Annotated in this window: 57 protein-coding genes and 1 tRNA gene (2 of these 58 only partly in view); 30 read left to right on the top strand and 28 right to left on the bottom strand. The window is 68.3% G+C overall.

Annotation, left to right across the window (positions count from 1 at the left end; genetic code table 11):
- From BLQ43_RS01320 to BLQ43_RS01295, 6 genes are all read left to right on the top strand, one after another.
- Positions 1-1,632, top strand: the 3' portion of a protein-coding gene (locus BLQ43_RS01320) for a GcvT family protein (RefSeq protein WP_090018308.1). It extends 816 nt beyond the left edge of the window; 1,632 of the gene's 2,448 nt are visible here — the last part of the coding sequence; its start codon lies beyond the left edge, outside the window; it ends in the stop codon at positions 1,630-1,632.
- Positions 1,633-1,657: 25 nt separating this feature from the next.
- Positions 1,658-2,425, top strand: a complete 768-nt coding sequence (locus tag BLQ43_RS01315) for an HAD family hydrolase (RefSeq protein WP_143006114.1) — start codon at positions 1,658-1,660, stop codon at positions 2,423-2,425.
- 7 nt (positions 2,426-2,432) lie between these two features.
- Positions 2,433-3,281 (top strand): type 1 glutamine amidotransferase, encoded by an 849-nt coding sequence (locus BLQ43_RS01310; protein WP_090018307.1) that lies wholly within the window; start codon positions 2,433-2,435, stop codon positions 3,279-3,281.
- 23 nt (positions 3,282-3,304) lie between these two features.
- Positions 3,305-4,693 carry an aldehyde dehydrogenase family protein gene (locus BLQ43_RS01305; protein WP_090018306.1) on the top strand — a complete coding sequence of 463 codons (1,389 nt, stop codon included), beginning with the start codon at positions 3,305-3,307 and terminating at the stop codon, positions 4,691-4,693.
- A gap of 143 nt (positions 4,694-4,836) precedes the next feature.
- Entirely contained in the window at positions 4,837-6,006 is a 1,170-nt protein-coding gene (locus BLQ43_RS01300) for an iron-containing alcohol dehydrogenase (protein WP_090018305.1), read from the top strand.
- Positions 6,007-6,158: 152 nt separating this feature from the next.
- Entirely contained in the window at positions 6,159-7,319 is a 1,161-nt protein-coding gene (locus BLQ43_RS01295) for an iron-containing alcohol dehydrogenase (protein ID WP_090018304.1), read from the top strand.
- Positions 7,320-7,332: 13 nt separating this feature from the next.
- Here the strand turns inward: BLQ43_RS01295 and BLQ43_RS01290 are convergent, their stop codons facing one another.
- The gene (locus BLQ43_RS01290; protein ID WP_218119081.1) at positions 7,333-7,719 is read right to left on the bottom strand and encodes a hypothetical protein; all 387 of its coding nucleotides are present in this window, start codon (positions 7,717-7,719) and stop codon (positions 7,333-7,335) included.
- Positions 7,720-8,201: 482 nt separating this feature from the next.
- On the opposite strand from BLQ43_RS01290, the gene BLQ43_RS01285 reads away from it, so the two are divergent.
- Entirely contained in the window at positions 8,202-8,414 is a 213-nt protein-coding gene (locus tag BLQ43_RS01285; protein ID WP_437123463.1) for a YqaE/Pmp3 family membrane protein, read from the top strand.
- A 9-nt stretch (positions 8,415-8,423) separates the two neighbouring features.
- On the opposite strand, the gene BLQ43_RS01280 is transcribed toward BLQ43_RS01285, so the two are convergent.
- The gene (locus BLQ43_RS01280) at positions 8,424-8,726 is read right to left on the bottom strand and encodes a YrhK family protein (RefSeq protein ID WP_090018303.1); all 303 of its coding nucleotides are present in this window, start codon (positions 8,724-8,726) and stop codon (positions 8,424-8,426) included.
- 182 nt (positions 8,727-8,908) lie between these two features.
- Between BLQ43_RS01280 and BLQ43_RS14205 the strand changes: the two genes are divergently transcribed.
- Positions 8,909-9,046, top strand: a complete 138-nt coding sequence (locus BLQ43_RS14205; protein ID WP_143006113.1) for an entericidin A/B family lipoprotein — start codon at positions 8,909-8,911, stop codon at positions 9,044-9,046.
- 94 nt (positions 9,047-9,140) lie between these two features.
- On the opposite strand, the gene BLQ43_RS14510 is transcribed toward BLQ43_RS14205, so the two are convergent.
- Positions 9,141-9,290, bottom strand: a complete 150-nt coding sequence (locus BLQ43_RS14510) for a hypothetical protein (protein ID WP_176758460.1) — start codon at positions 9,288-9,290, stop codon at positions 9,141-9,143.
- An 86-nt stretch (positions 9,291-9,376) separates the two neighbouring features.
- A complete protein-coding gene (locus BLQ43_RS01275; RefSeq protein WP_090018302.1) occupies positions 9,377-9,910 on the bottom strand; it encodes an RNA polymerase sigma factor in 534 nt (177 codons plus the stop codon).
- A 268-nt stretch (positions 9,911-10,178) separates the two neighbouring features.
- Between BLQ43_RS01275 and BLQ43_RS01270 the strand changes: the two genes are divergently transcribed.
- From BLQ43_RS01270 to BLQ43_RS01255, 4 genes are all read left to right on the top strand, one after another.
- Positions 10,179-10,967 (top strand): anti-sigma factor family protein, encoded by a 789-nt coding sequence (locus BLQ43_RS01270; RefSeq protein WP_090018301.1) that lies wholly within the window; start codon positions 10,179-10,181, stop codon positions 10,965-10,967.
- Between the two features lie 99 nt (positions 10,968-11,066).
- Entirely contained in the window at positions 11,067-11,522 is a 456-nt protein-coding gene (locus tag BLQ43_RS01265) for a PRC-barrel domain-containing protein (protein ID WP_143006112.1), read from the top strand.
- Between the two features lie 187 nt (positions 11,523-11,709).
- On the top strand, positions 11,710-12,855 hold the full coding sequence (locus BLQ43_RS01260; RefSeq protein WP_090018300.1) for a sensor histidine kinase: 1,146 nt from the start codon (positions 11,710-11,712) through the stop codon (positions 12,853-12,855).
- 29 nt (positions 12,856-12,884) lie between these two features.
- On the top strand, positions 12,885-13,520 hold the full coding sequence (locus BLQ43_RS01255) for a response regulator (RefSeq protein WP_090018299.1): 636 nt from the start codon (positions 12,885-12,887) through the stop codon (positions 13,518-13,520).
- A 69-nt stretch (positions 13,521-13,589) separates the two neighbouring features.
- Here the strand turns inward: BLQ43_RS01255 and BLQ43_RS01250 are convergent, their stop codons facing one another.
- Together BLQ43_RS01250 and BLQ43_RS01245 are read right to left on the bottom strand one after the other, a co-directional pair.
- Entirely contained in the window at positions 13,590-14,249 is a 660-nt protein-coding gene (locus BLQ43_RS01250) for a PRC-barrel domain-containing protein (RefSeq protein WP_176758459.1), read from the bottom strand.
- 207 nt (positions 14,250-14,456) lie between these two features.
- Positions 14,457-14,532 (bottom strand) — tRNA-Ile (locus BLQ43_RS01245).
- Between the two features lie 246 nt (positions 14,533-14,778).
- Between BLQ43_RS01245 and BLQ43_RS01240 the strand changes: the two genes are divergently transcribed.
- Positions 14,779-15,570: a DUF2189 domain-containing protein gene (locus BLQ43_RS01240; RefSeq protein WP_090018297.1), complete on the top strand. Its 792-nt coding sequence runs from the start codon at positions 14,779-14,781 to the stop codon at positions 15,568-15,570.
- A gap of 132 nt (positions 15,571-15,702) precedes the next feature.
- The gene (locus tag BLQ43_RS14875) at positions 15,703-17,049 is read left to right on the top strand and encodes a globin-coupled sensor protein (protein ID WP_090018296.1); all 1,347 of its coding nucleotides are present in this window, start codon (positions 15,703-15,705) and stop codon (positions 17,047-17,049) included.
- Positions 17,050-17,061: 12 nt separating this feature from the next.
- Here the strand turns inward: BLQ43_RS14875 and BLQ43_RS01230 are convergent, their stop codons facing one another.
- The gene (locus tag BLQ43_RS01230) at positions 17,062-18,741 is read right to left on the bottom strand and encodes an EAL domain-containing protein (protein ID WP_090018295.1); all 1,680 of its coding nucleotides are present in this window, start codon (positions 18,739-18,741) and stop codon (positions 17,062-17,064) included.
- 186 nt (positions 18,742-18,927) lie between these two features.
- On the opposite strand from BLQ43_RS01230, the gene BLQ43_RS14200 reads away from it, so the two are divergent.
- A complete protein-coding gene (locus BLQ43_RS14200) occupies positions 18,928-19,713 on the top strand; it encodes an Fpg/Nei family DNA glycosylase (protein WP_176758458.1) in 786 nt (261 codons plus the stop codon).
- A gap of 10 nt (positions 19,714-19,723) precedes the next feature.
- On the top strand, positions 19,724-20,446 hold the full coding sequence (locus tag BLQ43_RS01215; RefSeq protein WP_090018294.1) for an MBL fold metallo-hydrolase: 723 nt from the start codon (positions 19,724-19,726) through the stop codon (positions 20,444-20,446).
- Here the strand turns inward: BLQ43_RS01215 and BLQ43_RS01210 are convergent.
- Positions 20,443-20,922, bottom strand: a complete 480-nt coding sequence (locus BLQ43_RS01210; protein WP_176758457.1) for a DUF2244 domain-containing protein — start codon at positions 20,920-20,922, stop codon at positions 20,443-20,445. The genes BLQ43_RS01215 and BLQ43_RS01210 overlap by 4 nt on opposite strands.
- A 24-nt stretch (positions 20,923-20,946) precedes the next feature.
- On the bottom strand, positions 20,947-21,702 hold the full coding sequence (locus BLQ43_RS01205) for a DUF4197 domain-containing protein (protein WP_176758456.1): 756 nt from the start codon (positions 21,700-21,702) through the stop codon (positions 20,947-20,949).
- A 181-nt stretch (positions 21,703-21,883) separates the two neighbouring features.
- On the opposite strand from BLQ43_RS01205, the gene BLQ43_RS01200 reads away from it, so the two are divergent.
- Entirely contained in the window at positions 21,884-23,902 is a 2,019-nt protein-coding gene (locus BLQ43_RS01200; protein WP_090018291.1) for a CocE/NonD family hydrolase, read from the top strand.
- A 341-nt stretch (positions 23,903-24,243) separates the two neighbouring features.
- Here the strand turns inward: BLQ43_RS01200 and BLQ43_RS01195 are convergent, their stop codons facing one another.
- From BLQ43_RS01195 to BLQ43_RS01180, 4 genes are all read right to left on the bottom strand, one after another.
- Positions 24,244-24,639, bottom strand: a complete 396-nt coding sequence (locus BLQ43_RS01195) for an RNA-binding S4 domain-containing protein (RefSeq protein WP_090018290.1) — start codon at positions 24,637-24,639, stop codon at positions 24,244-24,246.
- Entirely contained in the window at positions 24,636-27,284 is a 2,649-nt protein-coding gene (locus tag BLQ43_RS01190; protein ID WP_090018289.1) for a helicase-related protein, read from the bottom strand. Before BLQ43_RS01190 ends, BLQ43_RS01195 begins: the two co-directional genes overlap by 4 nt.
- Before the next feature lie 70 nt (positions 27,285-27,354).
- Complete coding sequence (locus BLQ43_RS01185) at positions 27,355-28,599, bottom strand: SAM-dependent methyltransferase (RefSeq protein ID WP_090018288.1); 1,245 nt, start codon at positions 28,597-28,599, stop codon at positions 27,355-27,357.
- A 160-nt stretch (positions 28,600-28,759) separates the two neighbouring features.
- The gene (locus tag BLQ43_RS01180) at positions 28,760-29,194 is read right to left on the bottom strand and encodes a hypothetical protein (protein ID WP_090018287.1); all 435 of its coding nucleotides are present in this window, start codon (positions 29,192-29,194) and stop codon (positions 28,760-28,762) included.
- 84 nt (positions 29,195-29,278) lie between these two features.
- Here BLQ43_RS01180 and BLQ43_RS01175 point away from each other — a divergent pair, with 84 nt between their 5' ends.
- Complete coding sequence (locus BLQ43_RS01175) at positions 29,279-29,515, top strand: helix-turn-helix domain-containing protein (protein ID WP_245659402.1); 237 nt, start codon at positions 29,279-29,281, stop codon at positions 29,513-29,515.
- 1,564 nt (positions 29,516-31,079) lie between these two features.
- Here BLQ43_RS01175 and BLQ43_RS01170 read toward each other — a convergent pair.
- Positions 31,080-31,403 carry an AbrB/MazE/SpoVT family DNA-binding domain-containing protein gene (locus BLQ43_RS01170; protein ID WP_143006110.1) on the bottom strand — a complete coding sequence of 108 codons (324 nt, stop codon included), beginning with the start codon at positions 31,401-31,403 and terminating at the stop codon, positions 31,080-31,082.
- 390 nt (positions 31,404-31,793) lie between these two features.
- Positions 31,794-32,486, bottom strand: a complete 693-nt coding sequence (locus BLQ43_RS01165) for a protein-L-isoaspartate(D-aspartate) O-methyltransferase (RefSeq protein ID WP_218119080.1) — start codon at positions 32,484-32,486, stop codon at positions 31,794-31,796.
- 323 nt (positions 32,487-32,809) lie between these two features.
- Between BLQ43_RS01165 and htpG the strand changes: the two genes are divergently transcribed.
- The 3 genes from htpG to BLQ43_RS01150 all read left to right on the top strand — a co-directional run bounded on the left by htpG (position 32,810) and on the right by BLQ43_RS01150 (position 36,840).
- Positions 32,810-34,774, top strand: a complete 1,965-nt coding sequence (htpG, locus tag BLQ43_RS01160) for a molecular chaperone HtpG (protein ID WP_090018285.1) — start codon at positions 32,810-32,812, stop codon at positions 34,772-34,774.
- Between the two features lie 386 nt (positions 34,775-35,160).
- Entirely contained in the window at positions 35,161-36,372 is a 1,212-nt protein-coding gene (locus tag BLQ43_RS01155) for an argininosuccinate synthase (RefSeq protein WP_090018284.1), read from the top strand.
- Positions 36,373-36,459: 87 nt separating this feature from the next.
- A complete protein-coding gene (locus tag BLQ43_RS01150) occupies positions 36,460-36,840 on the top strand; it encodes a hypothetical protein (protein WP_090018283.1) in 381 nt (126 codons plus the stop codon).
- Positions 36,841-36,906: 66 nt separating this feature from the next.
- Here BLQ43_RS01150 and BLQ43_RS01145 read toward each other — a convergent pair whose 3' ends face one another.
- Together BLQ43_RS01145 and BLQ43_RS01140 are read right to left on the bottom strand one after the other, a co-directional pair.
- Positions 36,907-37,125 carry a hypothetical protein gene (locus tag BLQ43_RS01145; RefSeq protein ID WP_090018282.1) on the bottom strand — a complete coding sequence of 73 codons (219 nt, stop codon included), beginning with the start codon at positions 37,123-37,125 and terminating at the stop codon, positions 36,907-36,909.
- A 195-nt stretch (positions 37,126-37,320) separates the two neighbouring features.
- Entirely contained in the window at positions 37,321-38,010 is a 690-nt protein-coding gene (locus tag BLQ43_RS01140; protein WP_176758455.1) for an NnrU family protein, read from the bottom strand.
- Between BLQ43_RS01140 and BLQ43_RS01135 the strand changes: the two genes are divergently transcribed.
- The 4 genes from BLQ43_RS01135 to rnhB are packed head-to-tail and all read left to right on the top strand — an operon-like array spanning position 37,963 to position 40,703.
- Positions 37,963-38,385: a DUF3253 domain-containing protein gene (locus BLQ43_RS01135; protein WP_090018280.1), complete on the top strand. Its 423-nt coding sequence runs from the start codon at positions 37,963-37,965 to the stop codon at positions 38,383-38,385. The two genes, BLQ43_RS01140 and BLQ43_RS01135, sit on opposite strands and share 48 nt — an antisense overlap.
- Before the next feature lie 38 nt (positions 38,386-38,423).
- A complete protein-coding gene (locus BLQ43_RS01130) occupies positions 38,424-39,509 on the top strand; it encodes a PA0069 family radical SAM protein (protein ID WP_090018279.1) in 1,086 nt (361 codons plus the stop codon).
- Positions 39,510-39,566: 57 nt separating this feature from the next.
- Positions 39,567-40,067, top strand: coding sequence for a DUF29 domain-containing protein (locus BLQ43_RS01125; protein ID WP_090018278.1), 501 nt, complete (start codon positions 39,567-39,569; stop codon positions 40,065-40,067).
- A 27-nt stretch (positions 40,068-40,094) separates the two neighbouring features.
- Positions 40,095-40,703: a ribonuclease HII gene (gene rnhB, locus BLQ43_RS01120; protein ID WP_090018277.1), complete on the top strand. Its 609-nt coding sequence runs from the start codon at positions 40,095-40,097 to the stop codon at positions 40,701-40,703.
- On the opposite strand, the gene BLQ43_RS01115 is transcribed toward rnhB, so the two are convergent.
- The gene (locus BLQ43_RS01115) at positions 40,695-42,389 is read right to left on the bottom strand and encodes a methyl-accepting chemotaxis protein (protein WP_090018276.1); all 1,695 of its coding nucleotides are present in this window, start codon (positions 42,387-42,389) and stop codon (positions 40,695-40,697) included. The two genes, rnhB and BLQ43_RS01115, sit on opposite strands and share 9 nt — an antisense overlap.
- Positions 42,390-42,646: 257 nt before the next feature.
- On the opposite strand from BLQ43_RS01115, the gene BLQ43_RS01110 reads away from it, so the two are divergent.
- Complete coding sequence (locus BLQ43_RS01110; protein WP_090018275.1) at positions 42,647-43,780, top strand: site-specific DNA-methyltransferase; 1,134 nt, start codon at positions 42,647-42,649, stop codon at positions 43,778-43,780.
- A 42-nt stretch (positions 43,781-43,822) separates the two neighbouring features.
- Positions 43,823-44,122 (top strand): HigA family addiction module antitoxin, encoded by a 300-nt coding sequence (locus BLQ43_RS01105; RefSeq protein ID WP_090018274.1) that lies wholly within the window; start codon positions 43,823-43,825, stop codon positions 44,120-44,122.
- 268 nt (positions 44,123-44,390) lie between these two features.
- Here the strand turns inward: BLQ43_RS01105 and BLQ43_RS01100 are convergent, their stop codons facing one another.
- Entirely contained in the window at positions 44,391-44,615 is a 225-nt protein-coding gene (locus BLQ43_RS01100; protein ID WP_176758454.1) for a helix-turn-helix transcriptional regulator, read from the bottom strand.
- 122 nt (positions 44,616-44,737) lie between these two features.
- Between BLQ43_RS01100 and BLQ43_RS01095 the strand changes: the two genes are divergently transcribed.
- Positions 44,738-45,142, top strand: a complete 405-nt coding sequence (locus BLQ43_RS01095) for a hypothetical protein (RefSeq protein WP_090018273.1) — start codon at positions 44,738-44,740, stop codon at positions 45,140-45,142.
- Between the two features lie 201 nt (positions 45,143-45,343).
- Positions 45,344-46,159 carry a hypothetical protein gene (locus tag BLQ43_RS14195; protein WP_143006109.1) on the top strand — a complete coding sequence of 272 codons (816 nt, stop codon included), beginning with the start codon at positions 45,344-45,346 and terminating at the stop codon, positions 46,157-46,159.
- A 302-nt stretch (positions 46,160-46,461) separates the two neighbouring features.
- Here the strand turns inward: BLQ43_RS14195 and ychF are convergent, their stop codons facing one another.
- The 8 genes from ychF to lgt all read right to left on the bottom strand — a co-directional run bounded on the left by ychF (position 46,462) and on the right by lgt (position 53,984).
- On the bottom strand, positions 46,462-47,559 hold the full coding sequence (gene ychF, locus BLQ43_RS01090) for a redox-regulated ATPase YchF (RefSeq protein WP_090018272.1): 1,098 nt from the start codon (positions 47,557-47,559) through the stop codon (positions 46,462-46,464).
- Positions 47,560-47,569: 10 nt separating this feature from the next.
- Entirely contained in the window at positions 47,570-48,145 is a 576-nt protein-coding gene (gene pth, locus BLQ43_RS01085) for an aminoacyl-tRNA hydrolase (protein ID WP_090018271.1), read from the bottom strand.
- 168 nt (positions 48,146-48,313) lie between these two features.
- Positions 48,314-48,952 carry a 50S ribosomal protein L25/general stress protein Ctc gene (locus tag BLQ43_RS01080; RefSeq protein WP_090018270.1) on the bottom strand — a complete coding sequence of 213 codons (639 nt, stop codon included), beginning with the start codon at positions 48,950-48,952 and terminating at the stop codon, positions 48,314-48,316.
- 146 nt (positions 48,953-49,098) lie between these two features.
- Positions 49,099-50,049: a ribose-phosphate pyrophosphokinase gene (locus BLQ43_RS01075; protein WP_090018269.1), complete on the bottom strand. Its 951-nt coding sequence runs from the start codon at positions 50,047-50,049 to the stop codon at positions 49,099-49,101.
- 213 nt (positions 50,050-50,262) lie between these two features.
- Positions 50,263-51,198, bottom strand: coding sequence for a hypothetical protein (locus BLQ43_RS01070; protein WP_143006108.1), 936 nt, complete (start codon positions 51,196-51,198; stop codon positions 50,263-50,265).
- A 34-nt stretch (positions 51,199-51,232) separates the two neighbouring features.
- Positions 51,233-52,021, bottom strand: coding sequence for a peptidoglycan editing factor PgeF (gene pgeF, locus BLQ43_RS01065; RefSeq protein ID WP_090018267.1), 789 nt, complete (start codon positions 52,019-52,021; stop codon positions 51,233-51,235).
- A gap of 50 nt (positions 52,022-52,071) precedes the next feature.
- Positions 52,072-53,181 carry a class I SAM-dependent methyltransferase gene (locus tag BLQ43_RS01060; RefSeq protein ID WP_090018266.1) on the bottom strand — a complete coding sequence of 370 codons (1,110 nt, stop codon included), beginning with the start codon at positions 53,179-53,181 and terminating at the stop codon, positions 52,072-52,074.
- Complete coding sequence (gene lgt / locus BLQ43_RS01055) at positions 53,178-53,984, bottom strand: prolipoprotein diacylglyceryl transferase (protein ID WP_090018265.1); 807 nt, start codon at positions 53,982-53,984, stop codon at positions 53,178-53,180. Before lgt ends, BLQ43_RS01060 begins: the two co-directional genes overlap by 4 nt.
- 156 nt (positions 53,985-54,140) lie before the next feature.
- On the opposite strand from lgt, the gene BLQ43_RS01050 reads away from it, so the two are divergent.
- On the top strand, positions 54,141-54,506 hold the full coding sequence (locus BLQ43_RS01050; protein WP_090018264.1) for an accessory factor UbiK family protein: 366 nt from the start codon (positions 54,141-54,143) through the stop codon (positions 54,504-54,506).
- A gap of 12 nt (positions 54,507-54,518) precedes the next feature.
- On the opposite strand, the gene BLQ43_RS01045 is transcribed toward BLQ43_RS01050, so the two are convergent.
- Positions 54,519-54,804, bottom strand: partial view of a class I SAM-dependent methyltransferase gene (locus BLQ43_RS01045; RefSeq protein ID WP_143006107.1) — the 3' portion only. Its footprint extends 551 nt past the window's final position; only the last 286 of its 837 coding nucleotides appear in the window; its start codon lies beyond the right edge, outside the window; it ends in the stop codon at positions 54,519-54,521.

Raw genomic sequence — 54,804 nt, 5'->3', positions numbered from 1 at the left:
CTGCCCTGGGCCACCGACGGCATCCCGCCGAACTTCCAGTTCTCCCTGCTCGACCCCGACTACGAGCAGTTCGAGCCGCTCATCGAAAGCGGCATGGAACGGGTGCCCGCGCTGCAGAACGCGGGCGTGCGCCAACTCATCAACGGGCCGGAATCCTTCACGCCGGACGGCAACTTCATCCTCGGCCCCGCGCCGGAGATGCACAACGTCTACGTCGGTGCCGGCTTCAACGCCTACGGCATCGCCGCCGGCGGCGGCGCGGGCTGGGCGCTGGCGGCCTGGATCGCGGGCGGCGAGCAGCCCATGGACCTCGGCCCCGTGGACATCCGGCGCTTCGGGCCGCCGCACCGCTCCGAGCCCTGGCTGCGCCGGCGCACGGTCGAGGAGACGGGCAAGCACTACACCATTTCCTGGCCCGGCGAGGAGCACGAGTCCGCGCGGCCCGCGCGCGTCTCCCCCGTCTACGAGCGCCTGCGCGACGCCGGCGCTTGCTTCGGCGAGAAGATGGGCTGGGAGCGCGCCAACTGGTTCGCCACCGACGGCGAGGCGGCCGAGGACCGCTACACCTTCGGCTGGCCCAACTGGGCCGACGCCGTGGCGCGCGAGCACACGGCCTGCCGCGAGGGCGTGGCGCTGTTCGACCAGTCCTCCTTTTCCAAGTTCGTCGTCTCCGGCCCGGACGCGGCGGACGCGATGGCCTGGATCTGCGCCAACAAGGTCGCCAAGGGGCCGGGCGCGGTCACCTACACCCAGATGCTCAACCCGCGCGGCGGCATCGAGTGCGACCTCACGGTGTCCCAGATCGCGGACGACCGCTTCTACGTCGTCACGGGCACGGGCGCGATCACGCACGACTTCGACTGGATCAAGCGTTCCATCCCGGCGGGCTGGGACGCGCGCATCGACGACGTGACCTCCGCCTACGGCGTGCTTTCCCTCATGGGGCCGTCGGCGCGCGACGTCCTGCAACAGGTCACCGACGATCCCGTGGACGGTGAGAGCTTCCCCTTCAGCACCTGGCGCACGCTGCAGATCGGCGGCGCGCGGGTGTGCGCCCTGCGCGTCACCTACGTCGGGGAGCTGGGCTGGGAGCTGCACATCCCCATGGAGAACGTCCTTCCGGTTTTCGATGCGCTCCAGGCCGCGGGCGAGCCCCACGGCCTGACGCTCGCCGGCTACCGCGCCATCGAGAGCATGCGCCTGGAAAAGGGCTTCCGCGCCTGGGGCAGCGACGTCACGCCCGACGAAACGCCGCTGGAAGCGGGCCTGCGCTTCGCCGTGAAGCTGAAAAGCAACACCGACTTCCAGGGCCGCGCGGCCATCGAGCGCCAGCAGCGGGAGGGCATCCGCAAGCGCTTCGCCATCTTCACCGTCGACGACCCCTCGGTGGTGCTGCACGGGCGCGAGACGATCTACCGCGACGGCGAGCCCGTCGGCTACCTCACCAGCGCGGGCTACGGCCACACGATCGGCGCCCCCATCGGCTTCGGCTACGTCCACAACGACGCGGGCGTCGACCTCGAATACCTGCGCGCCGGCACCTACGAGCTGGAAGTCGCCATGGACCGCGTGCCCTGCACGCTCCACACGCGCCCGCTCTATGACCCCGAGTTCGCCCGCGTGAAATCGTGACCCCGCCCGCCAAGGACCGCGACCCATGCTCACGACCCTGACCTTCGACCTCTGGGACACCCTGGTCACCGACGATTCCGACGAGCCCAAGCGCGCCGCGCGCGGGCTGGGCTCCAAGCGCGACACGCGGCGGCAACTGGTGCACGACGCCCTGGCCGCCGAGGGCTGGACGGTCGAGCGCGGCGAGATCGACCGCGCCTACGACGTCGCCGACGCCGCGTTCCAGCACTGCTGGAAGGGCTATTCCGTCACCTGGCCGCTGGACGAGCGCCTGCGCGTGCTCCTGCGCGGGATGGGCGCCTCGCTCGCCCCGGCGGCCTTCGACCGCCTGCTGCACGAAACGGCACGCATGGAGGTGGAAATCCCGCCGGACCCGCTGCCCGGCGTGCACGCCGCGCTGGACGAGCTGGCGGCGCACTACAAGCTGGCGATCGCCTCCGACGCCATCTTCACGCCCGGCGCGCAGCTTCGCGAGATGCTGGCCCGGCACGGGCTGGACCGCTACTTCAGCACCTTCGCCTTCTCGGACGAGATCGGCCGCTCCAAGCCGCACGCCGCGATGTTCGACCACATCGCCGAGGCCACGGGCAGCGACTTCCCCGGCATGCTCCACGTCGGCGACCGCCAGCACAACGACGTTGCGGGGCCGCAGCAGCTGGGCATGAAGGCGGTGCTCTTCGTCGGCGCGCGCAGCAAGGACCGCCCGGGCACCACCGCCGACGCCATCTGCGAAAACCTGAGCGAGCTGCCCGGCATCGTGCGCGCTCTGGATGCCGCCCCGGTGACGGAGTGACGCCGCCATGACCCGCGAGAAAGCCCACATCCTCGTCGTCGACGCCTACGCCAAGGAAGGCCGCGACGATCTCGTCGCCGGAGGCGCGCACGCGGCCGGCGACCTCTACGCCCAGATGCTGGAGCGCCTGGGCCGCGGCCGGGTGGCCTGCGAGATCCACTACCCGGCGGAGAACGGCCTGAACCTGCCCCACGGCCGGGCGCTGACGGACTACGACGGCGTCGCCTGGACCGGCTCCAGCCTCACCATCTACCACGACGACGACCGCGTGACGCCGCAGATCGAGCTGTCGCGGCAGGCGTACGCGGCCGGCGTGCCGCAGTTCGGCAGCTGCTGGGCCGTCCACGTCGCCGTCATGGCCGCCGGCGGGCGCGTCGCCGCCCATCCCGAGGGCCGCGAAATGGGCGTGGCGCGCAAGCTCGCGCTCACCGAGGCCGGTCAGGGCCATCCCATGTTCGTCGGCAAGCCGGCGGTGTTCGACGGCTTCATCAGCCACGACGACGAGGTCACCCACTTGCCGGCCAACGCGGTCTGCCTGACGCGCGGGCGCTACTGCGCCATCCAGGCCGTCTCGGTGCGCCAGGGGCCGGGCACCTTCTGGGCGGTGCAGTACCACCCGGAATACGACCTCATGGAGATGGCGCGGCTGATGTACTGCCGCATCGGCAAGCTCGTCCGGCGCGGCTTTTTCGCCGACGAGGCGGCCGCGCTCGCGCACATCGACAAGCTGGAGCGCCTGCACGCGCACCCTGGCCGCACGGACCTGGCGTGGCAGCTCGGCATCGACGCCGACCTGCTGGACCCCGACGTGCGCGAGCTCGAGGTCAAGGCCTGGCTCGACCACAAGATTCTTTAGCACCCCCCGACATCGGAGGCCCCATGAAATCGGAGATCACCTGCGTCTCCCCGATCGACGGGGAGGTGTACGCAAGCCGCACGCCGGCCACGCCGGAAGCGGTCGACGCCGCGCTCGACCGCGCCCGCGCGGCGCAGAAAGCGTGGCGGCGCGTGCCGCTGGAGCGGCGCTGTGCGGTGCTCGCGGAAGCCGTCGACCGCTTCGTCGCCGAGCGCGAGCAGGTCGGCGAGGAGATCACCCGCCAGATGGGCCGGCCCATCGCCGCCTCGCCGAAGGAGGCGGACATCATGGCCGAGCGCGCCCGCTACATGCTCCAGATCGCGCCGCAGACGCTGGCCGACGCCGACGTCAGCCACGCGCCCGGCGCCAGGCAGGTCATCCGCCGCGAACCCGTGGGCGTGGCGCTGGTCGTGGTGCCTTGGAACTACCCCTACATGACGGCGGTGAACAGCGTCTGGCCGGCGCTGGCGGCGGGCAACGCCGTGCTGCACAAGCCGGCGGCGCAGACGCCGCTCTCCGCCGAGCGCTTCCAGCGCGTCCTGCGCGAAGCCGGCGTGCCGGAAGGGCTGTTCCAGCCCCTGCACATGGACCGCGCCACCACCAGCCGCACGATCGCGGACCGGCGCGTGGACTTCGTCGCCTTCACCGGCTCGGTCGGCGGCGGCGAGGCCGTGCAGAACGCCGCGGACGGCAACTTCCCCGGCATGGGCCTGGAGCTGGGCGGCAAGGACCCGGGCTACGTGCGCGCCGACGCCGACATCGCCAAGGCCGTGGACGACACCGTGGACGGCGCCTTCTTCAACAGCGGGCAGTCCTGCTGCGGCCTGGAGCGGCTCTACGTTCACGCCGACGTCTACGACGACTTCGTCGCCCGCTTCGTCGAGGAAGTGCGCAGCTTCCGGCTGGGCAACCCGCTCGACCCCAACACCTCCCTCGGCCCCATGGTGCGCGCGGGCGCGGCGGACTTCGTGCGCGGCCAGATCGACGCCGCCGTGACGGCGGGCGCGACCGCCCACATCGACCCCGCCGATTTCCCGGCGGCGCAGGCGGGCACGCCCTACCTCGCGCCGCAGGTGCTCACCGACGTCGATCACGGCATGGACGTGATGACGGAGGAGTCCTTCGGCCCGGTCGTGGGGATCATGAAGGTCCGCGACGACAACGAGGCGGTGGAGCTGATGAACGACAGCAAATTCGGCCTCACCGCCGCGATCTGGACGCGCGACACCGACGCCGCCGAGCGCCTGGGCGACCGGCTGGAGACGGGCACCGTCTACGCCAACAAGTGCGACTACCTGGACCCGGCGCTGGCCTGGGTGGGCGTCAAGCAGACCGGCAAGGGCTGCACGCTGTCCCGCTTCGGCTACGACCAGCTGACGCGGCCCAAGTCGTTCAACCTGCACACCGCCTAGGGCATGATGAGGTCGGACAGAAACAGTCCGGGCTCTCAATCATGCCCGCAAACCAGAAAGATAGAGTGCGATGAGGCTCGTAGACTGACTCTGCGTCGTGTCATCGCACTCTCACACGCGGCGACGAGGAGCCCCGACCCCCGATGAGCGAGCTGACCGCGACCTGGAGCTTCCCCACCACCATCCGCTTCGGCCCCGGCCGCCGGCGGGAGCTGCCCGAGGCCTGCCGCACCGCCGGCATGACCAATCCCCTGGTGATCACGGACGCCGGCCTGGCCGACCACGCCATCGTCCGCGACACCCTGGACACCCTGCGCGGCAGCGGCCTGGGCGCCGACATCTTCGCCGACGTGAAGGGCAACCCCACGAGCGAGAACGTCGACGCCGGGGTGCGGGCCCTGCGCGCCGGCGGCCACGACGGCGTGGTCGCCATCGGCGGCGGCAGCGCCATGGACGCCGGCAAGGCCATCGCCTTCATGACTGCGCAGACGCTGGGGATGGAAACCTTCGAGGACATCGGCGACAACTGGAAACAAGCGACGCGCGAGGGCATCCTGCCCTCGGTGGCCATCCCCACGACCGCTGGCACCGGCTCGGAAGTGGGCCGCGCCTCGGTCATCCACGTCGCCGCCGTGGACCGGAAGGTCGTCGTCTTCCACCCCGAGATCCTGCCCAAGCAGGTGATCGCGGATCCCGAGCTGACCACCGGCCTGCCGCCGTGGGTGACGGCCGCCACGGGCATGGACGCCCTCGCGCACTGCCTGGAAGCCTTCTGCGCCCCGACCTTTCACCCCATGGCCGAGGGCATCGCCGTCGAGGGCGCGCGGCGCATCCACCGCTCGCTGGTGCGCGCCCACACCGACGGCCAGGACATCCAGGCCCGCGCCGACATGCTGGCGGCCGCGATGATGGGCTGCGTCGCCTTCCAGCGCGGACTGGGGGCGATCCACGCCATCAGCCACCCCGTGGGCTCGCTGTACGACACCCACCACGGCCTGACGAACGCGGTCGTGATGCCCTACGTGCTCGCCTTCAACCGCGAGGCCGTGCGCGACCGCCTGGCCCGCCTCGCCGGCTACCTGGAACTGCCCGAAGCCTCCGCCCAGGCCGTCGAGCAGTGGATCATGGAGCTGCGGCGCACGCTCGACGTGCCCGCGACGCTGGGCGATCTCGGTGTCGACACCGGGCGCCTGGACGAGATGGCGGCGCTCGGCGTTGCCGACCCGACGGCGGGCGGCAACCCCACGCCGCTGACGCAGGCGGGCCTGCGCTCCCTGCTGGAGCATGCGGTCACCGGCCGCATGCCCGCCTGACGGTCTCCGCCTGTCCTGACGCTCCCGCTCGGGCCTCCACCATCCCGGTGGAGGCCCCTTTTTATGCGCGGCTGAGCGGGGGCGTTGGCCTCACGCGTTTTGAACGGGCATGGTGTTCGCTGCCGGAACCGGTGCCGGAACGGGGAGACACCATGACCGCGACCTTCATGCACCCGCGCATCCTGCAGCTCGGCGGCGGCGCCATCGACACGATCGGCGACACCCTGGCGAAGACGGGCGTGCGCCATCCGTTGATCGTCACCGATCCGGAAATGGCCCGCCTCCCCGCTTTCGAACGGCTGACGGGCGCGCTGGACGCCGCCGGGGTCAGCTACGGGACCTTCACCGGCGTCGTGCCCGACCCCACCACGACGGCCGTGGACGCGGGCGTCGCCGCCTACCGCGACGGCGGCCACGACGGCATGATCGGCTTCGGCGGCGGCAGCTCGCTCGATACCGCCAAGGCCATCGGGATCCTGCTGGGCGGCGGCGGCCAGATGCGCGACTGGAAGGTGCCGGCCGCGCCCGACGTCGAGGTTCCGCCCTTGATCGCCGTGCCGACCACCGCCGGCACGGGCTCGGAAGTCACCAAGGTCACGGTGATCACCGACGTCGAGACCGACGAAAAAATGCTCATCATGGGCCTGAGCGCGGTGCCCGCGGCGGCGATCGTCGACTACACCCTGACGCTCGGGAAGCCCTTCCGCCTCACCGCCGACACCGGGCTGGACAGCCTGACCCACGGCATCGAGGCCTACGTCAGCCGCAAGGCCAACCCGCACACAGACACCTTCGCGCTCAGCGCCATGCGGGTGATTTCCGCCAACATCCGCCGCGCCTGCTTCCACGGCGACGACCACGATGCGCGCGAGGCCATGATGCTGGGCGCGATGCACGGCGGCATGGCGTTCGCCAACGCCTCGGTCTGCCTCGTCCACGGCATGAGCCGGCCCATCGGGGCGTTCTTCCACGTCCCGCACGGCATGTCGAACGCCATGCTGCTGCCGGAGATCACGGCGTTTTCCGTGGAGGCCGCGCCCGAACGCTACGCCACCTGCGCCCGCACGATGGGCGTTACCGCGCCCGACAGCGACGACGCCACGGCCTGCGACGACCTGATCGCGGCGCTGCGCCAGCTCAACCGCGACCTGGAGGTGCCCACGCCCAAGAGCTACGGCATCGACCCCGAGCGCTACCAGGCCGTGAAGGAGACGATGGCGGAGCAGGCGCTCGCCAGCGGCAGTCCCGGCAACAATCCGCGCCAGCCCAGCAAAGCCGAAATCATGGACCTCTACGACCGCGTTTGGGCCTGAGCCGACCGTGGACCTAGCGAAGCTCCACGGTCACGGTCTCGCCGCCGTGGCCGTGGACGCTGTCGCGCGCCCGGATGGTGACGGTGTCGACGCCCTCCGGGATCTCCACGCCGGACAGCGAGCGCGTGAAGGGCTGCTCGTTGGTGTGGGGATGATGCAGCGTGCGCGTGGCCAGCACCGTGCCGTCGGGCGCCAGCACCTGCCACCGGTCGGCGTAGTGGTCCCACCCCGCGTCGGCGTGGCGGACGGTCGCGGAAAAACGCCAGGTGCCGTCGCCGCGCTGTTCGGCCGCCGCGTTCACCACGTCGGCCTCACCCGCGACGGCCGGGCCGGCGGTTGCCACGGTGATCGCCGCGACGGTGCTCGCCAGCAGCAGGCGATGGAGGCGCGAAACGGGCATGGCTCCCCCTTCGTGGCCACGTCGGCCGTGCTCAATGGCTGCGGCCCCCGGTCGAGGATGGCCCGTTTCCACCTTCCCCGTCATCTCCGTCGCGGAGCAAGGGGGCGGAACAGCCTTGCATGATCTCGACCATGCAGTTCGCCCCCAAGCCGCAGCAGCACGGGCAGGCCTCGCGCACCATTTCGCGCACATCTTCCGACAAACTCAGGAGCTTGGCGCACGTAAAGGTCGGTCCCATGGCTCGGGCGGATCCGTCCGTCATGCGGTTCGCGCCTCCGCGCGTTTCAAGTGGCCACGTGCGCCGGGTACTCGGCGCGATAGCAACTGAGGTGGCCCCCATTCGCCGCCCCTGCACACCTGACCGCCGCGAGGCCCGGGCGTCGCGCGGGTTTGCGACGGAGGTCGCTGAATGATCTCGTGATATTAACAGTTGGGACGGCAGGCGTGTTCCCTGCGCCACGCGCGCATCCGGGGGAACCCGCATGCCCGACGGTGTGTTGGTGCTTCACGGGAACGCGTGTCGGGAAAGCATCGCCATGGACCTCATCCGCATCATTCTCGCCATCCTGCTGCCACCGGTCGGGGTGTTCCTCCAGGTCGGCATCGGCCCGCACTTCTGGCTGAACATCCTGCTCACGATCCTGGGCTACATTCCCGGCATTGTGCATGCCGTCTGGGTGATCGCCAGCCGCTGACGCGCGGGCTCACACGAGCGGCTCGCCGCGCTCATGCAGGCGCTCGAAGTGCACGATCAGCGAGCCCACGCGGTCGACGAGCATGCCGCCCGCGCCGACGATGAAGAGCCACACCCCGGCCAGTTTCAGGCTCTCCCACAGAAAGAAGACCGAGCCCACGAAAAAGCAGAGGTGGCCCAGAATGCCGGTCCCGCGGTGAATCCATTCGTATTCCCGCAGGAACGTGCAGAAGGCCCGCCACCCGGCGCGTTCCGCCAGACGCGCCGCCAGCGCGCATGCGAACGCAATCACGTCGGCCGTGCGCCATGCCATCTCGAACCCCGCCGCTCGCGGTCGCTGGATGGAGGGAACACCCGCACGCGGGCCGCTGTTCCGCGGCCGGCACGGGCCGCCGCCAGCCGCACGGCGAGCCCGCTGCGAACCGGCGGCGGGAACTCGGGGCCGGTCTCGGGTGTTGCATTCAGGTGACCGTTTGCGGATGGGAGGATGTGACCATGCGATCGAAGCCGCTGATCGTTCTTACGATCGTCGCCGCGCCGGCCGGCGCCGTGAGCGCGTGCAACACGTCCGAGGGGCTCGGTCAGGATGTCGAAAACACGGGCGAGGCGCTCGAGGAAGAAGCCGAGGATTGAACGGAACGGCGGCCGGTGGCGCCCGCACCGGGCACCGCCGGCCGCTGCTCGCGTCCGCCGTGTCCGGCGCGTCACCGCGCCGAGACCGGCCGGGTCAGTCGTCGTCGTCCTCGTGCACTTCCTTGCCGACGATGTAGCCCGCGCCGGCGCCGGCCGCGCCCGACAGCACCTCGCGCGTCGAGCAGGCCGACACGAGCGCACCCGTCATCAGGACGACGCATACCAAGGCGCCGAGCCGCTTCATGATTGCCTCCTGTCGCGTTCGCGTCATCGGGAGGAACACCGCGGCGGGCCGCCTTGTTCCGCACCCGCGCGGCGGCCGGGTCGTGCTCAGCCGGGTCCGCGCGGCATCGCCACCTGCCCGCTGGCGGCGGCCTCGTGCGCCCCGTAGGTCTTCAGGCGCTGAGTCAGCTCGCCGCGCGCCCGGGCGATGCGCGAGCGCACGGTCCCCACCGGCACGTTCAGGCGGGCGCCGGCTTCTTCGTAGGACCAGCCCTCGACGACGACGAGGGTGAGGATCTCGCGATGCGGCGCGGACAGGGTGTCGAGGGCGCGAGCGACCTCGCACATCTCGGTGTAGCCGTCCTGCGGGGCATGGCACCAGCGCAGGGTCGCGGCGTCGTCGTCCACCACCGCCTCTTTGCGCTGGCTGCTGCGCACCGAATTGCGGAAGAGGTTGCGCAGCATGGCGAACATCCAGGCGCGCAGGTTGGTACCGGTGCGGAAGAGCGCGCGCTTTTCGATGGCCCGGGCCAGGCAATCCTGAACCAGATCGTCCGCCTGCGCCGGGTCGCGGGTGAGCGAGAGGGCGTAACGCCGGAGGTGAGGGATTTCGGGAACCAACATATCCTTGTTCAAAGGCATGGCGACGCTCCTTTGGTCGAGCCGGCGACCAGCCGTCAGGAACGGACATGCGAAATAGCGGAGAAAATTTCATCCCGCGAAAGAACCGGCCACGCAAATGTCACGACACGATGAACAGTGCTTTCGTGTTCTTTTTAAAGACAAAGAACGGTGAAACGACTTTCTCCATTGGAAGAATGACCCGACGGGACACCTTCATTGGAACCGCGCCTCCTGCACGTGCATCGGGGCGGCGCCACCCCCAGCGCGAACCGAAGGTCGGTGCGCCATGACTGAACCGCCGACGGACGACGAGCTTCAGGATCTCCTCGACGGGCGGCTGCGCGGCCCGCGCCTGCTGGCGGTGCTCGCCCATCTGCGCGACCACCCGGATCTGGCCGAGCACGTTCAGGAGCTGCGGCGCACGGATGCGGCCCTGCGTGAGCTCGCCCGGCCAGCAGACCGCGGTGGTCAGCGGCGGCTGCGGGGCGGCCGGGTCGCACGCGCGCTGATCCCGGCCGCGGGCCTTGTGGCGGCCGTCCTGCTGGCGGTCTGGTGGCTGGCGGGCGCCCCCTGGCCCGATGTCACGGCCTCGACTCAGCGCGCGAGTGTCGCGGGGCTGGCCGACCGGGCGACCACGGCGCACCATCACCTGGCGCGCGTGGGCCGACCGGGTGTCGACTTCCGAGCCGACGCCGTGGACGCCTTCTGGACCTGGAGCGCTCAGGCGTTCGGAACCGGCATCATGCCGCCGGACCTGTCGGATCTCGGCTACACCTTTGCGGGCGCCCGCGTTCTCCCCACCCACGGCCAACCGGCCAGCGTTCTGGCCTATGAGCGGCCGGACGGGCTCATGATTACCGTCTACTGCTGGACTCCGGTTGCCCCCGCCGGCCAGGGCCTGACCCACGTGCGACGCAACGGCTACCACGTGGGCGTGGGCCAGGAGCCGCACCTTGGCGTCGCCGTCGTGGCGCCGCGGCGCGTCGACGACTTCGCCGCGATCGCCGCGACGGTGCTCCGGGCGCTCGACACCGCCGACCCCGGCGCGCGCTGGCCGACCGCGAGCGGGCCCTGATGCGGGCCGCACCCCACCCGAGCATGGAACCTGGCCGCCTGCGGCCGTGTTGTTTGGCGCGATAGCCACGCACACGGCCCCACCGCGGGAGGATCGGCCATGCCGCATTCGTCACGAGCCGTCACCGCTTGCCGGCTTTTTGCCGGCATCGCCGCCTGCGCCGGCCTGCTGATCTCGGCCCCTGTGCCGCCGGTCGACGGCCAGACGGCCCGCGCCACCGCCGAGCCGCAGCCGCCGGCCGTCCACATGCCGGCAGCTCCGGGCATCGGCTTTCTGGCAAGCGGCGCCGCGAGCAGCATGAGCGCGACCACCCTCATCGGGGCGGACGTCGTGGGCTCGGCCGGTCGCTCGCTGGGCACGGTCGCCGACGTTATCTTCCAATCCAACGGCCGGCCGGAGAGCCTGGTCGTCGCGACGGGCGGCTTTCTCGGGATTGGCGAAAAACACGCCGTTGTCCCGTGGACGCCCGAACGGATGCGGATGCAGGGCCCCTACCTCGTCACCAACTTGGCGCGCGCCCATCTGCGGGCGGCACCGGACGCGGAGCGGCCCTGACGCCTGCCCGCACGCCAGTCCCGTGGGCGCCTCTTAAACGATGAAAACCCGGATTTGAGTGGACTCACATAATCATCCGTGTGGACCTGTCCAAATAGATTGCTCCTACGGACCGATGAGTGTAACGATATTGAGTGATCGTCGCTGATCGACGGACCCGAACCGACGACTTGGGGAAACGCAAGGGGTGACGCAGCTTATCGGCGACTGGCTCTCGACGGAGGATTTCATGCCCCACGGCATGTGCTTTCTTTGGGAGCCCGAAATTCTATGGCTGCACGCGGTTTCCGACGCGCTGACGGGGATCGCCTATTACGGCATTCCCGTCGTGCTCGTCGTCTTCGCATCGAAGCGGCGCGATCTGGCGTTTCGCTACCTCTTCATTTTGACGGGTCTGTTCGTGCTCGCCTGCGGCAGCACGCACTTCATGGGCGTGTGGGTGCTGTGGAACCCGGACTACGCCGTGGAGGGCCTGGTGAAGGCGGGCACGGCCGTGGTGTCGCTGCTGAGCCTCGCGGCGATGTGGCAGGCGATGCCCCACGCGCTTGCGATGCCGAGCCCCGCGGAGTTGCGCGCGGCGAACACCGAACTGGAAGCGGAGGTTACTCGCCGCCGACAGGCGGAAGAGGAGCTTGCGGCCCTCAACCGAAACCTGGAGATGCGGGTCGACGAACGCACAACGGAGCTGCGCAAGGCCAACGACCAACTGCGCCAGCAAGTCGCCCGCGAAAAGCTGCTGGTTCAGGAAATTCACCACCGGGTGAAGAACAACCTGCAAATCATGAGCAGTATCCTGCGGCTGCAGGAGGACCAGGCGGATGCGGATCTGGCGCCGCACCTGGCCACGGCACAGCGCCGCATCCTGGCCATGTCGAAGATCCACGAGCACCTGCACGTATCCGACGACACCTATTCGATCGATATCGGCGACACCATCAAAGACACGGCAGAAAATATTCAATCGATCTACGACGAGGACGGGAAAATCGATATGGAAACGGATATCCAACCCTGCACGATCGGGCTGGACTGCGCCAATCCGCTCGTCCTGATCGCGAACGAAGCCATCACCAACGCCTTCGTTCACGCCTTCCCGGACGAAACCGGCGGCAGCATCCGCGTGGACCTCCACCAAACCGCGGACGGCGTCGTCGAATTCAGCGTCGCCGACACCGGGGTCGGGATCGACCCGGACCGGCCGCGCAGGAAGACCGCCTCGATCGGCTCGATGATGATCGATGCGCTGGCGCGCCAGATCGGCGCATCGCACGAGGTCGCCTCGGACCACGGAACCCGGCTCACGGTCCGTTTTTCGCCCGAAACGACCCCTTGAACCTGATTGCAGCCCTCTATGGAGGCACCATGCAAACCGCCATTTCGACCGCCCCGGCCAGCACCGCCACGACCGGCGAAAGCCGGCCCCGCCCCGGGTACGGCGGGCCCGCGCATCACGGCACCACACGCGTTCTGGTCGTCGAGGACGAGCGCCTGACGGCGCTGGACCTGGCCACGCGCGTCAAGCGCATGGGCTATACCGTCATCGACCGGATCGCGGAAACGGCGGCGGAAGCGGTCTCGCTGACACGGGAGACGCGCCCCGACGTGGTGCTGATGGACGTGCGCCTGAAGGGCGAGGGAGACGGCATCGAGGCTGCAAGGACGATCGAGCGCCTGCCGAGCGCGCCCGGGCTCGTCTACGTCACGGCCTACAGCAATGCCGATACCGTCGCCCAGTTGCGCGCCACAGCCTGCGTTGGGTGGTGCGTCAAGCCGGTGGATACGGGCAAGCTGGAAACCCTGCTAAGCCGGGCCGTGCGGCACCGCGGCACGGCGTTCACCAATCTGGAGCGCCGCATCGCCGGCCTGGCGGTGGCCGGGCTGAGCGTCCAGCAGATCGCCCTGGCGACGGACCTGGGGAAGGACGAGGTCCTGAACCTGCTTCCGAACCTGCTGCGGCACCTGCGCGCGCAGCTGGGCGACCGCGACACGCAGGGCTGAAGAGCCCGCGGCGCCGCACAAGGCAGCGCCGCGGTCCATGGTTTCACCACAGCCGGGCTGGGCCGAGGCTTATTCCGCCGCGCCCGACTCCTCCTTCGACCTGCCCTCGCCGGTCCCGGCTTCGCCGCCGGCGGGCGCGGCCTCGTAGGCGGGGGCGTCCTGGATGTCCTGCTGGCTCAGCCCGGTCTGGAGCTTGTTCTCCGCCACCGACATCGACGCCGAGTCCCAGCGCACGCCGACCTGCTTCTCGCCGATGCCGAGAAAGCCGCCGGACGAGATCACGACACCGTTCAGCGTGCCGTCCTGCTGGAGCAGGATGTCCGTCACGGTGCCGAGGGAATCGCCGTTGCTGGCGACGACCTCCATGCCGACCAGCTGCTCGCCGCTCAGCACATCGCCCTGCGCGCTCTCAAGGAACTGACCGCCGCCGGCACCGGCCGCACTGCCGGCGTCAGCCTCGCCGGTTGCCGATGCACCGCTCTCGCCGCCGGTGGTCTCACCTTCCGTGGCGCCCGTCTCGTCCGCGGAACCCTTGTCCTGCTCGGTCTCAGAGGCCTCGCTGACGCTCTGACCATTGCCGGTTTCCTCAGCGGCCGCGGTCTCCGCCGAGGTGCCGCTGTTCGCGCTGGCGACCGTATAGAACGGCGTTACCAGAACCGCGGCCATCGTGCTGGCCAGCAGCAGTTCCTTGGTCCGCGAGGCCCAGTCCCACGTCTTCGCGACATGCATGGATCCATCCTCCTTTGCCGTCGTCATGACCATTTGCCATGCATGCCAGGAACGCGCGGTGATCGGCTTCGGTTCCTCTATACGGAAGAGTCAGGCGTCGTGCATGCCGACGGCCGCGAAAGACCGGGCGCCGGATCGACACGATTTTGCACCGATTGACGCAGCCGAGGCCGAACACCGGCGAAGAACGGGAACCGGGACGGCACGTGGTGGGCCCGCCAGGATTCGAACCTGGGACAGCGCCGTTATGAGCGGCGAGTTCTGACCGCTGAACTACGGGCCCGCCCGATGGGCTGCGTGCCGCGGGATCGACGGCGGGTCAGTCACGACGACCCAACCCACGGTAGCAGCGCGGATATAACAGGGCGGACAACGCCCTGTCACGCGCTCGCAAGAACGTGCGCGCTTCGTGGGCGACAGGGCGCCGCGGGTGCGGTAGATTTGTGTGAAAAGGTCGCGACGAACGCGGCCGTCATCGGGTCGGTGTCCGGCGCCAGCCGGGGGCGAGCAAGACCTGGAGGACGCGGCCATGAGCACCGAGAACGCCGCCCGCGCAGCCCCGGCCGCAGCGGAGCGGCCGGCCGTGCGCAAGCTGTCCATCGCCGATCTGCGCGATGCCCTCACGCGCGGGGTCAACGACTTCAACGCGCGGCCCACGCACATCCCCTTCCTGTGCGTGATCTACCCCATCGTCGCCCTCATCGCCGGGCGCGCCTACGCCGGCTACGACTTCCTGCCGCTCATTTTCCCGATCATCGCGGGCTTCGCGCTTCTCGGGCCGGTCGTGGCGATCGGGCTGTACGAGCTGAGCTATCGCCACGAACGCAACGAGGCCATGACCTGGCGCGACGCGCTGTCGGTGGTGCATTCGCCGGCGATCCGCTCGATCGTCATCCTGGCCGCGATCCTGTTGGCGATCTTCCTGATCTGGCTGGCCGTGGCGTGGGCGATCTACGCCCTCACCCTGGGCGTTGCACCACCGGAATCGCTGGGCGCCTTCGTGAACGCAGTTTTCACCACCCCCGCCGGCTGGACGCTGATCGGCGTGGGCAACCTCGTCGGGCTGGTCTTCGCCGTCGGCGTGCTGACGATCAGCGTGGTCTCCTTCCCCATGCTGCTGGACCGCAACCCGGGCGTGGGCGCGGCCGTCGCCACCTCGGTGCGCGTCGTGCTGGCGAACCCCGTGCCGATGGCGGTGTGGGGGTTGATCGTGGTGGCCTCGCTGATCGGCGGCGCCATCCCCGCCCTCATCGGCCTGGCGGTGGCGATGCCCGTGCTGGGCCACGCCACCTGGCACCTCTACCGGAAGGCGGTGGCGTAGCGCGCCGCCTTCGCCCGGCCTGGGAAGCCCTACCAAATTTGTGGATCACCGCGAAAAATTCCATTCCAGATTTTAACTGCCATTTAATGCGTTTCACCACAAATTCGTCGGGGGAACGTTTCCGAGGGAAAGATGAGCACGACCGAAAGCCTGGGACAGCGTCTTGCGTTCATGCAGCTCGGCGACGCGGACCGCGAGACCCTTCGCGGCCTGCTGCCCATTCTTCGCGAAGAAATCCCGCCCGTTCTGGACGCGTTTTACGACCACCTCCGGCGGTGGCCGGACATGCGCGGGATGTTCGACAGCGACGTCAAGATGGACGAGGTCAAGCGCAAGCAGAAAGAGCACTGGCTGCGCCTGTTCCAGGCCGATTTTGACGACGATTACATGCAGACCGTGCGCAACGTGGGGCACGCCCACCACGTCCACGGGCTCGACCCGCAGTGGTACATCGGCGGCTACGCCTTCGTCGCAAGCGCGCTCATGCGCCGCGTGGCCGAGCGGTTGGACACGCCGGTCGGCACCGGCAAGCGCGCCGAGCGCGGGCGGGCCATGGCGGCCCTGCAAAAGGCCGTGATGCTGGACATGGAACTGGCGATCTCGACCTACATGGACGAGAACAAGCGCGAAAAAGAGCGCGCCGTGCAGGACCTCTCCGCCACCTTCGAAAGCAACGTCGCCTCGATCGTGGACTCGCTGACGCAGTCCACGACGAGCCTGGAGGACACTGCGGCCTCGATGAAAAACGTCGCCGATTCCGCGGCGCAAGAATCCAAGGGCGCCGTGGACGCCGCCAAGGAAACCTCGGACAACGTCCAGAGCGTCGCCGCGGCGGCCGAAGAGCTTTCCACCGCCATTGCCGACGTGCGCGATCAGATCGGCCAGTCGAGCGAGAAGGCTCAGGCCGCGCGCGGCGAGGCCGATCAAGCGAGCGAACAGATCGGTTCCCTGGCCGAAGCCGCGAACCAGATCGGCTCGGTCGTGCAGCAGATCCAGGACATCGCCGAGAAGACCAACCTGCTGGCCCTCAACGCCACGATCGAGGCGGCGCGCGCCGGCGAGGCCGGCAAGGGCTTCGCCGTCGTGGCGGACGAGGTGAAGACGCTCGCCAACCAGACGCAGAAGGCGACCGAGGACATCTCCCAGCGCATCGAGCGCATTCAGCGGGAAACCCGTGAGGCCGTGGCAGCGATCAACGCCATCGCCGGCCGCATTGCGAGCATCGAGGAAGCGGCCACCCACGCCGCCAGCGCGGTGGAACAGCAGGCCCAGACCACGCAGGAAATCGCGCGCAGCGCTCAGGTCGCGTCGGAAGGCGCCCAAAACACGCGCGAAGCGGTGTCCCGGGTGGACGAAACAGGAAGCCATACCGGCGAAGCCAGCGAGTCGGTGCTCGCGACCGTGCGCAGCGTGAACCAGCAGTCTCGCGAACTGCGGGAGAAGGTGGACCGCTTTCTGGCGGACGTGCAGGCGGCCTGAGCGCGCCGTCCTTTATCGCGGCACCAAGTGGCCGTTGGGCAGGGGCACGAAATCGCCCACGCGCGGCGAGGGTTTCCCGAAAAGGAAGCCCTGGACGTGGTCCACGCCGCACTCGGCGCAGAAGCGCAGCCCGTCCAGGTCGTCGATCTTCTCGGCGATTGTTTCCGTGCCCACGCGCCGGCACAGCTCCGTCAGTGCGCACAGGAACGCCCGCCCCTGTGCGCCGCGCCGCGCGTTCGCCACCGCGCTGCCGTCGAGCTTGACGATGTCGACCTCCAGCGCGCTGAGGTACTGAAAGCTCGCCGCGCCGGCGCCGAAGTCGTCCAGGCACACCGCGTGGCCGCGCCGGCGCAGCCCCTGGATGAAGGCGTTGGCGGCGTCCAGATCGCTCATGCGCGCGGACTCGGTGATCTCGAAGAGCAGCTTGCCCCGCGTCCAGTCGTTGCGGTCCAGCAGGGCAAAAAGCGATTGCGCGAACTTCGCCACCTCCACCGAGTGGCCGGAGAGGTTCACGGCGATGCTGGAATGCGGGCTGTTCACCGGCCGGCCGCGCAGCCATTCGATGGCCTTGCGCACCATCGCCAGATCGAAGGTGTGGATCATCCCCGTTTCCTCGGCGAAGCGCAGGTATTCGAACGGGGACTCGCCGGGCTGGCTGGTGTCGAAGCGGCACAGCCCCTCGAAATGGTGGATCTGACCGGTGCGGACGCACACGACCGGCTGCAGCGCGACCGTGAAGGCACTGTCCTTCACCACGCGCTTGAAGCCTTCCACCTGCGACACGGCCTGATCGACCAGGCCTTCCACGTTGCGGGACAACTCGGACAGCTTGAAGTCGCTCTCGCTGCCGAAGCGGTTGAGCGTGACCATGAGCCCGCGCGCGACGGCCTGCTCGTCCATTTCGCCGTCGTCGTCCATGGCGACGCTGGCGCTTTCCACCGCCGCGGCCGAGCCCGTGGGATCGACACCCCGGATCACGCGCGCCAACTCCCCCTTCACGTGGTCCAGGTCGGTGCCGGCGCCGTGGAGCATGCCGTAGCGACCGTCGGCGACCTGCCCCGCGGTGTCGCCGCCCACGGAATACTGGCGGACGGTGTCGGCCAGGCGCGAGGTCAGGTCGGAGCGCTCGGCCTCGCTGAGCGCCTGGGTCACGGCGTCCAGCCGCGGCAGCGAGAGCAGCGTGACCTCAGCGTCCTCGCCGGCCGCTTTCGCCCGCTCAGCGGCCAGGCGGGCGAACCCCTCGGCGTCGAGCAAGCCCGTCTCCGGGTCGCGGTGGTCGCCGGCCGCCGCCGGCAACTCCTCGGGCGCGGCCTTGCGCAGCGCCAGGTAGAGCGGCCCCGCGTCCGGGTCGAAGGCGTAGCCCGCCATGATCATGGGCACCTGCTCGCCGTTCGGACCCGTGAGCGTCAGGCGCTCCTCTCGGATGCGGCCCAGCCGGGCGGCCATACCGAAGAGATCGTCGACGACCGCGTGATCGCGCGGCGCGACCACCTCGTGCAACGGGCGGCCGGTCAGCGCCGCCTTCTGCCGCCCGAACAGGACATCGGTCAGCCCTTCCGCGTGACGGACCCGCAGATCGGTGCCCACCTCGAAAAGAACGTGGGCCCAGGTAAACGCCATGGCCGCGAAGCGGTCGCGCTGCTGGCGAACCGTTTCACCCGGCGCCGACGCCGTGCCGTGGGACGCCGACATCCTGTCGCTCCGGCTCTGTCGAACCACCGCGGGCAGCGCGCTGCGTGCACAACCTGCTCGCGATCATGGCTCAGGATAATTATGCCGGTACAGGGCGTCGAGCACCGGGGGATTGAATTCGCCGTGAAACCGCCCCAACCATCGGGACGCGCCGTCTTTCATCTGGTTCAGCGGGCGGAGGGGGCCATGCCCGAACTTCCCGACGTCGAGGTCATACGCCGGCGCATCGCCGAGCACGGCCTGGAACGCGAGATCGCGAGCGTTGACCTGCGCGATCCCGAGCGTCTGCGCGGCGCACGGCCGGCGGACCTGGACGCGGCGCTGACGGGCTACCGTTTCACCGCGGCCACGCGGCACGGCAAGGTGCTGGCGCTCAAGGTGAGCTGCGGCTGGAACCTGATCGTCCATTTCGGGATGACGGGCGCGCTGGTCCTGCACGCCGACGCCGGCGACGAACCCGACCACACCCACCTGGCCTGCACCTTCGCCGACGGCGGGCGGCTGGCCTACGCCGACCTGCGCCGGCTGGGGTGGCTGGAGCTCACCGACGACGTGCCGCGCTACCTGAAGACGCAGGACATCGGCCCGGACGCGCTGTCGTTCACGCGGGAAGGTCTCAGCGCCTACCTCGCCGACAAGGGCGGCACGATCAAGTCCGCGCTCATGGACCAGAGCCGGGTCGCCGGCATCGGCAACGTCTACAGCGACGAGATCCTCTTCGGCGCCGGGGTTCGCCCGGACCGCAAGACCGCCGATCTGGACGAGACCGAGGTGGAGCGGGTCTTCGACGCGCTGCACGCGGTGCTGACGGACGCCGTCGAGCTGGACGCCGACCCCGGGCGCATGACGGACGGCGCGTGGCTGCTGCCGCACCGCGACGGCGACGGCGTGTGCCCGCGTTGCGGGGGCGCGTTGACCAGCCTCAAGGTCAGCGGTCGCACAACCCACCTGTGCCCGCGCTGCCAGACCTGACCGCCGCGCCATGCAGCTCACCTTCCTGGGCACGCGCGCCCATATCGAGGCCGCAAACCGCCGTCATCGCCGCCACAGCGCCGCGCTCGTCCACCGGGACGGCGCGCGCGTCATGCTGGACTGCGGCGCGGACTGGCGCGAGCGCGTGCACACCCTCAAGCCGGATGCCATCGTGCTCACGCACGGCCACCCGGATCACGCCTTCGGGCTGCGGGACGGCGCGCCCTGCCCCGTGTTCGCCACGGACGCGACCTGGTCGACCATCAACGGCTTTCCCATCCGCGAACGCCGGCCGCTGCCGCAGCGCAAACCCGTGGCGCTGGCGGGCCTGACGGTGGAGGCGTTTCCGGTGGAGCACTCGACGCGCTGTCCCGCGGTCGGGCTGCGCATCTCCGCCGACGACACAACCTTCTTCTACGCGCCCGACGTCGCCTACATTCCCGACCGGGCGAGCGCGCTCAAAGGCGCCGCCGTCTACGTCGGCGACGGCTCCAGCCTGGAGACCTCGCACGTGCGCAAGCAGGGCGCGCGGCTGGTCGGCCACGCGCCCGTGCGCCAGCAACTGACCTGGTGCGAGAAGAGCGGCGTGCCGCGCGCCTACTTCACCCACTGCGGCACCGAGATCGTCACGGGCGACGAGCGCAAACTGCGCCCGCACTTGGAAAAACTGGCCGGCGAACGCGGGGTGCAGGCACGCCTGGCATATGACGGGCTGAGCGTCGAAATCGGTTAGAGCGCGGCCGAGCGGGCCTTCGTCAGGGCGTCGTTGAGGGCGTCGGCGACCTCGCGGCGTTCGTCCGGGGAAAGGAATCCGCCAACCTCCAGCCGGCGGCCGGATTCCGTCAGCGTCAGGCGGTTGTCGCCCGCGCGCCGCTCCGCCAACGCGACCCGCACCCAGCCCGGCGTGAAGCGCCACCGCTGCACCGCCCCGCCCGGCATCCGGCGCTCCACGCGCAGGGCGCGGGGCGTCAGCTCCAGGCGCTCCAGCATGCGGCCGCCGCGCCGGTTGATCAGGTAGGCCGCGAGCATCCCCGCAAGCGTCAGCCCCATCAGCAGCGGAATGGGCCAGAAACCGTGGATGGCGGCCTTGATGACGATGGGCGTGGCGAGCAGCGCGTAGAGCCCGAACACGACGGCGGCCCCGCTCGGCTTCAGCGAGCGATGCGGCCACAGGTCGGCGTGAAACAGCGGTACGTTGGCCTCACCCACCGGAACACCTCCCGCCGCCGGAATTCACCCGCCGAAGACCGTCTTCAGCAGCGAGGTCGTGCGCGCCGCCGGGTTCTCGCGGATGCGCGCCTCCTCCTTGGCGACGTAGTGAAAAATCCCGTCCAGTGCCTTGCCCACGGTGTAGCCGGTCATGTCCGCGGTCGGCGCCGAAACGAACGGAATTTCGTCGTAAGCTTGCACGATCTGTTCGTAGGTCTGCAAGGCGCCGGCATCCGCCAACTCCTCGTCCACGATGGGACGCAATGCCGCACGCAGCTCCTCGGACGAGGTGCGGCGGAAGTACTGCGTCGCCGCGTCGTCCGGGCCGGTGAGGATCTTGCGCGCGTCGGCGAGCTGCATCTGCATCGCGGCGTCGATCAGGATGTCGCGCGCCTCGGGCGCCGCCTGCTCGGCCGCGCGGTTGAGGCGGTTTTCCAGCTCGTTCGCCGTGCCCGCCATGCCCACGCGCTCCAGCGTGTCCTGCACCGTGCGCAGCGTCTTGGGCAGCGGGATGTGGATGTCGGGATCCTCGCCGAAGCCGCCGGGCCGGCCCACGCGCTCGGTCGTGCGCGTGACCGCCAGTCGCAGCGCGTCCTTCAGACCGCCCGCGACCGTGGCGGTGTCGAGCTGCTCGCCATCGCGCTGTTCTGTCTGGGCCGGTTTCTCGGTGGGAACAGGGTCCAACGTCTTTCCCAACAGGTCCTGCCACGACCCGGCCGCCGCCGGTTGCGCCGCCAGGCCCGCGGCCAGCACCAGCGATCCAAGTGCCCGTGTGCGCACGCGCATCCTCCCCGCGATCGGTGTTTGGGTGAAAAGATGGTCGCGCGTGGCCGCGAACCAACCCCTCGACCGGAGACGGTCGCACCCACCTCCCCCTTGCGAAGGCGTCGCCGAGCGGCGAGCCTCACGCCTCTGTGAGCCGCCCAGCGATTGACTGCCAACCCCCCACCCACGGTGCCCCATGCAAACCCGCGACGCCTTTCCGCGCCCCGTCATCGAGGAGGAAACCTGGATCCCCATGCCGGACGGCTGCCACCTGGCCGCCCGCATCCGCCGCCCGGCCGACGCCGAGGCGCACCCGGTCCCGGCGATCCTGGAGTACCTGCCCTACCGCAAGCGCGACCTGACGGCCGAGCGCGACGCCCACACGCACGGCTATTTCGCCGGCCACGGCTATGCGGGCGTGCGCGTGGACATCCGCGGCACGGGCGAGTCCGGCGGCGTGCTGACGGACGAATACACCCAGCAGGAATTCGACGACGGCCTGGCGGTGCTGCGCTGGCTGGCGGACCAGCCCTGGTGCACGGGGGATGTCGGGATGATCGGCATCTCCTGGGGCGGCTTCAACGGGCTCCAACTCGCATCCTTCCGGCCGCCGGAACTCAAGTGCGTGATCACGCTGGGCTCCACGGACGACCGCTACGCCGACGACATCCACCACATGGGCGGCACGCTGCTGGTGGATAACCTTTCGTGGGCCGCCACGATGTTCGAGCAGACCAGCTGCCCGCCCGACCCCGCGCTGGTGGGCGAGTCCTGGCGGGAAATGTGGCTGGACCGCCTGCACGGCAGCGGCCACTGGCTGGAAACCTGGCTGCACCACCAGCGCCGCGACGGCTACTACGAACACGGCTCGGTGTGCGAGAATTACGATGCCATCCAGTGCCCGGTCTACACCGTGGGCGGCTGGGCCGACGGCTACGTCAGCGCGATCTTCCGCTTGATGCGGGGGCTGTCGGTGCCGCGCAAGGCATTGATCGGGCCGTGGGCGCACAACTTTCCGCACTTCGGCTCGCCCGGCCCGGCCATCGGGTTCCTGCAGGAGTGCCTGCGCTGGTTCGACCACTGGCTGAAGGGCGTCGACACCGGGATCATGGCCGAGCCCATGGTGCGCGCCTGGGTGCAGGACAGCGCCCCGCCGCGGCCGCACTACGACGAGCGCCCCGGCCGCTGGGTGGCCGAGGACGATTGGCCGGGCCCGAACGTCCAGCCCACAGCGCTGACGCTGACGCCGCGGGGGCAGCTCGCGGCGAGCGACGACGGCGAGCGCGCGCCGCGCGCCATCCGCTCGCCGCTGACGACCGGCGTGTTTGGGGGCAAGTGGTGCCCCTACATGGCGCCGCCGGACCTCCCGGCCGATCAGCGCGGCGACGACGCGGGCTCGCTCGTCTTCCAGACGGACACCCTGGCCGAGGATGTCGAGATCCTGGGCCAGCCGTCGGTGACGCTGGAATGCTCGGTGGACCGCCCCGTGGCGATGGTGTGCGCGCGCCTGATCGACGTGCGCCCCGACGGCTCGGCGACGCGGGTGAGCTACGGGCTGTTCAACCTCACCCACCGCGACGGCCACGCCGAGCCGCAACCGCTGACACCCGGCGAGCGCTACCGCGTGACCGTGCCCTTGAAATACATCGGCCAGCGCTTCCCGGCCGGTCACGCCATCCGCGTGTCGCTGTCCACGGTGTACTGGCCCGTGGCCTGGCCCGCGCCGGAGCCGGTGACGCTGACGGTCCACACGGGCGAGAGCCAGCTCACCCTGCCGGTGCGCCCGCCGCAGCCGAGCGACGCCGAGCTGCCCGCCTTCGGCCCGCCGGAGGGCGCGCCGCCGCTGCCGGTCACGCGCCTGGCGGAGACCGACAGCCACTGGACGGTCACCCACGACCTGCCCGAGGCGCAAACGCAGGTGGACGTGCTCTACGACCAGGGCCTCGTGCGCTTCGACGACATCGGCCTGACCGTCCACGGCCGCGTGCGCGAGACCTACACCGTTCGCGACGACGACGAAGACACGCTGGAGGGCTGGTGCGCCTGGGACCGCGTCTTCCGCCGCGGTGACTGGGAAACCCGGACCTACACGCGCACGCGCCTGACCTCGGACGCCACGCACTTCTACCTGGAAGCCACGCTGGACGCCTACGAGGGCACCGCCCGCGTCTGCGCCAAATCCTGGAACACCGCGATCCCGCGCGATCTGGTGTAGGCGAGACAGCGGGGTCCGGCGATCCGCCTGTCGCGTTACGGGAGAGGGTTGGGGGCGTCGACTGAATCTGCCGGCTCGCCCCTCTCCTTCAGGAGAGGGGCGGCGGGCCGTGCCCCGCCATGGGCCGCCGGGGTGAGGCGGTGCCGGTGCCAGCGCGACAAACATCGCGGGCCGTCGACGCTACGGCTGGCGCCCGCTCGCGCAACGCTCCCTCACCGGCCTCGCAGCCGAACCGTCACAGCCTCACCCCGCCGCGCCTGCCGGCGCGGCGACCCTCTCCCGCCGGGAGAGGGTTGCACGGGCATCCGCCCGCCCAACGACGGCCGAAACGCCGCGTAGGGTCAGGAATCCTTGAGTTGATCCATTTGCCGCCGCTCGCGCTTGGTGGGGCGGCCCGCGCCCTTGGGGCGACGCGCGCCGGGCGGCTTGGCGTCCGGCGGCGGGGCGAGGCGCTGGGGCTCCTCGACCTGCTCGAAGAGGGTGCGGGCTTCCGTGGCGGGGCCACGGCGTTCGCCCAGCGCGAGGACGCGCACGACGTGGAGCTGGTTGCCCGCCGGGAAGGTCAGGACGTCGCCGACGCGCAGCGCGTGGCTGGGCTTGGTCACCTTGGTGCCCGACACGCGGACCTTGCCGGCCTTGCACACCTGCCCGGCGATGGAGCGGCTTTTGAAGAAGCGCGTGAACCAGAGCCACTTGTCCAGGCGGATGGTTTCACCCTGGGGATTGGGCGCGCTCATTCCTCGAACGTCAGCTCCTCCAGCTTGGCGAAGGGGTGGTCGGGATCGGCCACGGGCTTCCGGCGCGGGGTGTTGCCGGTTTCGGTACGCTTGCCGTGCGGCTTGGCCTTGCCGTTTTGCGACGACGCCTGCGCGGGCTTGCGGCGCTTGCGCGCGGGACCGCCCGGCTTCGCCCCGGTGCCCTGCCCCCGCGCCGGGCGCGGATCGGCGGCGGGCTTGAAGGCGGCCGTGTGGTCCGAGGGCGCGTGCGCGTAGCCCAGCGCCGGCAGCGCGGTGGCGAGCGCCCGCCGGTCGCCGCCCAGGATTGCCGTGAGCGATCCCGTGGGCGTAAAGGTGCCCGCCGGCCGCAGCTTGCGCAGCGAACCCACGAGGCGTTCCAGCGCGTCCACGCGCACGGCGACGGGCGGCCCGCGCTTGCCCCGCCCTCCGCGCGGCGGCAGCAGCCGCCGATAGCCGAGCGCCCGGCACAGCGCCTCGTCCGTCCCGCGGTCGGGCCAGAACAGCAGCTCCCGCCGGGCCTGAACGCCGCTCAGGTCGTCGCCGCGGTGCACGGCCATCAACAACACTTTGAGCCGCACGGCGTCGGGCTTGAGGGCGGCCGGCAGCCAGACGCTCTCGTGGCCCAGGTGCACGCCCAGGCAGTGCAGCGCCTGCCGTTCCGCCTTGGTGAGCGCGCGCACGTGCTGCGCGACGTCGCGCCGGCGCAGCAGCCCCATGCCCTCGACGAGCTGGTAGGCCAGCCCGCGCGCCCGCGCCGGCAGCTCGGCATCCGCCAGCGCGAACAGCGGCGCCAGCCGCCCGCGCACGTGGTCCTGCACCCAGGCCACCAGGCGGCGGCGGATGCGCTCGCGCAGGGCGCCGTCCAGCAGGTCGCTGCCGTCCACCGCCACACCGGGATGGAGCGGCGACGCGCCGGGGCTGAGGCCGCCCACCGCCTCGCCGCGCCAGGCGATGCGCCCGTCCGCGCCGAGCGTAAAGGCGTCGTCGCCGTCCGTTTCCAGGCGCTTGACGCGCGCCGGGATCTCGCGGCTGAGCGCCTTGCGCGCGGCGGTGAGCAGCGGGCGCGCGTGCTCACCGGTCACGCTGCGGTCGAGGCGGAAGCGGAAGCCTTCCAGCGCGCCCACTTCCTCGCCTTCCACCAGCACCTCGCCGTCGTGGCGCACCGCGCCGATGAGGTCGGTGCCGTCATTCAGGCGCTTGACCAGCGTGGCGGCGCGCTTGTCCACGAAGCGATTCATCAGCCCGTCGTGGAGGGCGTCGGACAGGCGGTCCTCGATCGCCCGCGCGCGCTCCTGCCAGTGGGCGCTGTCGGTGATCCAGTCGCCGCGGTGGGTGATGTAGGTCCAGGTGCGGATGTGCGCGATGCGGGAGACGAGCGCGTCGATGTCGCCGTCGGTGCGGTCCAGTCGGTCGAGCTGTTTGCGCACCCACTCCTGGCTCAGCCGGCCCGAATTGCCCATGAGCGCCTGATAGATCGCGCCCAGCAGGCGCGCGTGCTCGTCCGACAGGATCTTGCGGAAGTCGGGGACCTGGCAGACCTCCCACAACAGGCGCACGGCGTCGGGCGAGGTGGCGATGTCCGCGATCTCGGGGTCGCGGGCGAGCGCGCGCAGGGCCTGGTAGTCGTCGGCGTCGCGCCCCCGGGCCAGCTCGTCGCGCGGCGGCGCGGCCTCCAGGCTCTTCAAGAGCGCCTGGGGCGAGCCGAAGTCCAGCTCGCGGTTGCGCCAGGCCAGGGCCTGCACCGGCTCGTAGGTGTGGTTTTCGACAGCCGCGACGGTTTCCTCGTGGATGGGGCCGAGGTTGGCGGTGGTGCCGAAGGTGCCGTCGTGGGTGTGGCGGCCGGCGCGCCCGGCGATCTGGCCCACTTCCGCGTCTGTGAGCGCGCGGTTGCTGCGCCCGTCGAACTTGGACAGGCGCGCGAAGGCCACGTGGTCCAGGTTGAGGTTGAGGCCCATGCCGATGGCGTCGGTGGCGACGAGGTAGTCCACCTCGCCGTTCTCGAACATCTCCACCTGGGCGTTGCGCGTGCGCGGCGAGAGCGCGCCCAGCACCACGGCCGTGCCGCCCCGGTTGCGGCGGATCAGCTCGGCGGTGGAATACACGTCGTCGGCGGAGAAGCCGACGATGGCCGAGCGCGGCGGCAGGCGCGTGAGCTTCTTGGCGCCCGAATAGCGCAGCGTGGAAAAGCGCGGGCGCGAGACGATCTCCGCGCTCGGGATCAGCGAGCGGATCATGGGGCGCATCGTGTCCGCGCCCAGGAACATCGTTTCCGAGATGCCGCGGGCGTGCAGCAGGCGGTCGGTGAAGAGGTGCCCGCGCTCCGGGTCCGCGCACAACTGGATCTCGTCCACGGCCAGGAACTCGACCGGCTTTTCCACCGGCATGGATTCCACGGTGCACAGGAAGTAGCGCGGGTTGTCGGGGATGATTTTTTCTTCGCCCGTGACCAGGGCGACCTGGTTGCGCCCCTTCACCTTGATGACGCGCTCGTAGTTCTCGCGCGCCAGCAAGCGCAGGGGAAAGCCGATCATGCCCGAGGTGTGGCCGAGCATGCGCTCGATGGCCAGGTGGGTCTTGCCCGTGTTGGTCGGGCCGAGGACCGCCGTGACCCGCTTGGGCGAAGCGTCGCGGATACTGGCCTGCATGGCCCCTCCAACATCGGATACGGACGCGAAGGTGGCAAGAGCCGTGTCGGCGCTGCGCCGGCGCGGGCGATCACGCCGCGTGGTGCGGTTGCTGCTGGGCCGCGTCCCGCTCCGCCGCCATGAGCCGGCGTTCCGTGTCCACGATGTAATCGCGCGTGATGGGCAGGGTGTCGACGCGGCGGGTGAGCTGCAGCTGCCAGACCATGTTGGTGCGGCGGCGGAAGCCGATCTCGCACAGGGCCAGGTAGAACTCCCACATGCGCACGAAGCGCTCGTCGTAGAGCGCCGCGGCGTCCGCCGCGTTCGCCATGAAGCGCTCGCGCCAGGCGCGCAGCGTCATGGCGTAGTGGAGCCGCAGCACCTCGGCGTCCGTCGCCCACAGCCGGATGCGCTCGACGGCCGCGAACACCTCCGACAGCGAGGGCAACTCCGCGCCCGGGAAGATGTACTTGCGCATGAAGGGGTTAATGGGCCCGGGCGCATCGGCGAACCCGATGGCGTGGATGAGGGCGACGCCGTCGTCCGTGAGCAGATCGCGCACCTTGGCGAAGAAGGAGTCGTAATTGCGCTTGCCGATGTGCTCGAACATGCCGACGGAGACGATGCGGTCGAACGGCCCCTCGACCTCGCGGTAATCCCTGAGCTGGAAATCGAGCCGATCGGCCGCCGGCGAGGCCGCCGCCCGCGCCTGGGAATAGCTGAGCTGCTCCGTGCTCAGCGTCACGCCCGTGACGTGGGCGCCGAAGGTCTCGGCCAGATAAACGCCCAGGCCGCCCCAGCCCGAGCCGATGTCGAGCACGCGCAGGCCCGGCCGGTCCAGGTTCAGCTTGGCGGCGATGTGGCGCTTCTTGTTGTGCTGGGCCGTGTCCAGGTCCTCGTCGGGCGCGCGGTAATAGGCGCAGGAGTACTGCCGGTCGTCGTCCAAAAACAGGTCGTACAGCCGTGCCGAGAGGTCGTAGTGGTGCGCCACCTGCCGGCGCGCGCGCTTGAGGCGGCCGGCCTTGCCCAGCCGGTCGCCCAGCCCTTCCAGGGCGGCCATGATGGGACCGTTGCGGACGGTGCCGAGGTTGCGCGCGACGACGTCCAGCACGTCGTAGATGCTGCCCGCTTCCACGACGAGGCGGCCGTCCATATAGGCTTCGCCCAGCTTGAGCGCCGGGTTCGCGGCGATCGCCAACTCGCTCGTCCAGCCCCGCACGCGGACCGTGGCTTCCGGCGGCGAGCCGTCGCCGACCAGCGTGCGCCGGCCCGTGGCGTCGACGATCGCCAGGCTGCCCGTATGGACAAGGGAGCGAAGAAGGCGGACCAGAACCATCGCGCAACTCTCCGGTGTCGGCCTCATGAAGCAGGCTAACCCGGCAGCGGGTGCGGGGCCAAGGCGACGGACGGCGCGTTACCCTTCTGGGGTCCGGCCACATCGTTCGGCCTACGACCGCACGGTGAAGGTGGACCCGATGCCGGAGCGCCGCACGCGGTCAGGGGCGTGGCCGCGACAGGCCGAGCCGCGCGGCATCCGCGTGGGCGGAACGCACCAGTGCGGCGTAGAGCCCGCCATCGCCGGGCTGCGGCCACGGCACGCTGAGCCAGCCGTACAGCCGCCACTTCAGGTCCATGCCGGCGGGCGTGTCGGCCGGCGTGGCCGCCATCGCGTCCAGCACGGCGTCCTGGCGCGCCAGGGTCGCCGCGTCCCGCCCGGCGAGCGGGGTGTTCTCCGGGTCGTCGCCCCAGCGGCGGCTGGCGACCCGCGCGATGCGGTTCAACTCGCCCCACAGCCGCACCGCCTCATCCACCAGCGCATGCAGCCGCGCGTCGTTCGGCGCCGAATCGCCGCCCGCCCGGCCGAGCGTCGGACCCGCCAAGGCCAGCGATGCCCCGGACACGACCACCACGCGGCGTGTGCGCACGCGCATGATTGCCTCGCCTGTCTGTGCCGCTTACGGATACACACGTAAACTGCAAGATATACACGAACACGTCAACATGGATTCTGCAATATGTCAGAAAACGTGACGATCACCGGCGTTCAGTGTCGCGGCGCACGGGCAATGCTCGGCTGGTCACGCCCCCGCCTCGCCCGAGAAGCCAAGGTGGCCGAGCGCACCGTCATCGATTTCGAACGGGGTGCCCGCAATCCACAGGCCAGCACGCTGGACGCCATCCAGCGCGCCCTCGAAGCCGGCGGCGTTCGGTTTACGAATGGGGATGAGCCGGGGGTGAAGATTGTTTCGTGACGCCCATAACAGATCAGTCACCTAGCTACGGTTCCAGCGATCAAGCACGCACACGGATTGAACCCATGGAGCTACGCCAGTGCCGAGGCGCCCGCGCCCCCTCGACTCGACGCAAGACAATCTCGCCGAAGCTGCCGAAGTGGGCGTTACGACCGTCCGCAGCTTCGAGAACGGCAAAGCGCCGCACGACGTGCCAGCCTGAAAGCAATGGAAAGCGCCTTGAACGAAGCTGGCGTATGGTTCATGGGCGGAAATGAGCCTGGATTTAGGCTACGTTATACTTATAATCAAAAGGAAGAGTCATAAAAATCGCATTTGATAATATTAATAAAAATAAAAATACTGTGTTAACAATACAACGTTTCAAACCGTTTCTCGGCGTATACAACGATACGATCCCTTAAATATTATCTTATAATAAAATACTATGCCATAATCTACATTGCATTTTAGCCTTATCAAGCTATACTCCCTTCAAAGCAATATTTCTATATTATGTTTCTTTTATTATTATCGTATAATAAGTAAAATCTTGTTGATCTACACTTTCTTATGAGGTAGGCATGCAGCGTAAAGAGATTAAACTGAGCTATAGATTCGCGGTCCATCGACCAAATACGGAACTTCACTTCAGCGTATACTAACATGCAAATGACAATTATATACATAAACAAATTTCTACAAACTATTAGACGTTTTATAATCTTTATACTAGATCAATACTCCCCTAAACGAGATACGTCTGCGGTTTTCAGGACAGAAACAAACATTTGGACGTACCGATTCGTCAATATAATATTTCGCTATCCGCTATCCGCGCTAAGCATTTTCTATGTCTCGGTATCTTTCGTTGCAACAACATATAAATATTACTATTACAGCACATATGGGATAAATATATTTAACTATTTAAGTGTAGAAAACATTCTTTTCGCGTTCGGGGAATTAATATATCGAGGTGATAGGAGCATAAGTTCCATAGAATCAGATGTATACGAAACGTTATTCCCAAATTTATTATTAATAATTATAGGTTTTATAATTCTTGATTTTATAATTTATTATATGCAAAATCATTCTATATATCGAATATTATTACGATCTTTCTTTCTAAAGTTTCCGATCATTGATTATACAATATTTAGGATTACTCTATTTGAGCGTTACACTATAAAAATTTTTTATATTATTCGTTTTGTTGTAATTATGTTTCTTATATATGTTATGTGGAAATCTGTGTTTGTGTTTGGCTTAGCAGATAGTACAAACTCAAGATTACGAATAGTTGACGATTGTTCCTGCAGAATAGAGGTAAAAACGAAAGATGGTAACTATGAGCCGAAAAGTGAACTTTGGCTTTTAGGACGACTTGGAGACTATCTCGTTGTATATGAATATACGGAAGAGTTTGAAAAAACGGGCGAACGTGTATGCTCAGTTCCTGGCATAGAACGATTTCAAAATAGAAAAGATTGGGAAAGAAACATAATTAACAAAAGCATTGACATAATAAAACAAGAAAATATCGTTTCTATAAAAAGGTCCGGTATATATTGCCGATAAATTAAAAATAAAATGTATATTTATACTTCTGATCAGCGCAACCTAGGAAGTCTTGGTTCGAATACCGGAAAGGTGGATGATAGTTACTTGTTACGCTGATCCGCCTCGGCGTCACCCCAATCGACTTCGCCGGCGTGGCGCCGGCAAGCACCTCGTCCAGTGTGTAGCGAGGCCGCGCCGGGGTAACGGTCAGCCGATGGTCTTCGACCGCGAGTTCCACGGCGCTGTCTTCATGGACATCCATCTGCTTCGCGACGCTATCCGGCAGGCGCACCGCTACGATCTCGACCCACTTCGCGATAGTCGCACGCATGGGCATTCCCATCTCTGACATCCGTCAAATGGTTGCTGCCAATGTACGATCGGAGCGACGCCGTAAACGAGCAGCGTGCTGAGCGGATATGCTTCTTTCCGCCCTACCCGCGCGGCTATTTGCGCCTCGCGTGTTTGCCGTGGGCGGCGCTGTAATACGCGAGCGCCAGCGCGCCCGCGCCGAAGAGGACCACCAGCCCCATCCCGATCGCGGCGGCGGTTACGACCGTCATTCTTCCTCCTCGATCCCGGGCAGTGAGTCCGATTGCTGTTGGCGGGACCGGCCCCTTCATCTCGGGGGTATCCGAACCGTGCCAGGATTGCCCGGTCGTACACGCAGTCGCTGGCCGCAGGCCAGCAAGCCGGGCAATGACGACGGAGGGCAACAGGGGGTGCCAAACCCTCACACCATCGGGACGAAGGCGACGGGGAGAACGGACTCTTCGCTCGCCTCCCCGTCCGCGGCCTTGGTGATGCGCGTCAGGGACTGGCCGCCGAAGAAGCTGCGGCCGGTGTCGATGGGGAGGATCATGCGCCCGCCGGGGGCGAGCTGGGCTGTCAGGCGGTCGGCCTGCTCGCGCGAGGCGGCGGCGGTGGCGAGGATGGCGTCGAAGGGGGCTTCGTCGGGCAGGCCCGGTGTGCCGCCCGCCTCGTGCACCGTGACGTTCGTGATGCCCAGCGCGCGCAGCCGTTCGCGGGCGGTCTGCGCCAGCTCCGGCACGGCCTCGACGCTGTGCACCTCCCCCGCGATGGCGGCGAGCACTGCGGCCTGATAGCCGCAGCCCGTGCCAACCTCCAGCACGCGGCTGTCGCCGGTGAGGTCCGCCAGCTCCGTCATGATGGCGACGATGTAGGGCTGTGAGATCGTCTGCCCCTGGCCGATGGGCAGCGGGCGGTTGTCGTAGGCGTGCTCGCGCTCGCGCTCCGGCACGAAGGCGTGGCGCGGCACGGTGCCCATCGCGCGGCGCACCTCGGGCGAGAGCTGCGTGCGCCCGGTGTAGCGGGCCGTGTCCGCCACCTCGTCGTCGATCACGCGCAGCATGGCGCGGCGGGCCTGCTGTGTGCGCGCGTCGTCGGGTGGGATTTGTGCGGTCATCGCGCCGACGGTCCGAAGGTGGCTATCAGCGGGTCATGGCCTCATTCTGTCTTTCTCCCAAGGGAGAAAGAACCCCATCCGCGATTCCGCAGCTACACCCTCGGCCTTGGGTCGGACACCATCGCAGCGGATATACTCGACAACGCTTACTGGCGTTCGTCCCCTCTTCGGCAAAGAGCGAGGGTTCGAAGGAACGTTCGGACCAACCGCTGAACACCGCCACCTTGCAGGCGGCGATCCCCTTTTCCATATGCGGCCATGACCGCACGCCTTGCAAGCCAGCGCACGTTTCACCGAAGCATCACGGAACGGACGGGACGGCGATGTCGACAGAAACCCTCAACTTCCAGGCGGAAGTCAGCCGACTTCTGGATATTGTTGCCAATTCGCTCTACTCGAACAAAGAGGTCTTTCTCCGCGAACTGGTTTCCAACGGCTCCGACGCCTGCGACCGCCTGCGCTACGCCGCGATCACGCAGCCGGAGCTGGTGGCCGACGATCCCAATTACCGCATTTCCCTCGTCCCGGACGCCGAGAACCGCCAGTTGACGATCGCCGACAACGGCATCGGCATGAACCGGGACGACCTGGTGGAGAACCTGGGCACGATCGCGCGCTCGGGCACGCTGGACGTGATGAATCAGCTCCAGCAGGCCCAGGACGAAAACGAGAAGGTCAACCTGATCGGCCAGTTCGGCGTGGGCTTCTACGCCGCCTTCGTCGTCGCCGACTGGATCGAGGTGCGCTCGCGCAAGGCCGGCGAAAGCCAGGGCTGGCGCTGGGCGTCCGACGGGCGCGGCACCTTCACCGTCGAGGAGACGGACGACGCCCCCGCCCGCGGCACGCGCGTCACGCTCCACCTCAAGGAGGGTGAGGACGAGTTCACCGAAAGCGAGCGCATCAAGCACGTCGTCAAGCGCCACTCGGACCACATCGCGATCCCGATCTTCCTGGGCGAGGACGAGGGCGCCGAGCAGATCAACACCGCCTCGGCGCTGTGGACGCGGCCCAAGAGCGAGATCACCGACGAGCAGTACACCGAGTTCTACCGCCACGTCTCGCACCAGATGGACGAGCCGTGGATGCGCCTGCACTTCAAGGCCGAGGGCAAGGTCGAGTTCACCTGCCTGCTCTTCATCCCCTCGACCAAGCCGTTCGACCTCTTCGACCCGCAGCGCAAGCACGGTGTGAACCTCTACGTGCGCCGCGTCTTCGTCACCGACGACTGCGCCGAGCTGCTGCCGGCCTATCTGCGCTTCCTGCGCGGCGTTGTGGACAGCGAGGACCTGCCGCTGAACATCTCGCGCGAGATGCTGCAGCACAATCCGATGGTCCAGAAGATCCACCAGACCACGGTGAACCGCGTCCTCAACGAGCTGAAGAAGAAGGCCAACAAGGAGCCCGAAAGTTACCAGACCTTCTGGGAGACCTTCGGGCCCGTCCTCAAGGAAGGCCTCTACGAGGACCCGCAGCAGAAGGACAGCCTGCTGGAGCTGGCGCGCTTCCGCTCCAGCGAGCGCGACGGCTGGATCAGCCTGGACGACTACGTCCAGAACATGAAGGAAGGCCAGCAGGCCATCTACGTCCTCACCGGCGACAGCATCGAGGCCCTGCGCAAGAGCCCGCAGCTCGAGGGCTTCAAGGCCAAGGGCGTCGAGGTCCTGCTGCTGGCCGATCCCATCGACGACTTCTGGGTGCCGTCCATCGGCGAGTACCAGGGCTACACGCTCAAGCCCGTCACCCAGGGCGCCGCGGAGCTGGACTCCATCAAGAGCGGCGAGGACGACGAGCAGCAGGAGCGCAGCGACGAGGAAAAGACCTCGGACGCCGCCATCGGCACGCTGGTCGCCTACCTCAAGACGGCGCTGGAGGGGCAGATCAAGGACGTGCGCTCCACCGAGCGGCTGACGGAGAGCGCGTGCTGCCTCGTTGCCGACGAGGGCGACATGGACATCCACCTGGAGCGTCTGCTGCGCCAGCACGGGCGCATGGATCAGTCCAGCCAGCGCATCCTTGAGGTCAACCCGAAGCATCCGCTGATCGCCCGGCTGTCCGAGCGCGTGTCGGGCAGCGACAACGGCGGCGGCGCCAGCCCCGAGATCAAGGAGGCGGCGCACCTCCTGCTCGACCAGGCGCGCATCGTCGAGGGTGAGACGCCGGAGGATCCGGCGGCCTTCGCCCGGCGCATGTCCGACCTGGTCGCCAAGGGGCTGCAGACGGGGCCGGTCCAAGGCACGGCGACGGCGGCGACGGCGTCCACGGGCGACGAGGCCGAGGCGGCCTCGTAACGCCCCGGCCGACGGCCGGACATCGGCAAACGCGGGCGGTTCGTCACCGGACGAACCGCCCGTTGTGCTGTCCAACGGCGGATGGCTCACGCGAGCGTTGATCCGCGCCCGCCCTTCCCCTAGACCGTAGCCGGCGCCACAGACGCGTCCCGTGCGTCGCCTGACTGTGGTTTCCAAAGATGATCCTTGGTCGTGAGGGCCCCATGCATCTCGGCGCGACGCTGGTGTCGAGTGACAGATGGGATTAAACATCCTCATGTTTACGCCGGTGTTGAGTGACACAGGGTTCCAAGGATCATCCTTGGTCGTGAGAGACCAATGCATCTCGACGTGACGCCGGTGTCGAGTGACACCGGTTTCCAAAGATCATCTTTGGTGGTGTTTCGATGAGCGGTGTGAACAAAGTCGTTCTGGCGTATTCGGGTGGCCTGGATACCTCGGTGATCCTGCGCTGGCTGCAGGAGACGTACGGCGCGGAGGTGGTGGCCTTCTGCGCGGACCTCGGCCAGGGCGAGGAGCTGGAGGACGCCCGCCGCAAGGCGGAGATGCTCGGCATCAAGCCGGAGAACATCTACATCGAGGACCTGCGCGAGACCTTCGCGCGGGAGTACGTCTTCCCGATGTTCCGGGCGAACGCGGTGTACGAGGGGACGTACCTGCTCGGCACCTCGATCGCGCGGCCGCTCATCGCCAAGCGCCAGATCGAGATCGCGCGCGAGACGGGCGCGGACGCGGTGTGCCACGGCGCCACCGGCAAGGGGAACGACCAGGTCCGCTTCGAGCTGGCCTACTACGCCCTGGCGCCGGAGATCAAAGTGATCGCGCCCTGGCGCGAGTGGGACCTGACAAGCCGCACGAAGCTGCTGAACTTCGCCGAGCGCCACCAGATCCCGATTTCCAAGGACAACATGGGCGAGGCGCCGTTCTCGGTGGACGCGAACCTGCTGCACATCTCCGCCGAGGGGAAAGTGCTGGAGGACCCGGCCGAGACGGCGCCGGAGTACGTCCACACCTGGACGGTGTCGCCGGAGAACGCGCCCGACGAGCCGACGACGCTGGAGATCGACTTCGAGGACGGCGATCCCGTCGGCCTGGGCGGCGAGCGTCTGTCGCCCGCTTCCCTGATGGAGCGGCTGAACGAGCACGGCGCGCGCAACGGCATCGGCCGCATCGACATCGTGGAAAACCGCTTCGTCGGCATGAAGTCGCGCGGGGTGTACGAGACGCCCGGCGGCACGATCCTGTGGCACGCACACCGGGCGATGGAGTCCATCACACTCGACCGCGGCATGGCGCACACCAAGGACGAGCTGATGCCGCGCTACGCGGAGCTGATCTACAACGGCTTCTGGTGGGCGCCCGAGCGCGAGATGCTGCAGGCCGCGATCGACCACAGCCAGCATACCGTAACCGGGACGGTGCGCGTCCGCCTGTACAAGGGCAACGTCATCGTCGAGGGCCGCAGCTCGCCCTACTCGCTGTACTCCGAGGCGCACGTCACCTTCGAGGACGACGAGGTCTACGACCAGCGCGACGCCGAGGGCTTCATCAAGCTCAACGCCCTGCGCCTGCGCCTGTGGCACAGCCACCGGGGCTGACGCCCGCGGTTGCTTGGGACGGCTAAGAAGCTGTTAACATCCGATCCGTAGCATTCGCCGCGATTGCGCCGGACCAGGAGGCCCGCGATGGGGCTGTTCAGCCGCAAAAAGAAGCGGAGTGAGGCGGGTGCCGGGGAGCAGGCCGCGGCCGAGCCCCCGAAGAAGAAACAGCTCCCGACGGGCCGGGTGCGAATCGATTCCCGCGAGCACCCGCTGATCGCACTGGACCGGAAGCACGTCCTGGTGGATGCACTGAACCGCGATTTTGTGGACGGCCAGCGCATCCACTTCGCCTTCGTGCTGCCCACCGACGACGGCGACATTGATGCGCCAACCCAGGGCACAATCATCAAGGTGGCGGACGGGCGCATCATCGCGCGGTATCTGGCGCCGCAACCCTACTACCAGAACATCATGCGTCGCGTGGCGGACAGCCTGCCGTACGTGCCCGACGTGCACGAGATGTGAGCGGCGCGTACACGCACGTCGTGCCACGCACACGCGTCGCGACGCACGGAACGCCGCGTTGTGGCGTCAGCGGGCGTAGACGCTGAAGGCGTGATGGCCGCGGCTGATCAGCGCCGCCGTGCCGTTCGGCGCGGCGAGATACAGGCCGGAGACGAAGGCCAGCGTCAGGCCGCTCAGCAGCATCCCCGTCCACATGGGCAGGGTGGCATCGAGGCAGACGTAACAGGGCCCGATCAGCGTGGCGCCAAGCGCGATCAGCAAGCCCAGGGCAGCCAGTGTGCGCATCGTCCAACTCCGTCGTTCGGGGTGATCCGGCGGGGGCGTTCGATGGGCGCCACCGCTTGCTACACCCCTGTACGGTTCACGACCGCTCGCGGATTGCTCACACGATTATGATCTTCCGGCTGCCAAGGTTTCGTCAACAACAGCGACGTTAGGATCACGCAAGTGCAATCACAGGTTATCTAGGCGGGCCGTGGCTCATTGGGGCAGCGCCGTCACGCCCGCCAGCCACGGGTGCGCCGCCGTCAGCGCCAGGAAGAGCGCGACACCGCCGAGCGGGCGCCAGATGCCGATGCCGGCCCAGTCCATGCGCGTGCGCCCGCTCAGCAGGGCCCGGAAGGGAATCGCCGAAGTGGTGAGCTGGACCGGCCCCCACGCGGCGCCGAGCAGGCGGGCGCGCTTCTGATCGATGTGCGCCATGCCGCCCAGGGCGAGCACGATCAGCCCGCCGAAGAGCATCATGCTGGCGCCGTCGCCGTTGACCAGCAGGTGCGCGAGCGCCCACAGCGCCACGCCCCACATGACGGGGTGGCGGGTCACGCGGTAAATGCCGGGCGCCGGGTCCTCGGGCGAGAGGGCGCGGCGTTCGCTGCCCACGCTGGTCGGCCCCGGCGTGGTCGCGCCGATGGCGACCAGCAGACACGCGAGCACGTTCACCAGGATGGTGAGCCACGCCATGCCGGCGGGCGGGGTCCACACGGGCACGAAGGGCGCGCGCGAATACGCGTACGCGAGCCAGCCGAGCGCCACGGCGGCGGCGAGCGAATACAGGCTTGTGAAGCGCTGCGTCCCCAACCACCTGACGAGCGGATCGCGCACGCCCTGGCTGGAGAGCAGGAAATGTCCCGCGACGAAGACCACGACGGCCGCGAAGACGGAATCGAGCACCCCGAACATCGCGGCGATCATGCGGACGCGGACACGCCCCGTCCAGTCCGCGAAACCGGGACGGAGGCAGCCGCGAACGCACCCGACAGCGACCCCGTCGCGGACATCATCCTGGGCCTCGTCGCCGAGCGCGGGCCGGGCAAGTCCATCTGCGTCAGCGAGGCCGCGCGGGCGGCCCAGCAGGCCTTCGGCAAGCCCGGCGACGACGGCGAGGCGTGGCGACGCTACCTGCCCGGCGTGCGCCAGCAGGCCAAGAGCCTCGCGCGCCAGGGACGGCTGCGCATCCTGCGCAAGGGCCGCCCGGTGGATCCGCACCAGCCCATCAAGGGCGTGATCCGGCTGGCGGCCGTGCGGGAAGACGACGGGGCGCGATAGTTCTTGTTTCGTTCCTGTTTGGGCTTTACCCTCCGCCCATGAGCGACGAGCTGCCGGATCAGGCCCGCAAGGGACGCGGCGCGGTCTCCAACGCCGCCAGTGCGCGCTTTCCCCAGCAGGACCGCGCGCTGGTGGACGACGGCTGGGGCTCGGCCGAAGAAGACCTGGACGCGCCCACCCGCACGGTCGTGGGCCGCGACGCAAGCCGCAGCGCGATCACCTACAACCAATCGCCGGACGTTCCCTTCGACCGCTCGATCAACCCGTACAAGGGCTGCGAGCACGGCTGCATCTACTGCTTCGCGCGGCCGACGCACGCCTACCTGGACCTCTCGCCCGGCCTGGACTTCGAGACGCGGATCTTCGCCAAGGAGAACGCGGCGGAGTTGCTGCGCGCGGAGCTGGCGAAACCCTCCTACACCCCGGCGACAATCACGCTCGGCGCCAACACCGACCCCTACCAGCCGGTCGAGCGCGAGAAGCGCATCACGCGCTCGGTGCTGGACGTGCTTGCGGAAGCGAACCACCCCGTCTGCATCGTCACCAAGAACGCGCTGGTGGCGCGCGACGCCGACATCCTGGCCAAGATGGGCGCCAAGGGCATCGCCCGCGTCATGCTGTCGATCACGACGCAGGACCGCGAGCTGGCGCGCTCGCTGGAGCCGCGCGCGACCACACCGGCCCGGCGCTTCGCGGCGCTCCGTGAGCTTCGCGCGGCCGGGGTGCCCGCCGGCGTGCTGACCGCGCCGATGATCCCGGCCATCAACGACCACGAGCTGGAAGGCCTGCTCGCATCGGCGGCCGAGGCGGGCGCGGACAGTGCGGGCTACGTTCTCCTGCGCCTGCCCCACGAGATCAAGGACCTCTTCGCCGAGTGGCTGGAGACGCATTTCCCCGACCGCAAGGACCGCGTGCTCAACCGCGTGCAGGCCATGCGCGGCGGCAAGCTGAACGAGAGCCAGTGGGGCACGCGCCTGCGCGGCGAAGGCGAATACGCCGACCTGCTGGAACGCCGCTTCAAGCTGGCCTGCACGAAGCACGGGCTCAACCGCCTGGGCACCACGCAGCGCACCGACCTCTTCGCCCCACCGGCGAGGGACGGGCGGCAGATGTCGATGTTTTGACGGTGTTCGCGCTGCGCACACATACTAAGAATATTCTCAGTTCACGCGGAGGCACCAATGCCCCCAACATCCGACTCTCCGCTGTACGAGCGTGATTTTTACCTGTGGACGCAGGACCAGGCGGCGCGCCTGCGCGCCATGGCGCGCGACAACGATCTGGATGCCGAGAACCTTGCCGAAGAGGTCGAAGCCTTGGGGCGCAGTGAGAGAACGGCGGTCGAGCGCAATCTGGTTCAGGTTGTTGCCCACTTGTTGGAACACGCATGGATCGACGCGCCGGACCCACACACGCACTGGCGACGCGAGATCGTTGCGCATCAGCAGGCAGCGCAGGACAGCTTCACCCCGGGCATGCGGCAACATCTGGACATGGCGCGCATCTGGCGCCGTGCTTATCAGCTCGCCAACGCCAAATTCGCGGACCACAGCGAAGCGAGCCTGCCGCGTCACGCGGAATGCCCGTTTACGCTCGATGAATTGCTGCGGGCGGACTTCGACATTGAGGAAGCCCGCACCCGCTTGCACCGCGCCCTCGGCCGCGATACCGACGGTGCCTGATCCAAGCTGCGAACATTCGGGCGCGCCGTGACCCCATCAGGTTCCATCCAAACCGTCGGCCTCGACGAAGCCGGGCGCGGGCCGTTGGCCGGGCCCGTGGTGGCGGCGGCCGTGGCGATCCCGGCCGATGCCGCCGAGTTGCGCGCGGCCGTGACGGACTCCAAGAAGCTGAGCGCCAACCAGCGCGAGCGGCTGGCCGCCCGCATCCGCGAGGTCTGCCCCCACGGCGTCGGGCTGGCCGAGGTGGCGGAGATCGACACCTGGAACATCCTGGCCGCCAGCCACATGGCGATGGCCCGCGCGCTGACGGGGTGCGGCGTGACGCCCGAAAAGGCGCTGGTGGACGGCAACCGCGCGCCCGAGCTGCCGTGCCCCGTCGAGTGCGTGGTGGGCGGCGACGCCAGCGTGGCCGAGATCGCCGCCGCCTCCATCCTCGCCAAGGTGGACCGCGACGCCCGCATGGACGCGCTCGCGGCCGAACACCCCGGCTACGGCTGGGAGCGCAACCGCGGCTACGGCACGCGCGAGCACCGCGAGGCGCTCATGACCCTGGGCGCCACTTCCCACCACCGCCGCTCGTTCAAGCCCGTGCAGACGGCGCTGCGCGGCGGGGCGGCCCAGGCCGGATCAGCCTGAGCGCACCTCGCGCAGGAAGCCGTCCACCTTGGTCGAGAGCGTGTCGGCCTGCTGGGACAGTGTGCTCGCCGCGGAAAGCACCTCGTTGGACGCCGTGCCGGCCTGACCGGCCGCGTTGCCCATCTCCCCCATCTGCGAGGAGACGTCCTGCACGCCCGTCGAGGCTTCCTCGACGTTGCGGGAGATTTCGCGCGTGGACGAGATCTGCTCTTCCACCGCCGAGGCGATCGAGGACGCGGCCTCGTCGATCTCGCGCATGTTGTCGGCAACCGCCTCGATCACGCTCACGGCCTCGTCGGTTTCGCCCTGAACCGTGTTGATGCGCTGGGTGATGTCTTCGGTCGCCTTTTGCGTCTGGTTGGCGAGCGACTTCACCTCGTCGGCGACGACGGCGAAGCCCTTGCCGGCTTCCCCGGCGCGGGCCGCCTCGATCGTGGCGTTCAGGGCCAACAAATTCGTCTTCTCGGCGATGTCCTGGATCTGCTGGATGACGTCGCCGATCTGGTGCGCCGCCTGGGCCAGGGACTGGATCTGCTGGCGGGCGCCGTCCGCGCGCTCCCGCGCCGAGCGCGCGGTTTCCGAGGTCTGGTTGATGCGCGAGCCGACCTCGTCGATGGAGTTCGTGAGCTGCTGCGCCGCCGAGGCCACGGTCTGCACGTTGCTCGCGGCCTGCTCGGCGGAGGAGCCGACGGTCTGCACGCGCTCGCTCGTGTCCGAAGCGGCCCGGGACATCGTCTCCGCGGTGCCCTGAAGCTGCTGTGCCGAGCTGCTGACCTGCTGGACGATCTCGCCCACCTCGCGCTCGAAGCGCTCGGCCAGCTCGTTCATGGCCTGCCGCTGCTGCTCCTGCGCGCGGCGCTCGGTTTCCGCCTGCTCCCGCTTCAAGCGGTCGGCTTCCAATACGCTGTCCTTGAGCACGGCGACCGCGCCCGCAATCTGGCCGACCTCGTCGCGCGTCGGGATCTCGGGGACGCTGACGTCGAGATGGCCGTCGGCAAGCGCGCGCACCCGCTCCGACAGCGTGCGCAGCGGCCGGATGCCCGCCACGGTGAACCACGCGAAACTTCCGCCCAGGGCCAGGCACACCAGCGTCAGGCCCACCATGATCCAGATGAAGTTCTGACCGATCTCACGCGTGGTCGTGGTCAGGGTGTCGTTCTGGGCTTCCTGGTAGTCGATGAAGGCGTTGATTCGGTTCAGCCAGGTGATGAAGGCCGGCCGCGCGTCGTTCAGGATCAGCGCGCGGGCTTCCTCGAACTCGCCGGCCTGCTTCAGCTCGATGATCTCGGCGATCATCGGCCGCGTCTTCTGCCGGATGTCCTTGATCCGCTGCAACAGCTCGCGTTCGCGCGCGGTCGTCGACGCGCTGGCCATCATCTCGTCGAGCGCGCGGGCGTTGCGGATGTACTTCTGCTCCAGCTCGTCGATCAGGGCGAGCGCGTCGGCGATCCGGTCCTCGCGCTGGAAGAGCGCCAGATCGCGAACCTCGATCGCGCGGTCGTGGACGCTGCCGCGGAAGTTGATGGCGTGGCGCTGCTTGACGGTGTTCACGTCGTTGATCTCGGTCAGGCCGCTGTTGATTTGATCCACCCGCTGGATGCCGACACCGGCCAGGACCACGAGCAAAAGCCCGATCGCGCCGAAGCCGATGAAAATGCGGGCACGGATGCTGAGCGTTTTGAGCATGCCGTTCGTCCTTGTCGGTGGGTTTAGAGCGCCGAAACGGTATCCGAAACTGGTTGCGTGCCGTTAACGGCCTAAAGTGGGACGCCATCACCTCCCGGCAAGGCGCGACATCCGGCGGCATTGAACGGCAGGCATGCACGCGGCCGGACCCGGTGCCGACTCCGCCCCCGCGAACGGCGCCCGCGCCTTGACGCCGACTCCGGCGTGACTCAGGCTCAGACCCTCGAGTCGCAGGGGTTTGGCAGGGGAATACATTCATGGTGCGCCAGGCAGCGCTGTCGCGCGAGTCCGTCCCGACACCGGACAACACCGACCCGCTCGCCGAAAGCGGCGTGTGCGAGGGCGAGGCCGCGGCGATGATGCGCGCCATGCCGGCGAAGTCCGTGGACCTCGTGTTCGCGGACCCACCCTACAACCTTCAACTTGAAGGCGAACTGACGCGCCCGAACCACACGCGCGTGGACGGCGTGGACGACGCCTGGGACCAGTTCGACAGCCTGGAAGCCTACGACCGCTTCACGCGGTCATGGCTGCAGGCGGCGCGCCACGTGCTCAAGGACGACGGCACGCTGTGGGTGATCGGCAGCTACCACAACATCTTCCGGGTGGGCGCCATCCTCCAGGACCTCGGGTTCTGGCTCCTCAACGACATCGTGTGGAACAAGACGAACCCCATGCCGAACTTCCGCGGCCGGCGCTTCGCCAACGCGCACGAAACGCTGATCTGGGCGGCGAAGTCCAAGGGCGCGCGCCACACCTTCAACCACCACTCGATGAAAGCGCTCAACGACGACCTGCAGATGCGCAGCGACTGGGAAATCCCGGTCTGCGGCGGCAGCGAGCGCATCAAGGACGCGCACGGCAACAAGGCGCACCCCACGCAGAAGCCGGAAGCCCTGCTCCACCGCGTCATCCTGGCCTCGACGCAGCCGGGCGACATGGTGCTGGACCCGTTTGCCGGGACGGGCACGACGCCGGCGGTCGCCAAGCGCCTGCGCCGGCGCTGGCTGGCGATCGAGAACGACCCGGACTACGCGGCGCTGACGCGCGAGCGCGTGCACCACGTCCAGCCCGTGAAGGACACGCGGCTGGTGGAAGCCCAGGCCCGGCGCCGGCAGCCGCGCGTGCCCTTCGGCTGGCTGGTGGAGCGCGGGCTGATCGAGCCCGGCACCATCTTGCACGGCGGCGCCAAGGGCCAGCATCAGGCGAAGGTGCGCGCCGACGGCAACATCGTCACGACGGACGCCACCGGCTCGATCCACAAGATCGGCGCCCACGTCCAGGGCGCGCCCTCGTGCAACGGCTGGCAGTTCTGGCACATCGAACAGGACGACAAGCTCATCCCCATCGACGTGCTGCGCCAACGCGTCCGCGCCGAGATGGAGGGTTGAGGAACCAGCGGCGCCCCGGCGACGCAACCAACGGATCGGGCGATGACGCGGACGGCCATCCATCCCGGCGAGGTCCTGGCGGACGAACTGGACGACCTCGATCTCAGCGCGGCGGAGCTGGCGCGGCTGATCGACGTTCCCGCCAACCGCATCAGCCAGATCCTGGGCGGCAAGCGGGCCATCAGCGCCGACACCGCGCTTCGGCTGGGCTGGTATTTCAACACCTCGCCCGAGCTGTGGATGAACCTCCAGAAAACCTACGAGCTGGACCTGGCGCGCGCGGAAATCGGGTCGGAGCTGGAACGCCTGCCGAAACGCCCCGTGGCGGATGCCGACCGCTGACGCGCGCTCGTGATTGCGCAAACAGAAATCAAGTTTGCATAACGCGGTAGGGCGGTTTCGCTGCCTCGCAGCAAACCGCCAATTCACCGGGAGCGGCGCAATGCCTGACGGCGATTGCGCCCTACGGCGTTATCGCGTCTGTCGTCCTTGAAAGCACAGCCGCGTCGTGACGTCCCCGCGTCAGCGCCACGCGCCAGCTTGCCTCACTCGCAGCCGGCCGTGCGCATAGAACGTCGGGGAGCAACAAAAGGCACCTTGGCCGGCTGCGTCAGGATTTGTGCAGGCGCAGGCCCGGCGTGTCGCCGTTGGTGAACTCGACCCCGGCCTCCTCGAACGCCCGCTGAATGACCGCCAGGGTGCTTTGCTGCGGGTTTTTATGACCAAGCTCGAAATCCCGCACACTCTGGTTGGAGACCCCTGACGCGTCGGCGAGGTCTTTCTGGCTCCATTTCAGAAGGCCGCGCGCGGCGCGGCATTGCTCGGGCGTGATCATGGCGCGGGCGATAGGGCGTCACGGCTCCGGGGTCAACGTTGCCGCCGCCGCAGACACGGCGTTTGACATCACGGGAGCGGTTCGGTGTGCTCGTTCTTGTGAAAAACACAAGGAGTCGTGATATGGAAAACCGAACGGCAGTGCTTGCCCTCGAAGCCGCAGCCAACGCCCTGGTCGCCGGCGCGCGCACCGTGACAGCCTATACGAATCGCGTGGGCTGGAATCCGAACGACGAGCGGCTGTTCGCGCTGGAGCACACGCACGCGCAGTATCAGGCCGAGCTGGACGCGTGGTTCGCCGAGCACGGCACCGCCACGGAGACGATGGAAAGCCTGTTGCACCGGCAGTTCGCCGTGCTGGAGGCGATGCAGGCCATCCCCGCCGACACCCTCGCGGGCGCCGCCGCCAAGGCCCGCGTGACCACCATCCACCGCAAGGATCTCCTGCGCGACAACGATGCACCAAGCGACCTGCAAGCCGACGCCCTGGACGCCCTGGTCGAGGCGTACGGCCAGAGACAGTCGTAGGGCAGTTACGCTGCCTCACAGCAAACCGCCCGTTCACCGGCAGCGGCGCAATGCCTGACGGCAATTGCGCCCTACGGCGTTACTATAAAATATAAAACAAAAAACGGGGTTTATCGCATACTGCAACATTGACGATCTTTTTATGTTGAATTAACGATATGAGCACACTACTATAACGATAGGATATCGGGCCGAGAAGCTATGACGGATAACAACGGCGGCTACCAGGGAGATGGCGAAAATCAATCTAATCTGTCACATGATAATGATTTACTAACATGGGATCAAATCAGCAGTGGAATTGGGTATCTGAGTACTGCCATTGCAGTTATAATACCGATTGCAACCCTTTTGCTTTATTTTTTAGCATATTGGGACGAGTATTGGTTTTTTCACGAAGCCGGGGTGCCGTCGGAATTTGTTAACATTTCATTCACGGAAATTGTATCTTTCGCTTCACACACTTTAATATTCATTGCTCTCGTTTCTTGGTTTCTCCTTGTAACGTCAGGCTGTCGCTTTTATTCGCATATAAAAAGTCCAACCTTCTGGTTTGCTTCACTTGTATTCTCTGTATTTTTAATAATTTCTCTGCTTGCGTTTGCATTAACGATCGATATTGCGCGTAATTGGATGGTGCAAAATCCAGTTCGCACGATTCTTATTTTAATAGTTTTTGTCGGACTTATAAGCTTCTTATCTCCCGCACTAGTGAAACGTTCGGTTGGAGAAGATCCAACGCTAGGTAAAACGTACCTGAAGGTTTTAGGTATCCTGATAGTCTTTACAGTAGGCTTATACATTCTGCAATTTTCAAGTGCCCAAAGCGCGCTTGAGCTGAAATTTCTTGGCTTGAACCCGACCGTTTCAAGCGAAAACAAATGTCATGTGTTTTTGGACACGTACAAAGGTAAAGGAATATTTTACAATGTGGAAGAAAATGCGCCTACCATCAAAAGCTTCGAGCAAACTACATTGGTACGAGTTGACACTATCGAAAATTGCGACAAAGGATAGCGCCGCGTGCGGGCGGTTTCGCTGCCTCGCAGCAAACCGCCCGTTCACCGGCAGCTGCGCAATGCCTGACGGCGAATGCGCCCTACGGCGTTATGGTGTCCGCCCGCCGGAGTGACGGTGCGGACTGCGACTGTCCCCAAGACGGCCACCCACATCGCGTTTTCCGGGCGTCCGCCGGACTGACTGGCGCGATTAAACAAGCCTTGTTTACGGACTGCGACTGTCCCCCCAAGACAGCCGCCCCCATGTCGTTTGGACGGCGTCCATTCGACTGACTGGCGCGATGAAACACGCTGTGTTTCTTAGACATTAAACCTGAAGTGCATCACGTCGCCGTCCTGGACGACGTAGTCGCGGCCTTCCACGCGCATCTTGCCGGCGTCCTTGGCGGCGGCTTCGCCGCCGAGTTCGACGAAGTCCTGCCAGTGGATGGTTTCGGCGCGGATGAAGCCGCGCTGCATGTCGGAGTGGATGACGCCCGCGGCCTCTGGCGCCGTGGCGCCGCGCACCGTGGTCCAGGCGCGCGTTTCCTTTGGGCCGGCGGTGAAGAAGGTGATGAGGTCGAGCAGCGTGTAGCCCGCCTTGATCACGCGGTCGAGGCCGCTTTCGCTGAGCCCCAGGTCGTCGAGGAAGGCGCGCTTTTCCTCGGCGGAGGGCAGCGCGGCCACTTCCGCCTCGATGGCGGCGGCGATGGTGACACAGCCGGCGCCGTGCTGGCGGGCGTGCTCGGCCACGCGCTCGGAATGTTCGTTGCCGGTGGCGACCTCGTCGTCGCCGACGTTGGCGACGTAGAGCACGGGCTTGCGCGTGAGCAGGTGCATCTCCTTGAGGAAGCCCTGCTCTTCCGGCGCGATCTCGACGTCGCGCGCGGGCGTGCCCTCCTGCAAGGCGGCGATCAGACGCTCCAGCAGCGGCTTCTTGGCCACGGCCTCCTTGTCGCCGCCGCGCGCCTTCTTGACCACCTGCTGATGCTGGCGCTCCAGGGATTCCAGGTCGGCGATCAGCAATTCGGTCTCGACGGCCTCGGCGTCGCGGATGGGGTCGACGCCGCCGTCGACGTGGGAGGTCTCGCCCTCGAAGCAGCGCAGCAGGTGGACGATGGCGTCCACCTCGCGGATGTTGCCGAGGAACTGGTTGCCCAGGCCCTCGCCCTTGGAGGCGCCGCGCACCAGCCCGGCGATGTCCACGAACTCCAGCTGCGTCGGGATGACGTCGCGCGACTGCGCCACCTCGGCCAGCTGGTGCAGGCGCGGGTCCGGCACGGGCACGCGGCCCACGTTGGGCTCGATCGTGCAGAAGGGATAGTTGGCCGCTTCGGCCTGCGCGGCCTCGGTCAGCGCGTTGAAGAGCGTGGACTTGCCGACGTTCGGCAGCCCGACGATGCCGCAGTTGAAGCCCATGGTCTCGCTGTCAGCGGTTGGTGCCGGTGCGTTGGGCGACGCGGCTCATGAAGCCCTCGGCGTCGCCCGCCACGAGGTGCGGGATTTCCTCGCCCACGGCCTCGCACAGCGGTTCGACCCACTGGCGCTCGGCCTTGGCGAAGGGACTTAGCACATAGTTGGTGACCTGGCTTTTGTCACCGGGGTGGCCGATGCCGAGGCGCACCCGGATGAAGCCGTTGCCGATGTGCTGGTCGATGGACTTGAGGCCGTTGTGGCCGGCGTTGCCGCCGCCCGTCTTCACGCGCAGCTTGCCCGGTTCGAGGTCCAGCTCGTCGTGGAAGACGATGACGCGCTCGGGGCCGAGCTTGAAGAAGCGCGCGGCCGCGGCGACGGAATCCCCCGAGCGGTTCATGTAGGTCTGCGGCTTGAGGGCAAGCACCTTGTCGCCGCCGATGGGGCCTTCCGCCGTTTCGGCGTGAAAGCGCGAGCGGCCCGCGCGCAGGCTCTGGCGCCGGACGATCTCGTCCAGCGCCAGGAACCCGATGTTGTGGCGCGTGTCCGCGTAGCGGCGGCCGGGGTTGCCGAGTCCGACCAGCAGCAGCACTGGGGCGCTCCGTCGGCGAAACAGGCGGATCATGGCGTCAAACCGATGCCCCCATCCCCCTCTGGCTGTCGCGTTCAGCGCGCCAGCCATCTCCCCCTTCCCCATGGATGGGGAAGGGGGAGATCATAGAGGGGGTCGGGGCCGATGCCATCGCGAAAGCAGGCGCGATCAGGTTTCCTCGCCGCCTTCGGCCTCTTCCTCGCCTTCACCTTCCTCGGTGGTCGCCTTCTTCATGCCGCGCGGGGCACTGATGGTGGCGATGGTGAAGTCGCGGTCCTGGATCGACGGCTGGCTGCCCTCGGGCAGGTCGACGTGGGAGATGTGGATGGAGTCCCCGACGTCGAACTTGCTGAGGTCGATGTCCAGGTGCGAGGGGATGGAGTCCGCGCGCGAGAGCATCTCGACCTCGTGGCGCACCACGTCGAGGACGCCGCCGCGCTCCAGGCCGGGGGACTGCTCGTGGCCGGAGAAGTGCACCGGCACCTCGATGGTGACCTGCGTGCTCGGCGCGACGCGCAGGAAGTCCAGGTGGATCGGGCGGTCGGTGACGGGGTCGCGCTGCATGTCGCGCACCACGGCCATTTCCTTGGCCTTCTTGCCGTCCACGCGGATGTCGTAGAGGCGCGTGAAGAAGCCCGGCGTGTTCAGCTCGCGGTCGAGGTCGCCCGGCTCCACGGTGATCATCGTGGGCTGCTTGTTCGCGCCGTAGACGACGGCGGGGACGCGGCCGGCCTTGCGATCACGCTTGGCGGCCCCCTTGCCTGCCTGCGTGCGCAGCTGGGCGTCCAGACGGTGGGTCTCGGTCATTTGGGTCCAACTCCTTTCGGCGACGGAAAACGCCGGCACCGTCGCCGGTGCCGGCTGGTTTCGGCGTGTGCCGGCACGTCGCGGTGCCGGTTTTCGCCCACGGCCTCCAGGGGTGCCGCGGGCGGGATCGAGGCCGCGCGGCCGGATCAGGCCGGCGCGGGCGCGGACTCGAACAGGCTGGAGACGGAGTGATCGTCCCGGATGCGCAGCATGGCCTCGCCGAGCAGCGGGGCGATTGAGATCTGGCGGATGTTGTGCGCCACGCGCACGGCCTCGGTCGCGGGGATGCTGTCGGTGATGACCAGCTCCTCCAGCGGCGAGGAGGACACGCGCGCCACCGCGCCGCCGGAGAGCACGCCGTGGGTGACGTAGGCCGCCACCGAGGTCGCGCCGCCGTCCTTCAGCGCGCGGGCGGCGTTGCACAGCGTGCCGGCGGAGTCGACGATGTCGTCGACGAGGATGCACTTGCGGCCCTTCACCTCGCCGATGATGTGCATGACCTCGGACTGGCCGGCGCGCTCGCGGCGCTTGTCGATGATCGCCAGCTCGGCGCCCAGGCGCTTGGCGATGCCGCGCGCGCGGACCACGCCGCCGACGTCCGGCGAGACGATGACGAGGTTGTCCTCGCCGTAATTCTGCTGGATGTCCTGGGTGAACACCGGCGCGGCGAAGAGGTTGTCGGTCGGGATGTCGAAGAAGCCCTGGATCTGGCCGGCGTGCAGGTCGAGCGTGAGCACGCGGTCGGCACCGGCGGAGGTCATGAGGTTCGCCAGCAGCTTCGCCGAGATGGGCGTGCGCGGGCCGGACTTCCGGTCCTGGCGCGCGTAGCCGTAGTAGGGCATCACGGCCGTCACGCGGCGCGCCGAGGCGCGGTGCAGCGCATCCAGCGTGACCAGCAGCTCCATGACGTTGTCGTTCGCGGGGTAGCAGGTGGACTGGATGACGAAGACATCCTCACCCCGCATGTTCTCGAGGATCTCGACGAACACCTCCATGTCGGCGAAGCGCCTGACATTGGCCTGCGTCAATGGCAGGTTCACGTACGCCGAGATGGCTTCGGCGAGCGGCCGATTGCTGTTGCCCGTGAGAATTTTCATGAGCGATCCGGGAGCGGCGCGGTTGGTGAAACGCTGTCGATTGCGGTCGATCCGGCGGTTGCGCGTCGATGCCAGTGGCTGCGCCGATGGGTCCGGCCGCGGCGCGGCGGTGCCGGACCAACGCAACCGACGCCGGCCAGCGCGTCCCCGGCCGACGGCGCGCGGAATGTAGCAAGGCCGTCATACCCTGTAAACGTGATCGCCCGGCCGCGATCAGCCCTGGGACGCTGCGGCGCGCAGCACGCGCAGAATGCCGGGCACCGCTGCTCGCGCGATGCGGCGGCTGAGTGCCGGCCACCCCTGCTCCAGCACGCCTTCGGGCACGGCGTTGGACTGGTTCAGGTCGCCGAGGGGCTGCGCGCGCCCCTCGCGCTCCACCACCCAGGTGATGCGCAGGCGCCGCCCGCCGCCCGACAACGCCTTGCCGCCGAGCGTACCGCTGATGACGATGTCGCCGGGCTGCGCCGTGTCCGCCAGCGGCAGGCCCCGCCGCCGCAGTGCCGACGCCATGGCGGGGGCGAGTTCCCGCGCGCCCTCGGTGGGCTTGCCCGTGGCGGGCTCGACGACCACGCGCGTCCCCTCCGGAAAACCGCGCAAGCCACTGCGCTTCTGTTCCGGCCGATCCTGCACCAGCCCGGCGATCTGGGGCGCGGCCCGGCGGGCCACGCGCGCCAGGCGGTCGGAGGCGCCCGCGCGCCAGGCCGTGCGCGTGATGGGCACAACGTGCTCGTGCACGCCGGTCAGCCCGCCGCCCTCGCCGTACAGCTCCCAGGTCAGGCGGATGCCCTCGGTGCCCGCCGCCTCGGCGTGGCCCATGAGCCAGCGCGTGTCGTTGCTGCCGGAGCTGACGCGGGCGGGCACGTTCTGGGCACGCAGCGCCTTCGCCATGGCCGTCGCCATGCGCGCGTCGCCGCGCGGGGTCAGGCCCGTGACGGGAAGCACGGCGATGCCGCTGCTGTCGGGCAGGGAGAGAACGGGGTTGCCGGCCTTCTCCGCCCCCTGGAAGGGGCGCGGCAGATCGCCGCAGCCGGCAAGGACGAACGCGGCCGCAAGGACGGCGATCAGCTGGCGACCACGAGCACGCAGCTTCCCAGCAGCCCCAGCAGCAGGAAGGCGAAGAAGATCAGCATGTGCGGCATCGCCCGTCATTCCCGGTCCGTGCCTTCTCGCGGCGGGTCCGCTATCAGCCCGCGAGCGCGATGGCCGCGAGCAGCCGCCCGTAGTCCGGCTCACCGCGGTGGCGCGCGCGGCGGTGGCTGAAGAAGTGGGCCGCGTCGGCGTAGGTGTCACGGCCCAGCGCCGCGACCGTGCCCACCCCGGCCGCCTCCAGCACCGCCACGGTGTAGCCGGCGAGGTCGAACAGGTAGCCGTCCCCGGCCGGCAGCGCCCGGAAGAAGCGCGCGTTCGCCGGGTCCGCGTCGGTGAACGGCTCGATGAAGTCGAGGCTCACGGCGTAGGAGCGCGCCCCGATGCACGGCCCCACGGCGGCCGTGATGCAGCGCCGGTCCGCGCCCTCGCCTTCCATGCGCGCGAGGCAGGCGTCCAGCACCCCGCCCAGCGCCCCGCGCCAGCCCGCGTGCGCGGCGCCGACCACCCCGGCGTGCGCATCCGCCAGCAGCACGGGCGCGCAATCGGCCGTGAGCACCCCCACCGCCAGCCCGGGCGTGCGCGTCACCACGGCGTCGGCACGCGGCCGTTCCTCGCGCGGGAACGGCGCGGTCGCAACCACCGCATCGGGCGAGTGCACCTGATGCAGCGTCGCGAGCGCGCCCTCGGGGAGATCGAGCGCGGCCAGCGCGCGCCGGCGGTTTTCCGCCACCGTTTCCGGGTCGTCGTTCGAGCCGGGCCCGCAGTTCAGCGACTCGTAGATGCCCGCGCTGACGCCGCTCCGGCGCGTGAAGAAGCCGTGGCGAACGCCCGGCAGGGCGTTCAGGCCGGGATCGCGCAACGGGGCCGGCGGTTGATCGCTCATACGGGCTTTGTAGGCCGCACCGGCGCCCCTGTTAAGGGCGCGGACGGGGGTCACGCCTCCGCCGTCTCGGGGAACCCGGCGGGGGTTCCGGCGCCACGGGGGGTGATCGCCAGGGCCTTGAACAGCTCGCCCATCTCCTCGGGCGCCGTCAGGCGGTGGAGCGCGCTGGCGATCGCGCGGGCCTGCTGCGGCGCGGCGTTGGCCGTCAGGGTCTGCGCCCGCGCCTCGATCCCGAGCGCGCGCAGGAAGGTGCCCTGCTGCACGGGGCCGTGCGCGGCCGCCCCCGCTTCCCGCGCCGCGCGCGCCAGCAGCGGGAAGGGCACGTGCGCGGTGAGGTCGGTTTCGCCGGGCGCTTCCAGGATCTCGGCCGGGCGGTGACGGCGCACGGCCTGGAGCGTCGCGCCGGACATGACGCTGTCCGGGCCGAAGTCCACGATCAGCCCGGCGCCGCCCACCTGCGCGATGCGCTCGGCCAGCTCCTGGGTCTGCGCCAGCATGGCCGGCGAGACCTCGACCACGGTGCCCTCGGGGGCGTCGCGCAGCTCCTCGGGGACGTAGTGGGCGGCCTTGCGGGTGGGCGCGCCGCGCGCCAGCGCCAGGGCGTCGCGCTCGGGATCGACGGCGACCAGCCGCTCGCACCAGCCGTCGGCGGTGCGCTCCATCTGCCGCACGGGCAGCGCGTCGAAGAACTCGTTGGCGAGCACGAGCAGCGGCCCGTCGGGGATGGTCGCCGTCTCGCGGTGCCAGTGCACGGCGACCCCGGCATCGCGCAGGGTTTCTTCCTGCTTGGCGCGCAGCGCCGGGCTGATCTCCACGAGGTGCACGTCCAGCGCCTCGCGGAAGCCGGGCATCATGCGCGCCGCGCGCAGCGCGTCAGCCATGAGCGTGCCCCGCCCCGGCCCCAGCTCGACGAGATGAACGGGGGACGGCGAGCCGAGCAGGCGCTGCCAGGTGTCGGCGCACCACAGCCCGAGCAATTCGCCGAACATCTGGCTGATCTCGGGCGCGGTGGTGAAGTCACCCGCCGCGCCCAGGGGATCGTGCTCGCCCGCGTAGTAGCCGGCGCCCGGCGCGGCCAAGACCTCAGCCATGTAGGCGCCGAGGGAGATCGGCCCCTCGACGGCGATGCGGCGCTTGATGCGGTCCTCCAGCGCGGTCATGCGGGCTGGCTCCGCCGCACGGACCAGGCGATCAGGCCCGCGCCCGCCAGGATCATGGGAAGCGACAGCAGCTGCCCCATCGTCGTGCCCAGCGCCAGGTAGCCCAGGAAGGGGTCGGGGGCGCGGAAGAACTCGGCGACGAAGCGTGCCACGCCGTAGCCGGCGACGAAGGTGCCGGTCGCCACGCCCGGCCGCGCCAGCCAGCCGCGCCGCTGCAGGACAAAGAGCACGGCGAACAGCAACACGCCCTCCAGCAGCGCCTCGTAGAGCTGACTGGGATGGCGCGGCACAGGCCCGCCGGTCGGAAAGGCCATCGCCCAGGGCACGTCCGGCGCGGGTCGTCCCCACAGCTCGCCGTTGATGAAGTTGGCGACGCGGCCGAAGAACAGCCCGATGGGCGCGGCACAGGCGATGACGTCGGCGAAGGCGAGCAGCTTCAGTCCGCGCTTGCGCGCGAACAGGACGATGGCGGCGACGACCCCCAGCAGGCCGCCGTGGAAGCTCATGCCGCCCTGCCAGAGCATCGCCGCCTGTTCCGGATTCTCCAGGAAATACCCCGGCTGGTAGAAGAGCACGTAGCCCAGCCGCCCGCCGGCCAGCACCCCGATCGTCGCCCACAGCAGGAAGTCGTCGAAGGCGACGCGGGTGAGCGCCGCATCCGGCGTGCGCGCGGTCAGCGCCTTGCAGTACTGCCAACCGAGCACCAGCCCCGCGATGTAGGCGAGGCCGTACCACCGCAGAGCCAGCGGCCCCAGTTCGATGGCGACGGGATCGATCGCGGGGTACGGCAGGGTCAGCAGCATCGCGGCGCTCCGGCACGGCGCGTGGACATTGGTTCGCGTGGGTATAGAAGCCTGCCGGACGGCGCGGCAAGCGCGCTTGAAGGGGCGGTGTGCCGCGCCCATACTCCGATTAAACGGTCGCGGCCGGCGGCCGTTCCAGTCTCGGAGGGGGCAGGCATGCAGAGCCAGAGCCGGCTGCTGGACGATCTCGCGCGCCTCGCCGGCGGCGCCGCCGGGGTCGCGGGAAACCTGCGCAGCGAAGCGGAGACGCGCGTCCGCGAGCTCGTGGAACGCGTCGTGGAGCAGATGGATCTGGTAACGCGCGACCAGTACGAGGCCGTGCACGCCATGGCGCAGCAGGCGCGCGAGGACCAGGAAGCCCTGCAAACGCGCGTTGACCAGCTGGAAGCGCGCCTGGCGGAGCTGGAGAGCAAGCAAACCAGCGCCAAGGGCGGCGGCAAATCCGGCGGCCAGCGGTCCAAGAACAGCGGCAAGAGCGCCGGGTCGAAAGCCTCAGGCAGCAGTTCAGAGCGCGGCGGCTGAGACGAACCCGCGTCAGCGGCCGGGCTTTTTCCAGACGGAGCGCACCACGCTGACGCGCGCCTCTTCCAGCGAGCGCGAGAGGTTCTCGCGCATCGTCGCGAACTCCGGCCCCATGATGAGGTCCGGCCCCGGCTTCTCCGGCTCGCCGGCGGCGGCGCGCTCGCGCGCGGCGCGGATGCGGCCAATGGCCTCGGCGCTGGCGTCCTGCCACACCACTTCTTCCAGCCCGGCCGCGCGCAGCCGGGCGTGCACCTCGTTCGCCGGCAGCAGGAACGATTCCGTGGGCGTGTGCGCCCAG

This window comes from Limimonas halophila (assembly GCF_900100655.1).
GTDB classification, from domain to species: domain Bacteria; phylum Pseudomonadota; class Alphaproteobacteria; order Kiloniellales; family Rhodovibrionaceae; genus Limimonas; species Limimonas halophila.
Note: the sequence above shows the minus strand (reverse complement) of the source record. Positions and strands in the feature narration are given on the sequence as shown.

Bases quoted from the DNA above. Each gene is read 5' to 3' on its own strand.
- BLQ43_RS01145 (WP_090018282.1), bottom strand. From the start codon at position 37,125: ATGCGCACACTGGCTGCCCTGGGCTTGCTGATCGCGCTTGGCGCCACG.
- BLQ43_RS14205 (WP_143006113.1), top strand. From the start codon at position 8,909: ATGCGATCGAAGCCGCTGATCGTTCTTACGATCGTCGCCGCGCCGGCC.
- BLQ43_RS01050 (WP_090018264.1), top strand. From the start codon at position 54,141: ATGCAGAGCCAGAGCCGGCTGCTGGACGATCTCGCGCGCCTCGCCGGC.
- BLQ43_RS01305 (WP_090018306.1), top strand. From the start codon at position 3,305: ATGAAATCGGAGATCACCTGCGTCTCCCCGATCGACGGGGAGGTGTAC.
- BLQ43_RS01100 (WP_176758454.1), bottom strand. From the start codon at position 44,615: ATGATCACGCCCGAGCAATGCCGCGCCGCGCGCGGCCTTCTGAAATGG.
- BLQ43_RS01180 (WP_090018287.1), bottom strand. From the start codon at position 29,194: ATGCGCGTGCGCACACGCCGCGTGGTGGTCGTGTCCGGGGCATCGCTG.
- BLQ43_RS01070 (WP_143006108.1), bottom strand. From the start codon at position 51,198: ATGACGGGCGATGCCGCACATGCTGATCTTCTTCGCCTTCCTGCTGCT.
- BLQ43_RS01135 (WP_090018280.1), top strand. From the start codon at position 37,963: ATGTCCCGCGACGAAGACCACGACGGCCGCGAAGACGGAATCGAGCAC.
- BLQ43_RS01170 (WP_143006110.1), bottom strand. From the start codon at position 31,403: ATGGGAATGCCCATGCGTGCGACTATCGCGAAGTGGGTCGAGATCGTA.
- BLQ43_RS01175 (WP_245659402.1), top strand. From the start codon at position 29,279: ATGTCAGAAAACGTGACGATCACCGGCGTTCAGTGTCGCGGCGCACGG.
- BLQ43_RS01155 (WP_090018284.1), top strand. From the start codon at position 35,161: ATGAGCGGTGTGAACAAAGTCGTTCTGGCGTATTCGGGTGGCCTGGAT.
- BLQ43_RS01310 (WP_090018307.1), top strand. From the start codon at position 2,433: ATGACCCGCGAGAAAGCCCACATCCTCGTCGTCGACGCCTACGCCAAG.
- BLQ43_RS01290 (WP_218119081.1), bottom strand. From the start codon at position 7,719: ATGCCCGTTTCGCGCCTCCATCGCCTGCTGCTGGCGAGCACCGTCGCG.
- BLQ43_RS01190 (WP_090018289.1), bottom strand. From the start codon at position 27,284: ATGCAGGCCAGTATCCGCGACGCTTCGCCCAAGCGGGTCACGGCGGTC.
- BLQ43_RS01250 (WP_176758459.1), bottom strand. From the start codon at position 14,249: ATGCATGTCGCGAAGACGTGGGACTGGGCCTCGCGGACCAAGGAACTG.
- pgeF (WP_090018267.1), bottom strand. From the start codon at position 52,021: ATGAGCGATCAACCGCCGGCCCCGTTGCGCGATCCCGGCCTGAACGCC.
- BLQ43_RS01200 (WP_090018291.1), top strand. From the start codon at position 21,884: ATGCAAACCCGCGACGCCTTTCCGCGCCCCGTCATCGAGGAGGAAACC.
- BLQ43_RS01125 (WP_090018278.1), top strand. From the start codon at position 39,567: ATGCCCCCAACATCCGACTCTCCGCTGTACGAGCGTGATTTTTACCTG.
- BLQ43_RS01060 (WP_090018266.1), bottom strand. From the start codon at position 53,181: ATGACCGCGCTGGAGGACCGCATCAAGCGCCGCATCGCCGTCGAGGGG.
- BLQ43_RS01240 (WP_090018297.1), top strand. From the start codon at position 14,779: ATGAGCACCGAGAACGCCGCCCGCGCAGCCCCGGCCGCAGCGGAGCGG.
- BLQ43_RS01265 (WP_143006112.1), top strand. From the start codon at position 11,067: ATGCCGCATTCGTCACGAGCCGTCACCGCTTGCCGGCTTTTTGCCGGC.
- BLQ43_RS01315 (WP_143006114.1), top strand. From the start codon at position 1,658: ATGCTCACGACCCTGACCTTCGACCTCTGGGACACCCTGGTCACCGAC.
- BLQ43_RS01080 (WP_090018270.1), bottom strand. From the start codon at position 48,952: ATGACCGAGACCCACCGTCTGGACGCCCAGCTGCGCACGCAGGCAGGC.
- BLQ43_RS01195 (WP_090018290.1), bottom strand. From the start codon at position 24,639: ATGAGCGCGCCCAATCCCCAGGGTGAAACCATCCGCCTGGACAAGTGG.
- BLQ43_RS01215 (WP_090018294.1), top strand. From the start codon at position 19,724: ATGCAGCTCACCTTCCTGGGCACGCGCGCCCATATCGAGGCCGCAAAC.
- BLQ43_RS01095 (WP_090018273.1), top strand. From the start codon at position 44,738: ATGGAAAACCGAACGGCAGTGCTTGCCCTCGAAGCCGCAGCCAACGCC.
- BLQ43_RS01110 (WP_090018275.1), top strand. From the start codon at position 42,647: ATGGTGCGCCAGGCAGCGCTGTCGCGCGAGTCCGTCCCGACACCGGAC.
- BLQ43_RS01075 (WP_090018269.1), bottom strand. From the start codon at position 50,049: ATGAAAATTCTCACGGGCAACAGCAATCGGCCGCTCGCCGAAGCCATC.
- htpG (WP_090018285.1), top strand. From the start codon at position 32,810: ATGTCGACAGAAACCCTCAACTTCCAGGCGGAAGTCAGCCGACTTCTG.
- BLQ43_RS01275 (WP_090018302.1), bottom strand. From the start codon at position 9,910: ATGCCTTTGAACAAGGATATGTTGGTTCCCGAAATCCCTCACCTCCGG.
- BLQ43_RS14875 (WP_090018296.1), top strand. From the start codon at position 15,703: ATGAGCACGACCGAAAGCCTGGGACAGCGTCTTGCGTTCATGCAGCTC.
- BLQ43_RS14510 (WP_176758460.1), bottom strand. From the start codon at position 9,290: ATGAAGCGGCTCGGCGCCTTGGTATGCGTCGTCCTGATGACGGGTGCG.
- BLQ43_RS01285 (WP_437123463.1), top strand. From the start codon at position 8,202: ATGCCCGACGGTGTGTTGGTGCTTCACGGGAACGCGTGTCGGGAAAGC.
- BLQ43_RS01150 (WP_090018283.1), top strand. From the start codon at position 36,460: ATGGGGCTGTTCAGCCGCAAAAAGAAGCGGAGTGAGGCGGGTGCCGGG.
- BLQ43_RS01295 (WP_090018304.1), top strand. From the start codon at position 6,159: ATGACCGCGACCTTCATGCACCCGCGCATCCTGCAGCTCGGCGGCGGC.
- BLQ43_RS01165 (WP_218119080.1), bottom strand. From the start codon at position 32,486: ATGACCGCACAAATCCCACCCGACGACGCGCGCACACAGCAGGCCCGC.
- BLQ43_RS01270 (WP_090018301.1), top strand. From the start codon at position 10,179: ATGACTGAACCGCCGACGGACGACGAGCTTCAGGATCTCCTCGACGGG.
- ychF (WP_090018272.1), bottom strand. From the start codon at position 47,559: ATGGGCTTCAACTGCGGCATCGTCGGGCTGCCGAACGTCGGCAAGTCC.
- BLQ43_RS01130 (WP_090018279.1), top strand. From the start codon at position 38,424: ATGAGCGACGAGCTGCCGGATCAGGCCCGCAAGGGACGCGGCGCGGTC.
- BLQ43_RS01185 (WP_090018288.1), bottom strand. From the start codon at position 28,599: ATGGTTCTGGTCCGCCTTCTTCGCTCCCTTGTCCATACGGGCAGCCTG.
- BLQ43_RS01280 (WP_090018303.1), bottom strand. From the start codon at position 8,726: ATGGCATGGCGCACGGCCGACGTGATTGCGTTCGCATGCGCGCTGGCG.
- lgt (WP_090018265.1), bottom strand. From the start codon at position 53,984: ATGCTGCTGACCCTGCCGTACCCCGCGATCGATCCCGTCGCCATCGAA.
- BLQ43_RS01230 (WP_090018295.1), bottom strand. From the start codon at position 18,741: ATGTCGGCGTCCCACGGCACGGCGTCGGCGCCGGGTGAAACGGTTCGC.
- BLQ43_RS14200 (WP_176758458.1), top strand. From the start codon at position 18,928: ATGCCCGAACTTCCCGACGTCGAGGTCATACGCCGGCGCATCGCCGAG.
- BLQ43_RS14195 (WP_143006109.1), top strand. From the start codon at position 45,344: ATGACGGATAACAACGGCGGCTACCAGGGAGATGGCGAAAATCAATCT.
- BLQ43_RS01105 (WP_090018274.1), top strand. From the start codon at position 43,823: ATGACGCGGACGGCCATCCATCCCGGCGAGGTCCTGGCGGACGAACTG.
- BLQ43_RS01115 (WP_090018276.1), bottom strand. From the start codon at position 42,389: ATGCTCAAAACGCTCAGCATCCGTGCCCGCATTTTCATCGGCTTCGGC.
- BLQ43_RS01255 (WP_090018299.1), top strand. From the start codon at position 12,885: ATGCAAACCGCCATTTCGACCGCCCCGGCCAGCACCGCCACGACCGGC.
- BLQ43_RS01300 (WP_090018305.1), top strand. From the start codon at position 4,837: ATGAGCGAGCTGACCGCGACCTGGAGCTTCCCCACCACCATCCGCTTC.